Origin of the sequence: Galbitalea soli, from assembly GCF_010686725.1 — a bacterium.
Classification (GTDB): domain Bacteria; phylum Actinomycetota; class Actinomycetes; order Actinomycetales; family Microbacteriaceae; genus Galbitalea; species Galbitalea soli.
Window position 1 is genome coordinate 288,358 of the sequence record NZ_JAAGWZ010000001.1, and the last position, 57,486, is coordinate 345,843.

55 protein-coding genes (2 of these 55 cut by a window edge) are annotated in these 57,486 nt (G+C 67.8%); 39 read left to right on the plus strand and 16 right to left on the minus strand.

Annotated elements, in window-relative coordinates:
* The 3 genes from G3T37_RS01315 to G3T37_RS01325 form a co-directional block, all read left to right on the plus strand.
* A protein-coding gene (locus G3T37_RS01315; RefSeq protein ID WP_163471676.1) for a pyruvate carboxylase crosses the window boundary here: on the plus strand, positions 1-440 show its 3' portion. It extends 2,959 nt beyond the left edge of the window; 440 of the gene's 3,399 nt are visible here — the last part of the coding sequence; its start codon lies off the left edge, out of view; it ends in the stop codon at positions 438-440.
* A 74-nt stretch (positions 441-514) separates the two neighbouring features.
* A complete protein-coding gene (locus tag G3T37_RS01320; protein ID WP_338401142.1) occupies positions 515-1,753 on the plus strand; it encodes a MinD/ParA family ATP-binding protein in 1,239 nt (412 codons plus the stop codon).
* A 3-nt stretch (positions 1,754-1,756) separates the two neighbouring features.
* Positions 1,757-2,251 carry a peptide deformylase gene (locus G3T37_RS01325; RefSeq protein WP_163471678.1) on the plus strand — a complete coding sequence of 165 codons (495 nt, stop codon included), beginning with the start codon at positions 1,757-1,759 and terminating at the stop codon, positions 2,249-2,251.
* Position 2,252: 1 nt separating this feature from the next.
* On the opposite strand, the gene G3T37_RS01330 is transcribed toward G3T37_RS01325, so the two are convergent.
* A complete protein-coding gene (locus G3T37_RS01330; protein WP_163471679.1) occupies positions 2,253-4,079 on the minus strand; it encodes an AMP-binding protein in 1,827 nt (608 codons plus the stop codon).
* A gap of 124 nt (positions 4,080-4,203) precedes the next feature.
* Here G3T37_RS01330 and G3T37_RS01335 point away from each other — a divergent pair, with 124 nt between their 5' ends.
* From G3T37_RS01335 to G3T37_RS01345, 3 genes are all read left to right on the plus strand, one after another.
* On the plus strand, positions 4,204-5,154 hold the full coding sequence (locus G3T37_RS01335) for an ROK family glucokinase (protein WP_163471680.1): 951 nt from the start codon (positions 4,204-4,206) through the stop codon (positions 5,152-5,154).
* Positions 5,155-5,268: 114 nt separating this feature from the next.
* Positions 5,269-5,928, plus strand: a complete 660-nt coding sequence (locus G3T37_RS01340; protein WP_241732055.1) for a lysophospholipid acyltransferase family protein — start codon at positions 5,269-5,271, stop codon at positions 5,926-5,928.
* Between the two features lie 92 nt (positions 5,929-6,020).
* A complete protein-coding gene (locus G3T37_RS01345) occupies positions 6,021-7,394 on the plus strand; it encodes a class II 3-deoxy-7-phosphoheptulonate synthase (protein ID WP_163471682.1) in 1,374 nt (457 codons plus the stop codon).
* A 59-nt stretch (positions 7,395-7,453) separates the two neighbouring features.
* On the opposite strand, the gene pknB is transcribed toward G3T37_RS01345, so the two are convergent.
* Positions 7,454-9,415: a Stk1 family PASTA domain-containing Ser/Thr kinase gene (pknB, locus tag G3T37_RS01350; RefSeq protein WP_163471683.1), complete on the minus strand. Its 1,962-nt coding sequence runs from the start codon at positions 9,413-9,415 to the stop codon at positions 7,454-7,456.
* A gap of 103 nt (positions 9,416-9,518) precedes the next feature.
* A complete protein-coding gene (locus G3T37_RS01355; protein WP_241732057.1) occupies positions 9,519-10,925 on the minus strand; it encodes a LysM peptidoglycan-binding domain-containing protein in 1,407 nt (468 codons plus the stop codon).
* Between the two features lie 194 nt (positions 10,926-11,119).
* Between G3T37_RS01355 and G3T37_RS01360 the strand changes: the two genes are divergently transcribed.
* Positions 11,120-11,461 (plus strand): Rv2175c family DNA-binding protein, encoded by a 342-nt coding sequence (locus G3T37_RS01360; RefSeq protein ID WP_163471684.1) that lies wholly within the window; start codon positions 11,120-11,122, stop codon positions 11,459-11,461.
* A gap of 10 nt (positions 11,462-11,471) precedes the next feature.
* On the opposite strand, the gene G3T37_RS01365 is transcribed toward G3T37_RS01360, so the two are convergent.
* Positions 11,472-12,563 (minus strand): polyprenyl synthetase family protein, encoded by a 1,092-nt coding sequence (locus tag G3T37_RS01365; protein ID WP_422110963.1) that lies wholly within the window; start codon positions 12,561-12,563, stop codon positions 11,472-11,474.
* Positions 12,564-12,672: 109 nt separating this feature from the next.
* Between G3T37_RS01365 and G3T37_RS01370 the strand changes: the two genes are divergently transcribed.
* The 21 genes from G3T37_RS01370 (at position 12,673) to dnaE (ending at position 36,577) form a co-directional block, all read left to right on the plus strand.
* The gene (locus tag G3T37_RS01370; RefSeq protein ID WP_163471686.1) at positions 12,673-13,035 is read left to right on the plus strand and encodes a DUF3040 domain-containing protein; all 363 of its coding nucleotides are present in this window, start codon (positions 12,673-12,675) and stop codon (positions 13,033-13,035) included.
* A 345-nt stretch (positions 13,036-13,380) separates the two neighbouring features.
* Entirely contained in the window at positions 13,381-13,812 is a 432-nt protein-coding gene (mraZ, locus tag G3T37_RS01375) for a division/cell wall cluster transcriptional repressor MraZ (RefSeq protein WP_163471687.1), read from the plus strand.
* 130 nt (positions 13,813-13,942) lie between these two features.
* Positions 13,943-14,896: a 16S rRNA (cytosine(1402)-N(4))-methyltransferase RsmH gene (rsmH, locus tag G3T37_RS01380; protein ID WP_163471688.1), complete on the plus strand. Its 954-nt coding sequence runs from the start codon at positions 13,943-13,945 to the stop codon at positions 14,894-14,896.
* Positions 14,893-15,558 (plus strand): cell division protein FtsL, encoded by a 666-nt coding sequence (gene ftsL, locus G3T37_RS01385; protein ID WP_163471689.1) that lies wholly within the window; start codon positions 14,893-14,895, stop codon positions 15,556-15,558. Before rsmH ends, ftsL begins: the two co-directional genes overlap by 4 nt.
* 11 nt (positions 15,559-15,569) lie before the next feature.
* A complete protein-coding gene (locus G3T37_RS01390; RefSeq protein ID WP_163471690.1) occupies positions 15,570-17,330 on the plus strand; it encodes a peptidoglycan D,D-transpeptidase FtsI family protein in 1,761 nt (586 codons plus the stop codon).
* Between the two features lie 29 nt (positions 17,331-17,359).
* Positions 17,360-18,904 (plus strand): UDP-N-acetylmuramyl-tripeptide synthetase, encoded by a 1,545-nt coding sequence (locus G3T37_RS01395; protein ID WP_163471691.1) that lies wholly within the window; start codon positions 17,360-17,362, stop codon positions 18,902-18,904.
* A complete protein-coding gene (locus G3T37_RS01400) occupies positions 18,901-20,304 on the plus strand; it encodes a UDP-N-acetylmuramoyl-tripeptide--D-alanyl-D-alanine ligase (protein ID WP_163471692.1) in 1,404 nt (467 codons plus the stop codon). Before G3T37_RS01395 ends, G3T37_RS01400 begins: the two co-directional genes overlap by 4 nt.
* Complete coding sequence (mraY, locus tag G3T37_RS01405) at positions 20,301-21,398, plus strand: phospho-N-acetylmuramoyl-pentapeptide-transferase (RefSeq protein WP_163471693.1); 1,098 nt, start codon at positions 20,301-20,303, stop codon at positions 21,396-21,398. The genes G3T37_RS01400 and mraY overlap by 4 nt, the downstream gene beginning before the upstream one ends.
* Positions 21,383-22,939: a UDP-N-acetylmuramoyl-L-alanine--D-glutamate ligase gene (gene murD, locus G3T37_RS01410; protein WP_163471694.1), complete on the plus strand. Its 1,557-nt coding sequence runs from the start codon at positions 21,383-21,385 to the stop codon at positions 22,937-22,939. Before mraY ends, murD begins: the two co-directional genes overlap by 16 nt.
* A complete protein-coding gene (gene ftsW, locus G3T37_RS01415; protein ID WP_163471695.1) occupies positions 22,887-24,158 on the plus strand; it encodes a putative lipid II flippase FtsW in 1,272 nt (423 codons plus the stop codon). Before murD ends, ftsW begins: the two co-directional genes overlap by 53 nt.
* Complete coding sequence (locus G3T37_RS01420) at positions 24,155-25,225, plus strand: glycosyltransferase (RefSeq protein ID WP_163471696.1); 1,071 nt, start codon at positions 24,155-24,157, stop codon at positions 25,223-25,225. Before ftsW ends, G3T37_RS01420 begins: the two co-directional genes overlap by 4 nt.
* Before the next feature lie 10 nt (positions 25,226-25,235).
* Entirely contained in the window at positions 25,236-26,645 is a 1,410-nt protein-coding gene (gene murC / locus G3T37_RS01425; RefSeq protein WP_163471697.1) for a UDP-N-acetylmuramate--L-alanine ligase, read from the plus strand.
* Positions 26,646-26,647: 2 nt separating this feature from the next.
* Positions 26,648-27,736, plus strand: coding sequence for an FtsQ-type POTRA domain-containing protein (locus G3T37_RS01430; protein ID WP_163471698.1), 1,089 nt, complete (start codon positions 26,648-26,650; stop codon positions 27,734-27,736).
* Positions 27,737-27,904: 168 nt separating this feature from the next.
* Positions 27,905-29,068 carry a cell division protein FtsZ gene (gene ftsZ / locus G3T37_RS01435; RefSeq protein WP_163471699.1) on the plus strand — a complete coding sequence of 388 codons (1,164 nt, stop codon included), beginning with the start codon at positions 27,905-27,907 and terminating at the stop codon, positions 29,066-29,068.
* 2 nt (positions 29,069-29,070) lie between these two features.
* Positions 29,071-29,754 carry a YggS family pyridoxal phosphate-dependent enzyme gene (locus G3T37_RS01440; protein ID WP_338401143.1) on the plus strand — a complete coding sequence of 228 codons (684 nt, stop codon included), beginning with the start codon at positions 29,071-29,073 and terminating at the stop codon, positions 29,752-29,754.
* Positions 29,755-29,789: 35 nt separating this feature from the next.
* A complete protein-coding gene (locus G3T37_RS01445; RefSeq protein ID WP_163471700.1) occupies positions 29,790-30,269 on the plus strand; it encodes a cell division protein SepF in 480 nt (159 codons plus the stop codon).
* A gap of 9 nt (positions 30,270-30,278) precedes the next feature.
* Complete coding sequence (locus G3T37_RS01450; RefSeq protein WP_338401144.1) at positions 30,279-30,584, plus strand: YggT family protein; 306 nt, start codon at positions 30,279-30,281, stop codon at positions 30,582-30,584.
* 123 nt (positions 30,585-30,707) lie between these two features.
* Positions 30,708-31,520, plus strand: a complete 813-nt coding sequence (locus G3T37_RS01455; protein ID WP_163471701.1) for a DivIVA domain-containing protein — start codon at positions 30,708-30,710, stop codon at positions 31,518-31,520.
* A complete protein-coding gene (lspA, locus tag G3T37_RS01460; RefSeq protein WP_241732059.1) occupies positions 31,507-32,091 on the plus strand; it encodes a signal peptidase II in 585 nt (194 codons plus the stop codon). Before G3T37_RS01455 ends, lspA begins: the two co-directional genes overlap by 14 nt.
* Positions 32,091-33,011 carry an RluA family pseudouridine synthase gene (locus G3T37_RS01465; RefSeq protein WP_163471702.1) on the plus strand — a complete coding sequence of 307 codons (921 nt, stop codon included), beginning with the start codon at positions 32,091-32,093 and terminating at the stop codon, positions 33,009-33,011. Before lspA ends, G3T37_RS01465 begins: the two co-directional genes overlap by 1 nt.
* Positions 33,012-33,055: 44 nt before the next feature.
* Positions 33,056-36,577 (plus strand): DNA polymerase III subunit alpha, encoded by a 3,522-nt coding sequence (gene dnaE / locus G3T37_RS01470; protein WP_163471703.1) that lies wholly within the window; start codon positions 33,056-33,058, stop codon positions 36,575-36,577.
* Between the two features lie 7 nt (positions 36,578-36,584).
* On the opposite strand, the gene G3T37_RS01475 is transcribed toward dnaE, so the two are convergent.
* The gene (locus G3T37_RS01475) at positions 36,585-37,109 is read right to left on the minus strand and encodes a flavin reductase family protein (RefSeq protein ID WP_163471704.1); all 525 of its coding nucleotides are present in this window, start codon (positions 37,107-37,109) and stop codon (positions 36,585-36,587) included.
* 61 nt (positions 37,110-37,170) lie between these two features.
* Between G3T37_RS01475 and hisD the strand changes: the two genes are divergently transcribed.
* The 3 genes from hisD to G3T37_RS01490 are packed head-to-tail and all read left to right on the plus strand — an operon-like array spanning position 37,171 to position 40,038.
* Positions 37,171-38,478 (plus strand): histidinol dehydrogenase, encoded by a 1,308-nt coding sequence (gene hisD / locus G3T37_RS01480; protein WP_163471705.1) that lies wholly within the window; start codon positions 37,171-37,173, stop codon positions 38,476-38,478.
* A gap of 18 nt (positions 38,479-38,496) precedes the next feature.
* Positions 38,497-38,994 carry a transcriptional regulator NrdR gene (gene nrdR / locus G3T37_RS01485; protein WP_163471706.1) on the plus strand — a complete coding sequence of 166 codons (498 nt, stop codon included), beginning with the start codon at positions 38,497-38,499 and terminating at the stop codon, positions 38,992-38,994.
* 12 nt (positions 38,995-39,006) lie between these two features.
* A complete protein-coding gene (locus tag G3T37_RS01490) occupies positions 39,007-40,038 on the plus strand; it encodes a quinone-dependent dihydroorotate dehydrogenase (protein WP_163471707.1) in 1,032 nt (343 codons plus the stop codon).
* Here G3T37_RS01490 and G3T37_RS01495 read toward each other — a convergent pair.
* Entirely contained in the window at positions 40,026-40,604 is a 579-nt protein-coding gene (locus tag G3T37_RS01495) for a DUF3043 domain-containing protein (RefSeq protein WP_163471708.1), read from the minus strand. The genes G3T37_RS01490 and G3T37_RS01495 overlap by 13 nt on opposite strands.
* 40 nt (positions 40,605-40,644) lie before the next feature.
* On the opposite strand from G3T37_RS01495, the gene G3T37_RS01500 reads away from it, so the two are divergent.
* The 5 genes from G3T37_RS01500 to G3T37_RS01520 all read left to right on the plus strand — a co-directional run bounded on the left by G3T37_RS01500 (position 40,645) and on the right by G3T37_RS01520 (position 45,640).
* Positions 40,645-42,063, plus strand: coding sequence for a dipeptidase (locus tag G3T37_RS01500; protein WP_163471709.1), 1,419 nt, complete (start codon positions 40,645-40,647; stop codon positions 42,061-42,063).
* A gap of 37 nt (positions 42,064-42,100) precedes the next feature.
* Positions 42,101-42,466 carry an iron-sulfur cluster assembly accessory protein gene (locus G3T37_RS01505; protein WP_163471710.1) on the plus strand — a complete coding sequence of 122 codons (366 nt, stop codon included), beginning with the start codon at positions 42,101-42,103 and terminating at the stop codon, positions 42,464-42,466.
* Between the two features lie 156 nt (positions 42,467-42,622).
* The gene (gene ctaC, locus G3T37_RS01510; RefSeq protein WP_163471711.1) at positions 42,623-43,477 is read left to right on the plus strand and encodes an aa3-type cytochrome oxidase subunit II; all 855 of its coding nucleotides are present in this window, start codon (positions 42,623-42,625) and stop codon (positions 43,475-43,477) included.
* Between the two features lie 5 nt (positions 43,478-43,482).
* A complete protein-coding gene (ctaD, locus tag G3T37_RS01515) occupies positions 43,483-45,210 on the plus strand; it encodes an aa3-type cytochrome oxidase subunit I (protein ID WP_163471712.1) in 1,728 nt (575 codons plus the stop codon).
* 4 nt (positions 45,211-45,214) lie between these two features.
* A complete protein-coding gene (locus G3T37_RS01520; RefSeq protein ID WP_163471713.1) occupies positions 45,215-45,640 on the plus strand; it encodes a cytochrome c oxidase subunit 4 in 426 nt (141 codons plus the stop codon).
* 890 nt (positions 45,641-46,530) lie between these two features.
* Here G3T37_RS01520 and qcrB read toward each other — a convergent pair.
* From qcrB to ctaE, 4 genes are read right to left on the minus strand one after another with little or no spacing between them, the layout of a single operon-like run.
* Positions 46,531-48,192, minus strand: a complete 1,662-nt coding sequence (gene qcrB / locus G3T37_RS01525; RefSeq protein ID WP_163471714.1) for a cytochrome bc1 complex cytochrome b subunit — start codon at positions 48,190-48,192, stop codon at positions 46,531-46,533.
* Positions 48,189-49,289, minus strand: coding sequence for a cytochrome bc1 complex Rieske iron-sulfur subunit (gene qcrA, locus G3T37_RS01530; protein WP_163471715.1), 1,101 nt, complete (start codon positions 49,287-49,289; stop codon positions 48,189-48,191). Before qcrA ends, qcrB begins: the two co-directional genes overlap by 4 nt.
* A 44-nt stretch (positions 49,290-49,333) precedes the next feature.
* The gene (qcrC, locus tag G3T37_RS01535) at positions 49,334-50,140 is read right to left on the minus strand and encodes a cytochrome bc1 complex diheme cytochrome c subunit (RefSeq protein WP_163471716.1); all 807 of its coding nucleotides are present in this window, start codon (positions 50,138-50,140) and stop codon (positions 49,334-49,336) included.
* Between the two features lie 22 nt (positions 50,141-50,162).
* Positions 50,163-50,831 carry an aa3-type cytochrome oxidase subunit III gene (gene ctaE, locus G3T37_RS01540; protein WP_163471717.1) on the minus strand — a complete coding sequence of 223 codons (669 nt, stop codon included), beginning with the start codon at positions 50,829-50,831 and terminating at the stop codon, positions 50,163-50,165.
* 40 nt (positions 50,832-50,871) lie between these two features.
* Here ctaE and trpD point away from each other — a divergent pair, with 40 nt between their 5' ends.
* Positions 50,872-51,927, plus strand: coding sequence for an anthranilate phosphoribosyltransferase (gene trpD / locus G3T37_RS01545; protein ID WP_163471718.1), 1,056 nt, complete (start codon positions 50,872-50,874; stop codon positions 51,925-51,927).
* Between the two features lie 18 nt (positions 51,928-51,945).
* Here trpD and G3T37_RS01550 read toward each other — a convergent pair whose 3' ends face one another.
* The 3 genes from G3T37_RS01550 to G3T37_RS01560 all read right to left on the minus strand — a co-directional run bounded on the left by G3T37_RS01550 (position 51,946) and on the right by G3T37_RS01560 (position 54,221).
* Positions 51,946-53,217: an alpha-hydroxy-acid oxidizing protein gene (locus G3T37_RS01550; RefSeq protein ID WP_163471719.1), complete on the minus strand. Its 1,272-nt coding sequence runs from the start codon at positions 53,215-53,217 to the stop codon at positions 51,946-51,948.
* Positions 53,218-53,294: 77 nt separating this feature from the next.
* Positions 53,295-53,843 (minus strand): 2'-5' RNA ligase family protein, encoded by a 549-nt coding sequence (locus G3T37_RS01555; protein WP_163471720.1) that lies wholly within the window; start codon positions 53,841-53,843, stop codon positions 53,295-53,297.
* A 9-nt stretch (positions 53,844-53,852) separates the two neighbouring features.
* Positions 53,853-54,221 (minus strand): YchJ family protein, encoded by a 369-nt coding sequence (locus tag G3T37_RS01560; protein ID WP_163471721.1) that lies wholly within the window; start codon positions 54,219-54,221, stop codon positions 53,853-53,855.
* Positions 54,222-54,338: 117 nt separating this feature from the next.
* Between G3T37_RS01560 and G3T37_RS01565 the strand changes: the two genes are divergently transcribed.
* Positions 54,339-54,893 carry a cysteine hydrolase family protein gene (locus G3T37_RS01565; RefSeq protein WP_163471722.1) on the plus strand — a complete coding sequence of 185 codons (555 nt, stop codon included), beginning with the start codon at positions 54,339-54,341 and terminating at the stop codon, positions 54,891-54,893.
* A gap of 527 nt (positions 54,894-55,420) precedes the next feature.
* Positions 55,421-55,798 (plus strand): SDR family oxidoreductase, encoded by a 378-nt coding sequence (locus tag G3T37_RS01570; protein ID WP_163471723.1) that lies wholly within the window; start codon positions 55,421-55,423, stop codon positions 55,796-55,798.
* Positions 55,799-55,816: 18 nt separating this feature from the next.
* On the opposite strand, the gene G3T37_RS01575 is transcribed toward G3T37_RS01570, so the two are convergent.
* The 3 genes in view from G3T37_RS01575 to G3T37_RS01585 are tightly spaced (at most 10 nt apart) and all read right to left on the minus strand, a layout consistent with a single transcriptional unit that may run on beyond the window.
* Complete coding sequence (locus G3T37_RS01575) at positions 55,817-56,290, minus strand: heme-binding protein (protein WP_163471724.1); 474 nt, start codon at positions 56,288-56,290, stop codon at positions 55,817-55,819.
* A 10-nt stretch (positions 56,291-56,300) separates the two neighbouring features.
* Positions 56,301-56,756 carry an NUDIX hydrolase gene (locus tag G3T37_RS01580; RefSeq protein ID WP_163471725.1) on the minus strand — a complete coding sequence of 152 codons (456 nt, stop codon included), beginning with the start codon at positions 56,754-56,756 and terminating at the stop codon, positions 56,301-56,303.
* Between the two features lie 4 nt (positions 56,757-56,760).
* Positions 56,761-57,486, minus strand: partial view of an SDR family oxidoreductase gene (locus G3T37_RS01585; protein ID WP_163471726.1) — the 3' portion only. Its footprint extends 36 nt past the window's final position; only the last 726 of its 762 coding nucleotides appear in the window; the start codon falls outside the window, past its right edge; its stop codon occupies positions 56,761-56,763.

The window sequence follows — 57,486 nt, forward strand, 5'->3', positions numbered from 1 at the left end:
TCGTCGACACGGTCGACTACCTCTACGGGCTCCAGCAGGGTGGCGAGCACGTCATCGAGATGAGCAAGGGCGTCTCGCTGTACGTGGGTCTCGAGGCGATCGGCGAGGCCGATGACAAGGGCATGCGAACCGTCATGACCGTGCTGAACGGCCAGTTGCGCCCGGTGTTCGTGCGCGATCGTGGCATCACCGTGCAGTCCAAGTCGGCCGAGAAGGCCGATCCCGCAAGGCCGGGGCAGGTCGCCGCGCCGTTCTCGGGTGTGGTCACCGTGCAGGTGGAGGAGGGTCAGTCGGTGGAGGCCGGCCAGGCGGTCGCGTCCATTGAGGCCATGAAGATGGAGGCCGCGATCACCTCGCCCGTCGCGGGAGTGGTCCGCCGCATCGCGATCCCCACCACCCAGCAGGTGGACGCCGGTGACCTCCTCGTGGAGGTCGGCTGACCGCCCCTCCGTGCCGCGCGGCACGGGCGACGGTAAACTGGCAAGCCGACTGACGGAAAGGTTCTGCCCCCTTGGTGACTAATCGTGATCATGACGATCTCGCGGTGTCGTTGCCCGAGAGCCTGACGATCAACGTCGACCTCCCGGCTACGGTGCACGACGTGCCCGACGACGAGGTCGCGGTTTCCATCGACGAGGTCGCCGTCGATCCCGGATTCGTGGATGCGGCGGTGCCGACCACGACATCCGTCACGCTCGTCACCCCGCAGGCCGAGCCGCTCCCGGAGCCCGAGCCCGCGATCGAGCTGCACGGCGACGACCACGGGTACTCCCGTCGGGATCGGCTGCGCGGCGAGGTCTCGAGTTCGCCGGAACCCGCCGCGATGCTGACGGCCGACCGACTTCTCGATGAGCGCAAGACGCGTCGCACGCCCCCCGAGGGTCGCTGGCCGCAGTTCGTCTACGCGATCAGCTTCCATCTCGTGAACCTCGGGGATTCCCGCTCGGTGCGCGAACGGAAGGCCGTAGAGGCGCGCATCGCCAAGCAGTTCGAGGGCGGAACACGCTTCGTCCCGGTGCTCACCCGCAAGGGCGGGGTCGGCAAGACCACCATCACCACCCTCTTGGGCATGGCCCTCGCCTCGACGCGCGAGGACCGCATCATCGCGATCGACGCGAATCCCGACCGCGGCACGCTCGCCGAGCGGGTGACGAAGCAGACCAGGGCCACCGTGCGCGACGTCGTCACCCGAGCCGCGTCGATTTCCGGATTCACCGACTTCACGACGCTCGTCTCCCGCGACGAGACCCGCCTCGACATCCTGGCCTCGGACACCGACCCGATGCTGTCGGAGGCCTTCGACGAGAACGACTACAACGTGGTCGCCGATCTCACCGCGCGCTTCTACTCGATCGTCCTCACCGACTGCGGAACGGGAATCGTCCACTCGGTCATGCGCGCGACGCTTCAGCGCGCCGACTCCGTCGTCATCGTCTCCGGCGGCAGCGTCGACGAGGCTCGCCTGGCGTCGGAGACGCTCACCTGGCTGGAGGCCAACGGGTACGGCGACCTGGTCCGCAACGCGGTCGTCGCTCTCAATACCGCGACGCAGGGCACCAACCTCGTGAAGATCGAGGAGATCGAGGCGCACTTCCAGTCTCGCGTTCGCGAGGTCGTCCGCATCCCCTATGACCCCCAGCTCGCCGCTGGTTCCGTCGTGAGCTATAAGGATCTCCGCCCCTTGACCAAGAACGCCGCCCGCGAACTCGCCGCCCTCGTCGTCGAGGGTCTTCCCGCACGCCGGACCAACTGAGCGATGACGGAACGACAGATTCGCCTCTTCGGCGACCCCGTGCTCCGCTCTGCCTGCGATCCCATCGTGGTGCCCGCCGACGCACGTGTTCGCGCCCTCGTCGACGACCTGATCGAGACCGTGACGGTTCCCGGTCGCGCGGGCGTCGCCGCCAATCAGATCGGCGTCGGGCTGCGCGCCTTCAGCTACAACGTCGATGGGGTCGTCGGCTATGTCCTCAACCCGGTGCTCGAGGAGGTCTCGGGCGAGCCGGAGCTCGTCGACGAGGGATGCCTCTCCGTTCCTGGCTTCTACTTTCCGAGGCTGCGGTATCCCTTTGCTCGGGTGCGCGGGGTCGACCTCGACGGCAATGAGGTCGTGCTCGAGGGGGAGGGGCTGCTCGCGCAGGCGTTGCAGCACGAGACCGACCACCTCGCTGGTCACCTCTACATCGAGGGTCTGGAGCCCGAGACCAAACGCGAGGCGATGCGGGCGATCCGGCAGGCCCCCTGGTACTGAGTCAGTGCACGAGCGACTGTCCGTGTGTCTCGGGCGCCGCGGTGTACAGCCCCTCGATCACGTCGGCGAAGTCCTTCAGGATCACGTTGCGCTTGATGCTGAGTTTCGGCGTCAGGTGACCGCTCGCCTCCGTGAGGCTGGTCGCGAGGATCTGGAACTTCCGGATGGACTCCGCACGTGACACGCGCGCATTGGCGGCGTCGACCGCGCGCTGCACCTCGGCGACGACCGTCGGGTTGACGGTCGCCTCGGCGAGTGTGAGCGTCGGATCCTCGCCGTGGGTCTTCAGCCAGGCCGGCAGCATCTCCGTGTCGAGGGTGACGAGCGCCGCCACGAAGGGCTTCTGCTCGCCGACGACGATCACCTGGTCGATGATCGGGTTCGAGCGCATCGGATCCTCGAGTGCCGCGGGGGAGACGTTCTTTCCGCCCGCCGTGACGATGATCTCCTTCTTGCGACCGGTGATCGAGAGATAGCCCTCGTCGTCGAGTTCGCCGATGTCGCCCGTTCGGAACCAGCCGTCGTCGAAGGCCTCGGCCGTCGCCTTCTCGTTGTTCCAGTAACCGCCGAAGATGTCGATTCCCTTGCCCTCGATCTCGCCATCCTCCGCGATGCGGATGGACACGCCGGGCAGCGGGGGGCCGACCTTTCCGATCTTGAAGTTGGAGGGCACGTTCACTGTGAGCGGTGCCGTCGTCTCGGTGAGACCGTATCCCTCGAGGATCGTGATCCCCAGGCTGCGGTAGAAGTGGCCGAGGAAGAGTCCGAGCGGCGCGGAGCCGGAGACGGCGTACTCGACTCGACCGCCGAGTGCGGCGCGGATCTTGCTGAGGACGAGCCGGTCGTAGAGCGCGAAGCGCAGTTTGAGCCCGAGTGGCACGTGGCCGGCATCCAGTGCCTTCGAGTGATCGACGGCGGCCTCGACGGCCTTGTGGAAGATGGCACCCCGCCCGCTCTCCACCGCCTTCTGCTGCGAGGAGTTGAAGACCTTCTCGAAGACGCGCGGGACAGCGAGGAGGAAGGTCGGGCGGAACGAGACCATCGCGGTCGTCAGCTGCTTCGCGTCGGGCTGGTGCCCCACCTTCACGCCGCCGTGCACCGCGAGCACGGCGATGAACCGGGCGAAGACGTGAGCGATGGTGATGAACAAGAGCGTCGACGCACCCGGATGCACGACCTCGGGGATGGCGAACGCCGCGTTCCGCGACAGCTCGACGAAGTTGGAGTGGGTGAGGATGCACCCCTTCGGCCGACCGGTGGTGCCGGCGGTGTAGATCAGCGTCGCCATGTCCGAGCCCTTGGCGAGGCCGCGGCGCCGTTCGATCTCGGCGTCCTCGACCTCGGTTCCGCCCGCGACGAGCTTGTCGAGGGCGCCGGTCTCGAGCTGCCAGACGCTGCGGATGAGCGGCAGGTCGGCGTGCACCTCGTCGAAGCGCGAGTACTGCTCCGCCGTCTCGGTGATGATCGCGATCGCGCCCGAATCCTCCAGGTTCCAGAGGATCTGAGTGGGGGAGGAGGTCTCATAGACCGGCACCAGGATCGCGCCGGCGAACCAGACGGCGAAGTCGATGAGGGTCCACTCGTATCGCGTCTTGCAGATGATGCCGATTCGATCGCCGGGACGGATACCCGCCGCGACGAATCCCTTCGCGAGGGCCCGCACGTTCGCCAGAAACTCCGCTGCCGTGACGTCGGACCATCCACCGTCCGCCGTGGGCACCGCGAAGAGGGCCAGATCGGGGGTCGCCCGCACCCGATCGATGAGGAGCTCGGTCACGTTCGCGTCGGGATCCGCCTCGACCACGGCGGGCATGTCAAATTGCTGCACGGTAACTCCCTCGGCACCGGTTGAAGATTCCTGCTCCACTCTAAACCGCAGGAAGGGCATCCACCGCGCCTGTGGAGACTTCGGAGTCGTCGCCCGGAGCACGCGCTCACTAAACTCGACTCTCGTGCATGCGATCGGAATTGACATCGGCGGAACCAAGATCGCGGGGGCCCTGGTCACCGAAGAGGGCGAGATCCTGGCGGAGGAGCGCCGCCCCACGCCCGCCGGCGACGCCTCGGCGATCGTGGACACGGTGGTCGCAATGATCGAGCGACTGTCGGACGGCACCGAGGTGTCGGCGGCGGGCGTCGCCGCGGCCGGCTTCATCGATGCGGCGCAGTCGACCGTGTACTACGCGCCCAACATCAGTTGGCGGAATGAGCCCTTCCGCGCGAGGCTCCAGGAGAAGCTCGACCTCGACATCACGATCGACAACGACGCGAACGCGGCGGGCTGGGCGGAGTTCCGCTTCGGCGCCGGGCGGCTCTACAGCGACATGACGATGCTCACCATCGGCACGGGCGTGGGCGGCGCGATCGTCACGGAGGACCGGCTGTTTCGCGGCGGCTTCGGCGCGGGAGCAGAGATCGGTCACCTGCGGGTCGTGCCCGACGGTCTGCCCTGCGGCTGTGGTGCACGCGGCTGCATCGAGCAGTACGGCTCCGGTCGCGCGCTGCTCAGAATGGCGAACGCCATCGCCGACGTCGGCGGCATCGGTCTCGCCCTGGCCGATGCCCGGCAGAAGGACGGCGGAACACTGACCGGCGACCGCGTCGGCGAACTCATCGCGGGTGGCGACCCGGGCGCCCTGCAGGCTCTGCGAGAGCTCGGAGGGTGGCTCGGCGCCGCGTGCGCGAGCCTCGCGGCGGTGCTCGACCCTCAGGTCTTCGTGTTCGGCGGGGGAGTGGCCATCGCCGGTGACCTTCTGCTCGACCCCGTCCGCGAGTCGTTTCTCGCCCACCTGCCGGCGCGCGGCTACCACCCCGAGCCCAAGTTTGCGACCGCGGAGCTCGTCAACAACGCCGGTGTCGTCGGCGCGGCCGACCTCGCGCGGCTCCACGCCGAGCGACGCTGAGCGCCCGGACGCGCGGAGTCGCGCCCGCATGGCCGACGCGGGGCCGGCGTCGGTGCAAGTAGAGTAGAGCGGCCGACGGGAGGTGCGATGTACTGGTTCTTCAAGAATCTGATCATGGGCCCCCTGCTCATGACCGTCTGCCGCCCGTGGATCGTGGGCCGCGAGAACATCCCCGCGAAGGGTGCCGTTCTCTTCGCCGGCAACCACCTCTCCTTCATCGACTCGGTGTTCCTTCCTCTTGTGTTGGATCGCCGGGTCTCGTTCCTCGCCAAGAGCGACTACTTCCGCGGTACCGGGCTGAAGGGGTGGATCGTTCGCCAGTTCTTCATCGGTACGGGGATGATCCCGATCGATCGCTCCGGCGGCAAGGCGTCCGAGGATTCGCTCAACACCGGTCTCGCCGTGCTCGCTCAGGGCCAGCAGCTCGGAATTTATCCGGAGGGCACGCGCAGCCCCGACGGCCGCATGTATCGCGGGCGCACGGGCATCGCGCGGATGGTGCTCGAATCGGGCGCCGTCGTCGTGCCGGTCGCCATGATCGACACCGACAAGGTCATGCCGACGGGCACCCGGATCCCCAGACCTCGCCGCATCGGCATCGTCTTCGGCGAACCGCTTGATTTCTCCCGATTCCACGGGCTCGAGGGCGATCGCTTCGTGCTGCGCTCCATCACCGACGAGATCATGTACGAGCTCAACCGCATCAGCGGCCAGGAGTACGTCGACGTGTATGCCTCCTCGGTCAAGGACAAGCTGGCCGCGCGCGCTCGCTGATCGGTCGCTCGCGATAGGCTCGCTCCTTGGGCCCGCTGCGCATCGCGGGGCGTGAGCCCGATCATCCGTTCGTTCAACTGCAAGGAAACCCCGTGGAAGACCTGTCCGAAACCGTCGTGGCTGCTGATCCCTCCGTGATCGCCGGTCTCGACTATTGGCGGACCCTTCCCGTGGCGCAGCAGCCCGCCTGGCCCGACCCCGACGCGGTCGCCGCCGCGAGCGCCGAGATCGCGACGCTGCCGCCGCTCGTGTTCGCCGGCGAGGTCGACATCCTCCGTGACCGGCTGGCGAAGGCGGCGCGCGGCGAGGCATTCCTGCTGCAGGGCGGCGACTGCGCCGAGACCTTCGCGGGGGCGACCGCCGAGGCGATCCGCAACCGCGTGAAGACGATCCTGCAGATGGCCGTCGTGCTCACCTACGGCGCCTCGATGCCGATCGTCAAGATGGGTCGCATGGCGGGCCAGTTCGCCAAGCCGCGATCGAGCGATACCGAGACCCGCGGGGGAGTGACCCTCCCGGCCTACCGTGGCGACATCGTGAACGGCTACGACTTCACGCCCGAGTCGCGTCAGGCCGACGCTCGACGCCTCGTGCAGGGTTACCACACCGCCGCGTCGACCCTCAACCTCATCCGCGCGTTCACGCAGGGTGGTTTCGCCGATCTGCGCCAGGTGCACAGCTGGAATCGCGGCTTCGCGCAGAACCCGGCCAATCACCGGTACGAGAAGCTGGCGGGGGAGATCGACAAGGCGATCCGCTTCATGGAGGCGGCCGGCGCCGACTTCGACGAGCTCAAGCGCGTGGAGTTCTACGCCAGCCACGAGGGCCTGCTCATGGACTACGAGCGCCCGATGACCAGGATCGATTCGCGCAACGGCACTCCCGTGAACACCTCGGCGCACTTCCTCTGGATCGGGGAACGCACTCGTGACATCGATGGAGCGCACGTCGACTACTTCAGCCGGATCCGCAACCCGATCGGCGTCAAGCTGGGCCCGTCGACCACGGTCGACGACATGGAGCGACTGATCGACAAGCTCGACCCGAACCGCGAGCCCGGGCGCCTGACCTTCGTCTCGCGGATGGGGGCCGGCAAGATCCGGGATGCCCTGCCGCCGCTGCTCGAGGGCATCACGGGCATGGACGCGAACCCGCTGTGGATCTCCGACCCCATGCACGGCAACGGGCTCACGACCCCGACCGGGTACAAGACGCGTCGTTTCGATGACATCGTCGACGAGGTCAAGGGTTTCTTCGAGGCGCACCGTGCGGCGGGAACTCACCCGGGCGGCATCCACATCGAGCTGACCGGCGACGACGTCACCGAGTGCCTCGGCGGCTCGGAGCAGATCGATGAGGCAGATCTCGCGACGCGCTACGAGTCGCTCTGCGACCCGCGTCTCAACCACATGCAGTCGCTGGAACTCGCGTTCCTCGTGGCCGAGGAATTGGCCGCCGCGGTCTAGCCACCGCGAGCGCGACACGGGCGGCCGGGCGGATGCTCGGTCGCCCGTTCTGCGGTGCGCTACAGGCTGAAGGTGATGGTGATGGTGGAGCCCTTCGGCTGCGTTGTTCCACCGCCGGGTGACAGCGAGGCGACTTTCGCGAAGTTGCCGTTTCCTGTATCAGCGAGCGGGTTGTAGTTCAACTGGAATCCTGCCGTGATCAGCAAAGGCTTGGCATCCGCCCATAGCATTCCGACGACATTGGGCACCTTGACGAGCGGCGGCCCCTTCGATGTGATGAGCTTCACGTCGGTGTCGCCCACGCGGAAGACGCGGGGCGTGCCGTTGCTCTTCTCCTGATCGACGCCGACCACGAGGCCCTTGTCGACCGTCTCGCTGTAGGCGCTGCTGTCGACCTGGGCGGTGAGTCCGACCGCCTGCAGCTTGTCGATGGCGGCCTGCGGGTCGAGGCCCCTCACGTCGGGGAGCTTCCCCGCCGAGACGACGAGTTGGATCCCGCGTTGCTCGGGGTAGGTCTGGGGGCTGCGATCCTTGAGGTTCTTGCCGGAGGGGTCGAGGGCGGCGAGCACCTGGCCCGCGGGTGCTTTGGCATCGAACTGCCGGATGGATCGATCGATCGCGGTGAATCCCGACGACACGATGAGCGCCTTGGCCGCCTGCTCCTGCAGACCCGCGAGTGTCGGCAGGGGGAGCAGCGCCGGCCCGTCGGAGATCACGAGCGCCACCGTCTCGCCCTTGTGCACGGCCGACCCCGCCCCGGGTGCCGTGTCCTTGACGGCGCCCTTCGCCACGCTCGGGTCGGTGGCGTGCTGCCTCGTGTCGCTCACGACGAGCCCCGCGGACTCGAGAGCGGTCACCGCCGCCGTCACGGTCTTTCCGCTCACGCCGGGAACCGACACGAGCGAACCGGGACCCTGCCCGAAGTACCAGCCGGTCCCGCCGGCGAGGGCGGCGAGCAGGATGACCAGCCCGAACAACCACCAGCCCCTCCGGTGCCGCCGCTGAGCCTTCGACGCCAGCAGCGTCTCGTTGTCGACGGCGACCGGTCCCGTGCGATGCCGTGGTGCGCTCGTGAGCACCTGGGTCTCTTGCGTGCCCCCGCGCGACGCCGGACCCGCGGTCGGCATGACCATCGTGCGGTGCATCGCCGTCGTGCTGGAGGGGATTCCGCCGATGCCGAGGAGTTCGGACTGGGTGGCGAGTACCTGATCGAGCATGACGCGGGCGTCGCGAGGCCGTTCATCCGGCTCTCGCGCTGTCGCCCACAGCACCAGTTCGTCGAGTTCCCGCGGCACACGCCCGTTGCGCGAGCTCGGTGTCGGAACCGAGTCGTTGGCGTGCTGGTACGCGATCTGCATGGGCTGCTCGCCCTTGAACGGCTGCTCTCCGGTGAGCATCTCGTAGGTCATGATGCCCACCGCGTAGATGTCGCTCCGTGTATCGGCGATGCCGCGGGTCACGAGCTCGGGCGACAGGTAGGCGATCGTGCCCAGGAGCGCGGCCCCGGTGGCGGTGTTCGCGCTCGCGGCACGAGCGAGGCCGAAGTCGCCGATCTTGATGCGGCCGTCATCCGCCAGCAGCACGTTCTCCGGCTTGAGGTCGCGGTGAACGATGCCCGCCTTGTGGGCCGCCGATAGCCCGGAGAGCACGGCTTCGAGCACGTCGAGCGTCTGCTCCGTGGTGAGTCGGCCGTGCTCCTGGAGAAGGTCGCGGAGCGTGATGCCCGGCAGGTACTCCATGACCAGGTAGGCCATGTCGCTGTCCTGACCCTGATCGAAGACATTGACGACATTGGGGTGGGCGAGGCGGGCTGCGGAGCGCGCCTCCTGGATGAACCGCTCCTTGAATTTGCTATCGTCGGCGAGGTGCCCGTGCATGATCTTGATCGCGACCCGGCGCTCGAGCCGAAGGTCGGTCGCCAGGTAGACCGTGGCCATCCCGCCGCGCGCGATTCGCGAGCGCACCTGGTATCGACCGTCGATGAGACGCCCGATCAGGGGATCCGAGGGGTTGGCATTCACCCTTCCGATTCTAGGTTCGCGACCGCCGAGGGCCCTTCGGAACACGGCCTCGGCGGCGAAACGTTCAGTTAACGACGCTGCCCTCCGGGCGCGGGTTCAGCCTCTACTTCAGGCCGTTGAACCAGGCGCGCGCGGAGGTCTCCCACTTCGCGTACGCGTTCGGGAACGCCGAGATCTGCACGGACTGCGCGGCCTGCGTCACCGTGAGCTTCTGCCAGTTCGGCACATCGAGCAGACCGCGGGTGACGCCGCGGTTGGGGTTCGAGGGGCCGCCGAAGAACAGGCGAGACGCGTAGCTCGGGTCGAGGAGCTGGGCCTTCGCCCCCCAGCCGGTGCTCGGCCGCTGCTGGAAGAGCCCCACCGAGTCGCGGTCGCCGTAGTCGATGTTCTGCAGCCCCGACTCCTGCGCCGCCGCCGCCAGCGCGATGATGATGCCGTAGTCGGGGACGCCCAGCTGACGGCCGACCGCGACGATGATCTGCGCGTTCGCCCGCATGGTGGGGCTCAACGGCGTGATCGTGGTGCCGACCGACGCGGTCGTGATGATGCCCGGGATGACCAGCGTACGTCCCGCGTAGATGATGCTGCTCGGGCCCAGGTTGTTGGCGGCCAGGATCGCGGGCACGCTCACACCGAACTGCGTCGCGATCGAGGTGATGGTGTCGCCGGTGCGGATGACGTAGGTCGCGGCGGACCCGCTGCCGGTCGGCGCGGGAACCACGACGGGCGCCACAACGGGCGCGGTCACCGGGGTCGGGGTGCCGACGGAGGCGGTGCTGGTCTTCGGGATGACGAGGGTTCGCCCCGCGTAGATCGTGCTGCGGACGGTGAGGTGATTCGCGCTGAGCAGCGAGGAGAGGCTGACCGCGAACCGCTTGGAGATCGCGTAGAGCGTGTCGCCGGCACGGATCGTGTATCGACCGCCGACCGTCTGAGCGGTGGGGGAGGCGGCGGGGGGCTTGGGCGCCCTGCTCGTCGCGGACTTCGTGAGCTTGAGCACCTGACCGGGAAAGATGATGCTCTTCCAGCTGAGGCCGTTGAGCGCGAGGACGGAGGCCGTCGACAGCCCGTGGTGAGTCGCGATGGAGCTGACCGTGTCACCACCGCGGACGACGTAGGTCGAGGGCACCGAGGCCGTGTCGATGCGCGCGGCGGACTGACCCGCGGATTCGTCGGGCGTCGACGCCGCGGTGGCATTCGCCGCCGCCATCGCCGACGCGACCGATCGCTGCACGTCGACCGTGTCGGCGCGCGGGGTGGTGGGACGCTTCTGGGCCACCGGTTCCACGGCGCCGGTGAGGTTGAGGGTCGCGAGCGCGAGCGAGCCGACGAGCACCACCGGAACGGTCTGCAGGAGGGACCGGGACAGTCGGCCGAGGTCGCTCGTGGCGGCGGGGTCGGAGAGGGCGTGAAGCTCGGCCCGACGGCGCGTCGGGGTCAGGCCGGCGAAGGGCGAGGGCGGCGCGACGGGATTCGTCGTCATGGAATCGGACTCAGCGTTGATCGTCATGAGTTCTCCGTCGCCGTTCCCCGTCGCATGTCTCGCCCCTAGAAATCATGGCCTTCACCCCCGTGCTGCCTCGTCAAAACTGACACAGATATAGGTCTGTGTCAATCAAAGGTGCTGGTGTGACACGGGTTAACAAGATGGAAACAAACGCGCAAATACCGGCGAAGCGCCGTGGTGCATGGAACAATCGAAGCGTGTCCGAGCTCCCCGACGTCAAATGGTTGACGATTCCAGACCTCACCGAGCTCCTCGGCCTCAAGGTCAGCCAGGTCAGGCGCCTCATCGAAGACCGCGCGCTCCTCGCCTCGCGAGTCGACGGGGTCTGGCGTGTGCCCGCGGACTTCATCGTCGACGGCGAGCCGATGAGCGAGTTGAAGGGCACGCTCGTCGTGCTCGGCGACAGCGGCTTCAGCGACGAGGAGGCCATGACCTGGTTGCTCACCCCCGAGGACAGCCTCGGCGTGAGCCCGATCGACGCCCTCCGGGCGGGTCGCAAGGCCGAGGTTCGTCGGGTGGCGCAGGCGCTCGGATTCTGAGCCGGAGCCGTCAGAAGACGCGCTGCGTCACCGTGTCGGTGAGCTGTCCCAGCTGTTCGCGGGCGGCGCGCGAGAGCGGGGCGTCTGCTAGGGCCTCGCGTGCCCGTAGCACGTTGTGATCGATCAACCGCTCGACCTTCTCCACCGCGCCGGATTCGCGGAGCGTCGTCTGCAGCATCCGAACCTGCGAGTCGCTGAGATCCGGGTCGCCCAGGAGCTCATCGAGCACGCGAACGGCGTTCGCCGGCAGCCCGGTGCGGGCGAGGGCGATGATGACGGTGCGCTTGCCCTCGCGCAGGTCGTCGCCCGCCGGCTTGCCCGTGACCTCCGGGTCTCCGAAGACGCCGAGGAGGTCATCCCGCAGCTGATAGGCGACGCCGAGGGGCAGGCCGAACGCGCGCAGGGCGGCGAGCTGTGCCTCGCTCGCGCCGCCGAGCGAGGCACCGATCGCCAGAGGAGCCTCCACGCTGTACTTGGCGGACTTGAAGACGATCACCCGGTGGGCGCGCGACATGAGTTCGGACTCGGGGTGCGTGAGCCACGACTGCTCCTCGAGGATGTCGAGGTACTGACCCACCGTCACCTCGGTGCGCATGCGATTGAACTCCTGGCGCGCCGCGATTCCGGATGCCCGGCTCGCCAGGCCCGCGACGCCCTCATCGAGCAGCTCGTCGCTCCACCCCAGGAGCAGGTCGCCGAGGAGCAGCGCCGCCGAGCGGCCGAAGTCGGCGGGGGATCCCGCCCATCCGCCCGCGCGGTGCACCGACTCGAAGTGCCGGTGTGCCGCAGGTGAGCCCCGGCGCGTATCGGAGTTGTCCATGATGTCGTCGTGCACCAGCGCCGCGGCGTGGAAGATCTCGAGGGCGGAGGCGGTCGCGACCACGGCATCCAGATCGACGGGTCCCTCGTCGTCGAGCAGGGGTTCGGCAGGGCCGCGGCCCGCGCCGACCGCCTGCCAGCCCCAGTAGCAGAACAGCGCTCGGAATCGCTTGCCCCCGCGCAGCAGCGAGCTCGAGTAGTCGAGGAGCTCGCCCACTTCGGGCGCGACTCGCGCCAGCAGGGGAGCGCGCTCGCTCAGGAATTCGTCGATTCGCAGCTGCACTAAGTCAACTAACCGGGTACTCACAGCCACACTCCTAGCCTAGCCACGCGCGCGGGGATACTATTGAGCTCTATTTACCAGCGCAATCTGGGGACCCGAGGGGATCAGGATGCCACTTTCCGAGCAGGAGCAACGGCTCCTGGAAGAGATGGAGCGCAGTCTCTATCACAACGACGCCGACTTCGTGGCGTCTGTTTCTGCGCGTCGGGGCAAGCCCAGCTACTCCGCCGTCGTACTCGGAATCCTCCTCGCGGTCGCCGGTGTCGCCGTACTCATCACGGGCGTCGCGGTGCGGCTGCCGATCGTCGGAGTTCTCGGTTTCGTCATGATGTTCGCGGGCGTCTTCATCGCCGTGACGCCGCCGCGTCGTGGTGGTCGCGTCTCGAGTGCCCCCAGCTCTACCGCCCGGCCGTCGTTCATGCAGACGCTGGGCCAGCGCTGGGAGAAGCGCCAGCACGATCACGAGGAGTAGCCCTCACCGCTCGCGCGCGGCGCCCCGAGGCACGCGCGCGTCCTCCCGAGTCGCCGGATGACCGGCTCCCGCCCACCAGACTGACCCAGCCCGACGCGTTCGTCGGGCTTCTCACCTCCAGCCGACCCTCACGGGTCGGCTTTTTTTGTGCCATCCGGACCCCTCTCGGGCTCCGGATGGCACTTTTCCCTCCACTGTCCTCCACGCCATCGATCCGCGTCATTTCGGGGAACTTTCTCGTAACCCACCCGGATTGGGGCGATATTTTCTACTTTTGTGGAGGCAAGTGGAGTAAAGTGGAGGTCACGACGAATTTCTGGCCGGATCGCCGAGGGGGTGGGATGCATGTTCCTCGGCACCTACGCGCCCAAGCTCGACGAGAAGGGCCGGCTCATCCTCCCGGCGAAGTTCTGGGACGAGCTGGCGTCGGGCGTGGTCATCACCCGCGGCCAGGAGCACTGCCTGTACGTGTTCAGCACGCGCGAGTTCGAGAGCGTCCACGAGAAGATCCGTCAGGCGCCCGTCACGAGCAAGCAGGCCCGTGACTTCCTGCGGCTCTTCCTCTCGGGCGCCAACCAAGAGCTCCCCGACAAACAGCGTCGGGTCACGATTCCGGCCGGGCTTCGCGAGTACGCGGGGCTCGACCGAGACCTCACGGTGATCGGCGCCGGCAGCCGCGCCGAGATCTGGGACACCGCCGCGTGGAACGCCTACTACGAGGCCACCGAGTCCGAATTCGCCAACACGACGGAGGAGGTGATCCCGGGACTCTTCTGACCCCAGACGCTGACTCCCAGCTGTTCGTTGCCTGGCGCACTTCCCCGGTGCCAGGACGGGACCTGACACACTTCCCCGGTGGCAGGTCGGAACGGATGGGGATCAGCACCTGCGGACATCCCGTACAGCTATGGCCACCCGCGACCTCCACACCCCCGTCATGCTCGAGCGCACGATCGAGCTGCTCTCGCCGGCACTCCAGGCCGAGGGCGCGGTGCTCGTCGATGCCACCCTCGGCATGGGCGGCCACGCCGAAGCGTTCCTCGCCCGCTTCCCCGGACTCGTCCTCGTCGGCCTCGACCGCGACACCGAGGCGCTGCGACTCGCGGGGGAGCGGCTTGCACCGTTCGGTGACCGGGTGCACCTCGTCCACGCGGTCTACGACACGATGCGGAACGCGCTCGACTCCCTCGGCATCACCGGGGTGCAGGGCATCCTCTTCGACCTCGGAGTCTCTTCGCTCCAGCTCGACCGGGTCGACCGCGGATTCTCCTATTCGAAGGATGCGCCGCTCGACATGCGCATGGACGCCACCTCCCCGCTCACGGCCGAGATCGTGCTCGCCACCTACAGCGAGTCCGAGTTGCGACGCATCTTCTACGAGTACGGCGAGGAGAAGCTGGCGCCCCGGTACGCGAGCAAGATCGTGCAGGCGCGCGAGCTGGCCCCGCTGACTCGTTCGGCGCAACTGGTCGACATCATCGTCGCCGCCACGCCGGCGGCCGTTCAGCGTGCGGGCCACCCGGCGAAGCGGGTCTTCCAGGCCCTGCGGATCGAGGTCAACTCCGAGCTGTCCGTGCTCGCGCGGGCCATCCCCGCCGCGGTGGACGCCCTCGACCTCGGCGGTCGCATGGTCGTGCTCGCCTACCAGTCGCTCGAGGACCGGATCGTCAAGCGGGTGCTGCAGTCGCGGTCGTCGTCGACGGCCCCCGCCGGACTCCCCGTCGAACTTCCCGAGCACCGCCCCGAGCTGCGCCTTCTGGTGCGCGGAGCGGAGCTCGCGAGCGAGGACGAGAAATCGAACAACCCCCGGTCAGCGCCGGTTCGCCTGCGCGCCGTCGAGAAAGTGAAGGTCGCGGCATGAGCAGTGCACTCGCGTATTCCCTGCCCGCCCCCTCGATCGAGAACGGCGGCGCCGACTTCTCGCCGTCGCGCGTGCGGATCGTCACCACTCGCGCGCAGCGCAAGGCGCGACCCCGCATCTTCTACGCGCTCGTCACGACGGCCGGCCTGTTCACCATCTTCATCGCGCAGTTGCTGCTCAGCATCTCGCTCTCGGGCGGCGCCTACCAGATCAACTCGCTGCTCGGCGCGCGGGTGACGGCCGATCGGGTCCAGTCCGCGCTCAATGAGAAGCTGCAGGTGATCGCGTCGACGCAGAACCTCGCCGCCAACGCCCGCAAGATCGGGATGGTCGGCAGCAGCGACCCCGGATTCCTCAACCTCCGCACCGGCACCGTGTCGGGCTCGAAGCTCCCGGCCGCCGTCATCGGTGGGAGCGGCGCGAGCGCGGCCTCCGTGACCGCGGATGTTCCCAACAAGCTGCTCACACCCGCCGACTCCATCGATGAGAGCTTCGTCGGCGACGCGTCGACGGTCGCTCCGGCCGGCGTCACGGCGGCGCCCGCTGTGAAGTCGGGCACAGCTTCGTCGACGACCGGCGCGGCAGCCGCGACGGCCCCGACCGCGAAGGTAACGTCTGGCACCACGAACCCCGACGCGCTGCCGTCACCGGTCACGCATTGAGTTAGCAGGTCATGAAGAAGTCACGAAGCGCGCGAGCCCGTCTCGCGGTAACCATCGTCGTGATCGTGGCGATCGTCGTGATCTTCTCGGGGCGCCTGTTCGATCTGCAGGTCATCCAGGGTCCCACCCTCGCTGCGAAGGCGCAGAAGGACCGCTCGACCCAGGTGACCACTTACGGCACTCGCGGGGCCATCGAGGATACGAACGGCAACGTGCTCGCCGACAGCGTCGACCGCTTCGACATCACGGTCGCGCCGATCAACGTGAAGCTCGACGGCGACGACAGCTACGTCAAAGGTGTCAAGGTGCACACGAGCTTCGAGTCGGAGCTGCAGAGCATCGCCGCCATCACCGGGCAGACCACCGACGAGTTGCGCGCCGCCATCACCGCCGATCCGAAGGCGAACTTCGCGTACCTCACCAAAGCGGTCACCCTCGATGTCTTCACCCGGGTGCAGGCGCTGCACATCCCCTGGATCTACTACGAGCCGCACCCGGCGCGCACCTATCCCAATGGCGCGATCGCGGGCAACCTGGTCGGCTTCGTGGGCACGGATGGACCGCAGGCCGGCATCGAACTCAAAGAGAACTCCTGTCTCGCGCCGACCAACGGAACCTCGACCTACGAGAAGGGCGAGGACGGGGTGCGGATCCCCGGCAGCACCGTCACTCAGAAGAACCCGAAGGACGGCGGCACGATCAAGCTGACGATCGACCGCGATATGCAGTGGTTCGCGCAGCAGACCATCGCCCAGCGGGCGCAGCAGATCGGCGCCAAGTGGGCCACCGCGGTGGTGGTGCGGGTCGCCGACAACCACCTCATGGCGGTCGCCGACTACCCCACCGTCGACCCCAACAACGTGAGCGCGGCGAATCCGGCGGCGACCGGCTCCCGGGCCTTCGCCATCCCCTACGAACCGGGGTCGACCTTCAAGGCGATGAGCGCCGCCTCGATGATCGATGCGGGGGTGATCACCCCCACCACCAAGATCACGCTGCCGTCGCTCTACCGCTTCCCGGACGGTGCCTACATCAAGGACTCCTTCCCCCACGGCGTGCTGAAGTACACGACGGCGGGAGTGCTGGAGAACTCGTCCAACATCGGCATCTCGATCCTGTCGGAGAAGCTCGATGCTCAGTCGCGACGCGACTACATGCTGAAGTTCGGCGTGGGGCAGAAGACCGCGGTGGGCTTCGGTGGGGAATCGAGCGGCCACCTCGGCGCGGTGAGCAGCTGGGACGAGATCACCAACCGCGCGGTCGAATTCGGCCAGGGCGTCAGTGCCACCTCGGTGCAGGTCGCCCAGATCTTCTCGACGCTCGCCAACCACGGCGTGCACCTTCCGCTCACGCTCGTCGAGGGCTGCTATCACGCCGACGGCACCGTCACCGACAAGCCGTCGACGAAGGCGACCCGGGTCATCAGCGCTCAGGCGGCGGACGAGACCGTGCAGATGCTCGAGACGGTCGTGTCGAGCGGTCCCAACTCACCGGTGCTCAAGATTCCGGGGTACCGGATCGCGGCGAAGACGGGAACCGCGCAGGTGGCGGGCCCGAACGGGTACACGGATGACCGTGTGATCTCGGTCGCGGGAATCGCCCCTGCCGAGAATCCCAAGTACGTGGTTCTCGTGACCTTCGGTGAGCCAAGTACTGTAAAGGTGTCGGCCGCCGCGGCGCCGGCATTCCGCAAGTTGATGATCCAGGTGCTCAAAAAGTACCGGATCCCCCCGTCGACAGTTCCGGCGCCGTTCATCCAGACGACGTGGTAGTCGGGAACACCTGAAAGAAAGAGGTTCGCGTGACCGCTCGGATCCCCCCGGTCCTTCGACCGGAGCATCCCTCGGCCAGATCCCTTGCCGGACTCGTCGCCGAGTTCGGACTCGACACCGTCGGTTCGCTCGACGGCGTCGAAGTCACCGGAGTCACCCTCAGCACCGCGGACCTCCACCCCGGCGACCTCTACGTCGGCCTGCAGGGCGCGAAGTCGCACGGCGCGAGCTACGCCGCGCAGGCCAGAGACGGCGGAGCCGTCGCTCTCCTCACCGACCCCGCCGGTCTCGAGATCGCGGGCGACGTCGGCCTGCCGATCGTGCTCGTGGGCTCGCCGCGAGAGGCGCTCGGCGAGATTTCCGCGTGGGTGTACCGCACGCGCGAGCATCCGCCTCTCCTTTTCGGTACGACGGGCACCAACGGCAAGACGTCGACCTCGTATCTGCTCGAGGCCATCCTCCGGCAGCTGGGCCTCGTGACCGGCCTCAGCTCGACCGCCGAGCGCCACATCGGCGACCTCACCGTCGTCTCCCGCCTCACCACGCCGGAGGCGAGCGAGATGCACGCGCTCCTGGCCCGCATGCGCGAGAGCAATGTGCGCGCCGTGGCGATCGAGGTCAGCGCTCAGGCCCTGAGCCACAACCGGGTGGACGGCATCATGTTCGATGTCGTCGCCTTCACCAACCTCAGCCACGACCACCTCGACGACTACGCCGACATGGAGGAGTACTTCCAGGCGAAGCTGCCGCTCTTCGATCCCGACCGTGCCCGTCGCGGTGTCGTCTCTCTCGACACCGCCTGGGGCGAACGGGTCGTCGATCAGTCCCGGATCCCCGTCACGACGATCTCCGCGACCGCCGGCGTCGAGGCCGAGTGGATGGTCGAGATCATCGACGAGAAGGCCGCGTACACCGAGTTCATCCTGCACGGCCCGGAGGGACGCTCGCTCACCACTCGCGTGCCGCTCATCGGCTGGCACATGGCGGCCAATGCCGCTCTCGCGATCGTCATGCTCGTCGAAGCGGGATTCGAGCTCGAGGCGATCGGGCACGCCCTCGACGAGCAGGGCGGGATCGTCGCCTACCTTCCGGGCCGCACCGAGAGGGTCTCGGGGGAGCACGGGCCCTCGCTCTACGTCGACTTCGGCCACAGCCCCGACGCCTTCCTCAACACCCTGGCCGCCGTGCGCAAGTTCACGACGGGCAAGACGATCATGGTCTTCGGGGCCGACGGCGATCGCGACGCCACCAAGCGCCACGAGATGGCCCGCGTCGCCGCCGAGGGGTCGGACATCCTCGTGATCACCGATCACCACCCGCGGTTCGAGAACGCGGCGTCGATTCGCGCGACGCTTCTCGAGGGTGCGAAGCTCGCGGAGCACCAACCCGACACCTACGAGGTGTCGCCGCCCGAGCAGGCGATCCGGTTCGCCGTCTCGCTCGCGGGGGAGGGGGACTCGATCCTCTGGGCGGGCCCGGGGCACCAGGACTATCGCGACATCGAGGGTGTACGCACCCCGTACTCGGCCCGTGACGAGGCTCGCGCCGCGCTCCGCGAAGCGGGCTGGGAGTGATCCCGCTCACGCTCGCCGAGATCGCCGCCATCACCGGCGGTCGACTCCGGTCAGCGCGCTACCCCGACACCGCGATCGTCCACGGCTCGGTGCACACCGACTCCCGGCTCGTCGAGGACGGCTCGATCTTCTTCGCGCTCCCGGGCGCGGAGACCGACGGCGCGCTCTACGCGCAGGCCGCCGAGGCAGCGGGTGCCGTGCTCGTCATCGCGGAGCGGCCCGTCGACGTGGGCTGCGCCGAGATCGTGGTCGAGGATGGCGTGGCTGCGCTGGGCGCGCTGGCGGCGGCCGTGGTGACGCGCGTGCGGGCATCCGGACACCTCTCGGTCGTCGGCATCACCGGCTCCAACGGCAAGACGACGACCAAGAACCTGCTCCGCGCGATTCTCTCGGCGGAGGGCCCGACCGTCGCGCCCCAGGGCTCGTTCAACAACCACGTCGGTGCGCCGGTCTCGATGCTCGGCATCACCCAGGACACGCGCTTCCTCATCGTCGAGATGGGCGCGAGCGGGGCGGGGGAGATCCAGCGCCTGGTGCGGATCGCGAAGCCCGACATCTCGGTCGTGCTGAAGGTCGGCCTCGCGCACGTCGGCGAGTTCGGGGGAATCGACGCGGTGCAGCGCGCCAAGAGCGAGATCGTCGCGGAACTCCCGGAGACGGGCGTCGCCGTGCTCAACGTCGATGACCCGCGCGTCGCTGCCATGCAGGAGGTGACGGCCGCGAGAGTGCGCTGGTTCGGCCTGGACTCCTCGGCCGAGCTCTCGGCAGAAGACATCGTGGCCACGGCGAGCGGCACCGCGTTCACCCTGATCGCGGGCGAGCAGCGACGTCCCGTGCGCCTGCGCATCCTCGGGGAACACCACGTCATGAACGCCCTCGCCGCCCTCAGCGTCGCCGACGAGCTGGGGGTCGATCTCGATCGGGCGATCAGCGCCATCGAGGCCGTGCCGCGCGCGGAGCGCTGGCGGATGGAGCTGTTGCACCCGGGCGACGGAGTCATCGTGATCAACGACGCCTACAACGCGAGTCCCGACTCCATGGCCGCCGCCCTCAAGACCCTCGCCCAGTTGCAGGGCCCGGGCACGCGGTCGGTCGCCGTTCTCGGTGAGATGGCCGAGTTGGGGGAGTACTCGCGGGAGGAGCACGACCGCATCGGACGGCTCGCCGTGCGTCTCGGGGTGCAGAAACTCATCGTGGTCGGCGACGGCGCGCGGCACATCCACATGGCGGCGAGCCTCGAGGGCTCGTGGGACGGGGAGTCGGTGCTCGTCGCGACCCCCGATGAGGCATACGATTTGCTTCGTGAAGAGCTGCGCGAGGGGGACATCGTCCTCGTGAAGTCGTCCAAATCCGCCGAACTCCGATTCCTGGGCGACCGGCTCGGCGGGGTCACCGCGTGATCGCGCTCCTGGTCGCGGGGGGATTCGGACTCTTCTACACGCTGTTCATGACGCCGGTGTTCATCCGCCTGTTCAAGCGGCTGAGCTGGGGCCAGTTCATCCGCGACGACGGTCCGCAGAGCCACCACTCCAAGCGGGGCACCCCGACCATGGGCGGGATCGTCTTCATCTCGGGATCGGTGCTCGCCTACGTGGCAGGCCACCTGATCGCCGAGGAGCCGCCCCGGCTCGTGGGCGTGCTCGTGCTGTGTCTCATGCTGGGTCTTGGCCTCGTGGGATTCATCGACGACTACCTGAAGACCCGCAACCAGCGCAGCCTCGGGCTCGGCGGCTGGGCGAAAGTCGCCGGACAGGTGATCGTCGCCTCGGTGTTCGCCGTCATCGCGCTCAACTTCCCGGATGAGAACGGGCTAACGCCGGCCTCCACCGCCATCTCGTGGGTGCGCGATGTGCCGTGGCTCAATTTCCTCACCTTCGGCATCGTCGCGGGCGGCATCCTGTTCGCGATCTGGTCGACGATCATCGTCGTGAGCGCCTCGAACGGCGTCAACGTCGCCGACGGTCTCGACGGGCTCGCGACCGGATCCACGATCTTCGCGGTGTCGTCGTACATCTTCATCGGCTTCTGGCAGTGGAACCAGTCCTGCTACAGCGCCAAACTCCTCACCGAGAATCTCGGCAAGTGCTATCACGTGCGCGATCCCCTCGACCTCGCCGTCGTCGCGGCGGCGATCGCGGGCAGCCTCATCGGCTTCCTGTGGTGGAACACCTCGCCCGCCCAGATCTTCATGGGCGACACCGGATCGCTCGGCCTCGGCGGTGCGCTCGCGGGTCTCGCGATCATGAGCCGCACCGAACTGCTGCTCGTGCTCATCGGCGGCCTCTTCCTCGTCGTGACCGGCTCGGTGATCGTGCAGCGGGCGTACTTCAAGATCACCCACGGCAAGCGGATCTTCTTGATGAGTCCGCTGCATCACCACTTCGAGTTGAAGGGCTGGGCCGAGATCACGGTCGTCGTGCGGTTCTGGCTCATCTCGGGCATGTTCGTCGCCGTGGGCGTCGGCCTGTTCTACTTCGAATGGGTGAGCCGCTAACGGTGGACCGTCTGCAGCACCTGACCAGCTGGTCGGCCGAGTGGACCGGGCTTCGCGTGGTGGTCGTGGGCACGGACGCGCGGGGGTTCTCAGCGGCCGACACGCTCGTCGAACTCGGCGCGACCGTTGTGGTGGTCGACGACGCCGCGAGCGTCGAGCAGCGCCGGCTCCTCGAGGTGATCGGTGCGGAGTATCGGGAGGGCGCGCTGGGCGACGCACCCGCGCTGCTGCACGACGGCGGGTGGGAGGTGCTCGTCACCTCGCCCCGGCTGGAGCCCGGGCATCCGCTGCACCGGTGGGCCGAGGAGGGAGGCGTCGCGGTGTGGAGCGACGTCGAGCTCGCGTGGCGCGTGCGCGACAAGGTGGACCCCGCCGCCGAGTGGCTCGCCGTGACCGGCAGCAGCGGCAAGTCGACCACCGCGCAACTCACCACCCACCTCCTCGAGGCGGCCTCGCGCCGGGTCGCGCTCGTCGGCGCCGAGGGCATTCCGATCCTCGACGCGGTGCGGTACCCGGCCGGATTCGACGTGCTCGTGGTCGAGCTCAGCAGTCGTGAGCTGCACTGGCTCGGGCGCACCCCCGAGGGCACCCTGTCGCCGTGGTCGAGCGTCTGCCTCGGAGTCGCCGACCACCTCGACGGCTGGCACGAGACGATGGATGACCTCCGCACCTCCCTCGGCCGCGTCTACGCCAACACCCGCACGGTCGCGATCTACAACACGGCCGACGACGCCACCCTCGCGATGGTGGAGGACGCCGAGGTCATCGAGGGCTGCCGGGCGATCGGCTTCGGACTCGGCGCACCCGGACCCAGCGACTTCGGGGTCGTGGACGGAATTCTCTGCGATCGCGCCTTCCTCACCGAACGCGCGACGACGGCCCTCGAGTTGAGCACCCGCATGGAGCTCGCCTCCGTGGGGTTGGGGGCCGCGCACACGGTCGCGAACGTGCTCGCCGCCGCGGCCCTCGCGCGGTCGACGGGGGCCGAGCCGCGGGTGGTCCGCGAGGCGATCCTCAGCTTCCGCCTGCACGACCACAGTTCCGCCGTCGTGGCCGACGCGGAGGGTGTGCTCTGGATCGACGACTCGAGGGCGACGACCGTGCACTCCGCGGCCGCCGCGCTGCGCGCCTACCGCCGCGTCGTCTGGGTGCTCGGCGGCGTCGGCGTCGGTGTCGCCGACGCCGTGGGGACGGTGATCGAGTCGGAGCGCGGGCGACTGGCGGCGGTCATCCTGATCGGGGTCGCCCGCGACGCGCTGCGCGCCGCATTCGAACGACACGCCCCCGAGGTGCCCGTGTTCGAGGTCGACAGCCCTGACACTGAAGACGTGATGCCGACGGCCGTGGCGCTGTCTGCAGCGGTCGCCCGTCCGGGGGACGCGGTGCTGCTGGCACCGGCAGCGGCATCCATGGACCAGTTCATCGACTACGCCGACCGGGGGTCCCGGTTCGCGGAGGCGGTACGTCACCACCTGGGAGGGGGAGCGGATGACCACCACCCGACCCTCGGCACGTCGGACGGCCCGAACTCCGGCGACTGAGCCGCTGCGAACGCCGCAGGCACGCCCCGCCGCGCACCCCGCGTCGAACCCCGGCGCACAGCCCGCCGCACACCCGCGCCGTGCCGTCGTCGCGGTGCAGCGCGTGTTCGGCGCCGAGAACCCGAACTTCTACCTGCTTCTCGGCACGACGCTGTTCCTCGTGATCTTCGGCCTGGTCATGGTGCTCTCCTCGTCCTCCGTCGAGGTCGGCGCGCGCACGGGCGACTTCTTCGCGTCGTTCCAGCGCCAGGGCTTCTACGCCATCCTCGGCGTTCCCCTGATGCTGGTCGCCTCGCGCGTGCCCGCGGTCTTCTGGAAGCGGGCGGCGTGGGCGGCGCTCATCGGCACCTCGGTCCTGCAGCTCGCGGTGTTCATCCCGGGCGTCGGCATCAACTACCAGGGCAACCAGAACTGGATTCACATCGGCTCGTTCACCGCACAGCCCTCCGAGCTCGTGAAGCTGTCGCTCGCGCTCTGGCTCGGGTGGGTGCTCGCCGCGAAGCAGAACCTGCTCGGCGACTGGAAGCACGTGTTCATCCCGATCGGACCGGTCGCCGCGGTCGCCATCGGTCTCGTGCTGCTCGGCAAAGACCTGGGAACCGCGCTCATCCTGCTCTCGATCGTGCTCGGCTGCCTCTTCTACGGAGGGGTGCGCCTGCGCATCCTCGGGGCCGCGATCGGCATCGTGGGGTTCGTCGTGTTCCTGTTCACGCGGTTCAGCTCGAACCGCACGAACCGCATCGACGCCTGGCTGTCGGGCTGCACCTCGAAGTCGGATCAACTCGGCACCTGCTGGCAGACCATCCACGGCTGGTGGGGGATCGCCTCCGGCGGCATCTTCGGCTCCGGTCTCGGCGAGTCGAAGGTGAAATGGAGCTGGCTGCCCGAGGCCGACAACGACTTCATCTTCGCGATCATCGGCGACGAGCTGGGCCTGATCGGCGCGATCGTGGTGCTCGTGCTGTTCGTGGTGCTCGCCCTGTCGTTCATCCGCATCATCCGCGCCTCCGACGATCCCTTCGTGCGGGTCTCCACGAGCGGCATCATGATCTGGATCATCGGTCAGGCGTTCGTCAACATCGCGGTCGTTCTCGGACTGCTCCCGGTGCTCGGGGTTCCCTTACCGTTGATCTCTGCGGGAGGGTCATCCCTCATCGCCTCGCTCGTGGGCATCGGCATCGTGCTGTCGTACGCCCGCCACACCCCGGTGAAACTGTGACCACCTATCTTCTTGCCGGCGGGGGAACCGCCGGCCACGTGAACCCCCTGCTCGCGACCGCCGATGCGATCCGGCAGCGCGAGCCGGAGTCGACCGTGCTCGTGCTCGGCACCCGCGAGGGCCTGGAGTCGCGTCTCGTGCCCGCGCGCGGCTACCGACTGCTGACGATCGCGCGGCTGCCCTTCCCGCGGCGACCGGGGCGCGCGGCGCTGACGTTTCCGAACCGATTCCGTCAGGCCGTGGTGCAGACCGAGCGCTACCTGCTCGATCACCGGGTGGACGTCGTGGTCGGCTTCGGCGGCTACGCCTCCGCCCCCGCGTACCGCGCCGCTCGACGGCTCCGCGTGCCGTTCGTGATTCACGAGGCGAACGCGAAGCCCGGAATCGCGAACCGCTGGGGTGCCCGCAGCACCCCCTTCGTCGGCGTGGCCTTCCGGCAGACCCGACTGCCGCACGCCACCTGGGTGGGGATGCCGCTGCGCCGCGAGATCGAGGAGCTCGACCGGCACGCCGCGCGGGCCGAGGCCGCGAGGCTCTTCGGTCTCGACCCGGCGAAGCCGACGCTTCTCGTGACCGGGGGATCGACCGGTGCGCGGTCGATCAATGCGACCGTCTCCGAGGCGGTCGCGCACATCATCGGTGCGGGCTGGCAGGTGCTGCACATCGCCGGCGCGAAGAACGAGCTGGTCGATCCGGGGCTCGCCGACTATCACCTGCTGAACTACTGCGACCGCATGGAACTCGCCATCGCGGTGGCCGACCTCGCCGTCGCGCGCTCGGGCTCGGGCACGGTGAGCGAGCTCGCCGCGGTCGGTGTGCCCGCGGTGTTCGTCCCCTACCCGGTCGGCAACGGGGAGCAGCGATTCAATGCCGCCGACGCGGTCGCGGCGGGCGGCGCCATCCTCGTGGCGGATGCGGAGTTCACGCCCGGCTGGGTGCGCACGACGCTCGTGCCCCTGCTGCGCAACCCGGCGGCGGTCGCGGACCTCGCGCAGCGCATCCTGTCGGTCGGCACCCGGGACGGCGCGTCGCGCATGGTCGATCTGGTCGAGCGGGCCCGACGGTAAAATCGAGCAGATGATCAAGCCCGACTTCACCCAGGAGCTCCCCGCCGAGCTCGGTTCCCTCCACTTCGTCGGAATCGGGGGCTCGGGCATGAGCGGCATCGCGCGGCTGTTCCTGGCCGCCGGGCACCGGGTCACCGGTTCCGATCGCTCCGAGAACCACAACACGGAAGCGCTCCGCGAGCTCGGCGCGCACATCGCCATCGGTCACTCGGCCGACAATCTTCCGCTCGACGCGAGCGCGCTCGTCTACACGGGCGCGCTCTGGCCCGACAATCCCGAGTACCTCGCCGCGAAGAGTCTGGGCATCCCCACCCTGCATCGCTCGCAGGCGCTCGCCTGGCTCATCAACCGCCGCCGACTCGTCGCGGTCGCCGGCGCGCACGGCAAGACGACCTCGACGGGGATGATCGTCACCGCGCTGCTCGAACTCGGAGCCGACCCCAGCTTCGTGAACGGCGGCGTCATCCAGTCCCTGGGCGTCAGTGCGGCGCACGGCGACGGTGAACTGTTCGTGGTGGAAGCGGACGAGTCGGATGGCTCGTTCCTGCTCTACGAGACCGCCGTCGCCCTCATCACCAACGTGGACGCGGATCACCTCGACCACTATGGGTCGCACGAGGCCTTCGACGCCGCCTTCGTGGAGTTCGCGTCGAAGGCGAGCGAGTTCGTCGTCGTCTCGAGCGATGACGCCGGCGCGAGGCGGGTGTCGGCCGCGCTGCACGACACGCGCGTCGTCACCTTCGGTGAGTCCGAGGACGCCGAGGTGCGCGTGCACGACATCGTCGCGGACGGCCCGGTCTCCTTCGTCGTGAGCTGGCAGGGGCGCGATTACTCCTCGACCCTCCGCGTGCCCGGCCGCCACAACGCGATCAACGCCGCGGGTGCCTTCGCCGTGCTCGTCGGCCTGGGCTTCGACCCGGCCGCCTCCCTCGCCGCGATCGCGGGCTTCGGTGGCACCGAACGACGCTTCGAGCTGCACGGCGTCGTGCGGGGCGTGAGCGTGTACGACGACTACGCCCACCACCCGACCGAGGTCGCGGCCGCGCTCTCGGCCGCGCGAAGCGTCGTGGGTGACGGCCGCATCATCGCGGTGCACCAACCCCATCTCTACAGCCGCACGCAGATGATGGCGGGCGACTTCGCCGCCACCTACGAGCGGCTCGCCGACCACACGGTCGTGCTGGATGTCTACGGTGCGCGGGAGGACCCGATCCCCGGCGTGACCGGGGCCCTCGTCTCCGAGCGGTTCGACGACCCCAGCCGAGTCGAGTACCTGCCCGACTGGCAAGAGGCGGCCGATCACGCGGCGGCCTTCGCCCGACCCGGCGACATCATCATGACGCTGAGCTGCGGGGACGTGTACCGCATCGTCCCGCAGATCCTCGCTGCACTCGACGCCGAGCCGGCGCGGAACCCCTGACCGTGAAGCGTCCCGAGGGCTACGACCGGCATCACCGGGTCGCCGCCGCGCACGACCGAGCCGCCCGGCCGGCAGCGACTCCGGCGAGCGGGAAGGTGCGACGAGCACCCCGTCCGCACCCGCCCGCGGAGGCGCCCCGCGCGGAGGCGCCCCTCGCGAAGGCGCCCCGCGCGCGCGGCGGGCGTGGCCCCGCCGACGGGAGTGGCTCCAGCCGCGCCGATCATTCGTCGGCGCGCGAGTCGCGCCGCGCCGGTGCGGAGTCGCGTCGCGCCGAGCGCGCGAGTCGTCGTCTCGCGCGCGCCGAGGCGCGCCGCTTCACCCGTCACTCGCGCCGGCGCCGGATCGCACTCGCCTCGGTCGCGGGAGTCGTGGTCGTCATGCTCGCGGTGCTCGCGGTCGCGATCTTCTCGCCGCTGCTCGCCCTTCGCACGGTGACGGTGGAGGGCGCCAAGAAGCTCTCCGCGGCGGAGGTGAGCGACGCCGTCCGGGCCCAGCTCGGCACGCCGCTCGCCCTCATCGATCCTGCGGCGGTTCGCCGCGAACTGTCGCAGTTCACCCTCATCCGCAGCTACGTCACCGAGATCGTGCCGCCCAGCACCATGGTGATCCACATCGTGGAGCGGGAGCCGATCGCGACGCTCGCCGATGGCGACCGGTTCGATCAGGTGGATGCCGCCGGGGTCGTGCTGTCGACGACCGACACGCGGGCCGGCCTGCCGCTGATCGACGTGGGCGACAAGGGCACGGGGAGCCCGGCGTTCGCGGCGGCGGTGCAGGTCATCCTGTCGATGCCGACCTCGATCTCATCGCGCGTGCGCACCGTCTCGGCGACCACTCCCGACGACGTGCGGCTGACCCTCACGGGCGCGAGCCAGACCGTGGTGTGGGGCAACGCCGACGAATCGGACCTCAAGGCGCGCGGCCTCCTCATCATGCTGCGCCGCCTCACGCAGTGCCGCGCTCAGCCCGTGATCGACGTCTCCTCGCCGTCGAATCTGGTGTGCGGGCCCGACCCGGTGCTCAGGCGCGATGGCGCGACAGCGACCGCGACACCGACGCCGGGCCCGACGAGCACGCTGCCGACACCCTGAGCAAACATCCGTAACCCGCTCGTTTCGCGGCGCGCGGTGTGTCGGGCGTGCGTGCGCGTTGGCACCACCTACCGTCATCACAAGAAATACATGCTGAGCATAACTTTAATCCTCAGGTTGAGGTTGAACGTTTAGCGCAGTCGAGAGTTACCAGCGGAGGCCGGAATCGTGACATCGAACCAGAACTACCTCGCCGTGATCAAGGTGGTCGGCATCGGCGGTGGCGGCGTCAACGCTGTCAACCGGATGATCGAACTCGGCCTTCGCGGCGTCGAATTCATCGCCATCAACACGGATGCCCAGGCGCTCCTCATGAGCGATGCCGACGTCAAGCTCGACGTCGGTCGCGAGATCACCCGCGGCCTCGGCGCCGGCGCGGACCCGGAGGTCGGCCGTCGTGCCGCCGAGGACCACGCGGAGGAGATCGAGGAAGCGCTCGCCGGCGCCGACATGGTGTTCGTCACCGCGGGCGAGGGCGGCGGAACCGGTACCGGCGGCGCGCCGGTGGTGGCCCGCATCGCGAAGTCCATCGGCGCCCTCACGATCGGTGTCGTGACCAAGCCCTTCGGCTTCGAGGGCAAGCGCCGGCAGGCGCAGGCGGAGAACGGCGTCGCCGCGCTCAAGAACGAGGTCGACACCCTCATCGTCGTCCCGAACGACCGTCTGCTCGAGATCAGCGACCGCGGCATCAGCATGCTCGAGGCGTTCTCGACCGCCGACCAGGTTCTCCTCGCCGGTGTCCAGGGCATCACCGACCTCATCACCACGCCCGGACTCATCAACCTCGACTTCGCCGACGTCAAGTCGGTCATGCAGGGCGCCGGGTCGGCGCTCATGGGAATCGGGTCGTCGCGTGGGGCCGACCGCGCCATCAAGGCGGCCGAGCTGGCCGTCGCCTCCCCTCTCCTCGAGGCCTCGATCGATGGCGCGCACGGTGTCCTGATCTCCATCCAGGGCGGATCGAACCTCGGCATCTTCGAGATCAACGACGCGGCGCGCCTCATTCAGGAGGCCGTGCATCCGGAAGCCAACATCATCTTCGGTGCCGTGATCGACGACACCCTGGGCGACGAGGTGCGTGTCACCGTGATCGCGGCCGGCTTCGACGGCGGCGAGCCGACCGTCAAGGTCGAGACGCGGCGCGCGAGCTATGTGGCCTCTCCGGCTGTGCCGGCCGCGGTCGGGGCCGTCGCGTCTCCCGCGGAGGCTCCCGAGCACGCCCCGGTGAGCGCTGCGTGGGGCGACGCCGAGCACGGTGCGACCGCGCCCATCGACCGCACCTTCGACGATGACCCCGACGGCGATCTCGACGTCCCCGACTTCCTGAAATAGCGGTGTCGGCCGAGGGGGACGAGCTCGCCGGGCGGCTGGAGCGGGTTCGCGGCGAGATCGCGGATGCTGCTGCCGTCGCCGGTCGCCGCCCCGACGAGATCACGACCATCGTCGTCACGAAGTTCCATCCCGCCTCGCTCGTCGAACGGCTCGCCGCCCTCGGGGTCACCGATGTGGGAGAGAACCGTCATCAGGAGGCGGAGGCGAAGGCCGCCGCGCTCGCCGGGCTGCACCTCAACTGGCACTTCATCGGCCAGCTGCAGGCCAACAAGGCGAAGGCGGTCGTGCGGTACGCCTGCGCGATCCACTCCGTCGACCGCGACTCCCTCGTCGATGCCCTCGCCGCCACTCAGGCGACGATCGACGTGTTCCTCCAGGTGAACCTCACCGACGATCCGGGCCGCGGGGGAGTGCAGCCCGCGCTGCTCGAGCCGCTCGCCGAGCGCGTGCTCGAGCATCCGCAGCTGCGCCTTAGAGGGCTCATGGCGGTCGCGACGCTCGGCGGGGATGCGCGCGTCGATTTCGTGCGGGTGCGTGCGGCCTCCGACCGCCTCGGCCGTCTCGCGCCGGAGGCGACGGCACTGTCGATGGGGATGTCCGGCGACTTCCGCGCGGCGATCCTCGAGGGCGCGACACACCTTCGGATCGGCACGGCAATCACGGGAAACCGGCCGACCCCCGGTTAATCTCGGGGTGAGTTCACAATCGGGAAGGCATCACAATGGCAAATCCGCTGCGCAAGACCATGGTTTACCTTGGGCTCGCGGACGAAGAGTTCGACTACGAGGCCGACGCCGCTCCTGCTGCCGCCGCCGCCCCGGTCGCGCCCGTCGCCCAGCCTGCTCCGTCGGCGGGCCGCGCGCCCGTGACTCCTCTTCGTCGCACGACCACCCCCAAGCCCTCTGGACACAGTGACATGAACGAGATCCTCACCGTCCACCCGCGCCAGTACAAGGACGCTCAGGTGATCGCCGAGAACTTCCGCGAGGGCATCCCCGTGATCATCAACCTCTCGCAGATGACCGAGCCCGACGCTCGTCGTCTCGTCGACTTCGCGAGCGGACTCTCGCAGGGCCTCTACGGCAAGATCGAGCGCGTCACGAACAAGGTGTTCCTGCTCTCACCCGCGCACGTCGCGGTGAGCGGCGATCAGGCCGAGGCCGACTCCGACGTCGACGCCTCGTTCTTCGCCCAGCAGTAGCCCCGCGCAGTGCCCGGGCCGCTGGCCGCGATCGCGGTCGTGGTCTATGTGTTGCTGCTGCTCTACTTCTTCGTGCTGCTCGCCCGGTTCGGGCTCGACGTCATGAGGATGCTCCGCCGCGGGTTCCGGCCTCGGGGATTCGGGCTCGTTCTCGCCGAGGGCGTGTACTCGGTCACCGATCCGCCGATGCGTCTCCTGCGGCGGATCATCCCTCCGATGCGCATCGGCGGAGCGGCGTTGGACTTCTCCTGGAGCGTGCTCATGCTCCTCGTGATCATCCTCATTTCGGTGACCGCTTTGGGATTCATGAATTGAGCCGGGCGCTGTACTCTGATTGCTGCAACCCGTGTACTCGGATGTGGCGAATGTTGCTAGCGTTACCTGAGCGTTGAACACGACCTTAGAGCGCACTGAGAGAAAGTTTTTGAGGTGACGGCGATGGCTTTGACTCCGGAAGACGTTGTAAACAAGCGATTCCAGCCCACGAAGTTCCGTGAGGGCTACGATCAGGACGAGGTGGATGACTTCCTCGACGAGGTGGTCGTCGAGCTCCGTCGACTGGGTCAGGAGAACGAGGAGCTTCGACAGCGCCTGATCGCGAGCGACTCGCGCATCGCCGAACTGCAGCGCAGCGGCGGCGCCGCGCCGGCCGCTCCTGCTCCGCTCGCCGCGTCCGCACCCGTGCCGTCCTCGTTCGAGCCGGCCCCGGCGGCGTCCGCGCCCGTTCCGTCGGCGGGTGCCGTCGTGCCCGCGTCGGGTCACGGCTACACGGCTCCGCCCATCGACCCCTCGATGGATCCCAGCAGCACCAACAACCTCCTGCAGCTCGCTCGCCGTCTGCACGAGGAGCACGTGCGCGAGGGAGTCGAGAAGCGCGACGCCCTCATCGCGGAGGGCCACGCCACCGCTGCTCGCGTCATCGCCGAGGCGGAAGCCCAGCAGCGTGCGCAGATCAACGCACTCGACGAGGAGCGCTCGGCGCTCGAGCACCGCATCGACGAGCTGCGCACCTTCGAGCGCGAATACCGCCAGAAGCTCAAGGGCTACATCGAGGGCCAGCTGCGCGAGCTCGACGCGACGGGTGCCGTTCTGACGAACGCCCCGGCCGCCGCCAGCGCTCCCGTTCCCGTCGGAGCACCGCCCGCGGCACCCTCGGTGCCGACGGTCGGGTCCGCGCCCGCACCGGTGCAGAGCTTCGCCTCGCCGGTCACCCCGCCGCCCGCGAACTACCCGGGTTTTGCCGGCAACTGATTCCGCGACGAAGGCCAGTACGCGAGCCCTGAGCAGTCGGGTCCTCGCCGTACTGGCCATCGTCGCGCTAGGCGTCTACGCGCTTGATCAGGGCGCAAAATACCTGATCGTGAGCTCGCTCGCGCCCGACCAGCAAGTGAGTGTGATAGGGCAGGTTCTCACCTTCCACTTCGTCAAGAACTCGGGAGCCGCGTTCTCGCTCGGCTCGGGAATGACCTGGATCTTCTCGATCGTCGCGACAGCCGTCGCGGTCTTCATCGTGATCTACGCGCGCCGCATCCACTCCTTCGGCTGGGGGATCCTGTTCGGGATGCTGCTCGGGGGCACGCTCGGCAATCTCACCGACCGGCTCTTCCGCGAACCGAGTTTTGGACAGGGTCACGTCGTCGACTTCATCCAGGTGATCGGCTTCCCTGCCATCTTCAACATCGCGGACAGCGCGATCGTGTGCGCGATGGGGCTGTTCATCATCCTGACCATTCGTGGTGTCGGACTCGACGGACTTCGTGCCCAGCAGCGGGCGGCCCTCGAGAGCTCCGCGTCGTCGCCGAACGACACGACAGCGCCCTGATGGAGACGCGCAGCCTTCCCGTGCCCGACGGGCTCGCGGGGCAGCGCGTCGATGCGGCGCTGGCGAAGCTCCTCGGCTTCTCGCGCAGTTTTGCCGCCGAGGTCATCGAGGCGGGAGGCGTGACCGCCGACGGCCGTGCTCTCGATAAATCGGACCGGCTGGCGGCCGGAGCCTGGCTCGAGGTGAGCTGGGTGGACCGTCAGGCGCCCGCGATCATCCCCGTGGATGTGCCCGAGCTGGGCATCGTCTACCACGATGACGATCTGGTCGTGATCGACAAGCCGGTCGGCGTCGCCGCTCATCCCTCGGTGGGCTGGGAGGGGCCGACCGTGCTCGGCGCCCTCGCCGGTGGGGGGTTCCGCATCTCCACCTCGGGCGCTGCGGAGCGCGCGGGAATCGTCCACCGCCTGGACGCGGGCACGAGCGGACTCATGGTGGTGGCCAGCAGCGAGCGCGCGTACACCGAGCTCAAGCGCCAGTTCCACGACCGGGAGGTCGAGAAGATCTACCACGCGGTCGTGCAGGGTCACCCGGATCCGCTGCGGGGCACCATCGACGCGCCGATCGGTCGGCACCCCGGCGCATCCTGGAAGTTCGCGGTCACCGCCGACGGCAAGCACTCGGTGACCCACTACGAGACGATCGAGGCGTTCCGTGCCGCCTCGCTTCTCGAGATCCACCTCGAGACCGGTCGCACTCACCAGATCCGCGTGCATATGGCGGCCCAGCGGCACCCCTGCGTCGGCGATTCGATGTACGGCGCCGATCCCACCCTCAGCGCACGACTCGGCCTCCACCGCCAGTGGTTGCACGCGATGAGACTCGGATTCCGTCATCCCGCCACGCACGAGTGGGTCGAGTTCTCGAGCAGCTACCCGGCCGACCTGCAACACGCGCTGGACGTCCTCCGAGAGGGTTGAGACGGGCTTAAGCTAAGACACACCCTCGGCTAGTCGGAGAAGTTTTGCCCCCCAGCAACGATTCATTCGTGCACCTTCACGTGCATAGCGAGTACTCGATGCTCGACGGCGCGGCGCGCGTGGCGCCCCTCATGGCCGCGGCTGCCGAGCAGGGGATGCCCGCCATCGCGATGACCGACCACGGCAACATGTTCGGAGCCTACGACTTCTGGAAGCAGGCGACCGCGGCCGGTCTCAAGCCCATCATCGGCACCGAGGCCTACATCACGCCGGGCACGGCCCGTCAGGACAAGACGCGGATCCGCTGGGGTTCGAGCACCCAGAGCGGCGACGACGTCGGCGGTTCCGGCGCGTACACGCACATGACCCTGCTGTCGGAGAACAACGAGGGGATGCACAATCTCTTCAAGCTCTCCTCACTCGCGTCCATCGAGGGCTTCTATTTCAAGCCGCGCATGGACCGCGAACTCCTCAGCCGGTATTCGAAGGGCATCATCGCCACGACCGGCTGCGTCGGTGGCGAGGTGCAGACGCGACTCCGCCTCGGTCAGTACGACGAGGCGCTCAAGGCCGCCGCCGAGTTCCGCGACATCTTCGGTGAGGGCAACTTCTTCGCCGAGGTCATGGACCACGGCATCGACATCGAGCGCCGCACGATGAACGACCTCCTGCGCCTGGCGAAGGAGTTGAAGCTGCCTCTCGTCGCGAGCAATGACCTGCACTACACGCACGCGCACGACGCCACCGCGCACGCCGCACTCCTCTGCGTGCAGTCGGCCTCGACGCTCGACGATCCCAACCGTTTCAAGTTCGATTCGAACGAGTTCTACTTGAAGACCGCTGCCCAGATGCGGCACATGTTCCGCGATCATCCGGAGGCCTGCGACAACACCCTGCTCATCGCCGAGCGCTGCGATGTCAACTTCGAGCACCGCGATCTCATGCCGCGCTTCCCGGTGCCCGAGGGCGAGACCGAGGCGAGCTGGTTCGAGAAGGAGGTGCACGCCGGCATGCTCCGCAGGTTCGCGGGGTCTCCCTCTCCCGAGCACCTCGCGCAGGCCCAGTACGAGATCGATGTCATCAAGCAGATGGGCTTCCCGGGGTACTTCCTCGTCGTGGCCGACTTCATCCAGTGGGCGAAGAGCCAGGGCATCCGGGTCGGACCGGGGCGCGGATCGGCCGCAGGATCGATGGCGTCGTACGCGATGGGAATCACCGAACTCGACCCGCTCGCCCACGGACTCATCTTCGAGCGCTTCCTCAACCCCGAGCGCGTCTCCATGCCCGACGTCGATGTCGACTTCGACGACCGCCGCCGTCCCGAGGTCATCCGCTACGTGACCGACAAGTACGGAGACGACCGGGTCGCCCAGATCGTCACCTACGGAACGATCAAGGCCAAGCAGGCGCTGAAGGACAGCGCGCGAGTGCTGGGCATGCCCTTCTCGGTGGGGGAGAAGCTCACCAAGGCGATGCCGCCGGCCATCATGGGCAAAGACATCTCGCTGGCCGACATCCTCGACAAGGATGCCCCCCGCTACAAGGAGGCGGCGGACTTCCGTGCCGTGCTCGAGACCGATCAGGAGGCCGCGAAGGTCTTCGAGACCGCTCAGGGCATCGAGAACCTGAAGCGCCAGTGGGGCGTGCACGCGGCCGGTGTCGTCATGTCGGCCGAGCCCCTGCTCGAGGTGCTCCCCATCATGAAGCGCGAGGACGACGGCGCGATCATCACCCAGTTCGACCAGCCGCCGCTGGAGTCCCTGGGACTCATCAAGATGGACTTCCTCGGGTTGCGCAACCTGACCATCATCGAAGACGCGCTGCGGATGATCGAGAAGAACACCGGGTCGAAGCTCGTCATCGAGGATCTCGACCTCGACGCCGACCAGAAGACCTACGACCTGCTCGCCCGGGGCGACACCCTCGGCGTCTTCCAGCTCGATGGCGGCCCGATGCGCGCGCTGCTGCGCCAGTTGAAGCCCACCAACTTCGAGGACATCTCGGCGGTGATCGCGCTGTACCGCCCGGGGCCTATGGGGATGAACTCGCACACCAACTACGCGCTCCGCAAGAACGGCCTGCAGGCGATCGAGGCCATTCACCCGGAGCTCGAAGAGCCGCTGCGCGACAGTCTCGAGGTGACCTACGGCCTGATCGTCTACCAGGAGCAGGTGATGTCGGTCGCCCAGAAGGTGGCGGGCTTCACCCTCGGTCAGGCCGACGTTCTGCGCCGGGCGATGGGCAAGAAGAAGAAGTCGGAGCTCGACAAGCAGTTCGCCGACTTCGAGGCCGGGATGCTCGGCAACGGCTACAGCGCGGGCGCGGTCAAGGTGCTCTGGGACACCCTGATGCCCTTCGCCGACTACGCCTTCAACAAGGCGCACAGCGCGGGCTACGGCGTACTGAGCTACTGGACCGCCTACCTCAAGGCGAACTACCCCGCCGAGTACATGGCGGCCCTTCTGACGAGCGTCGGAGACTCCAAGGACAAGCTCGGGATGTACCTCAACGAGTGTCGTCGAATGGGGATCAAGGTACTCGCCCCCGACGTCAACGAGTCATTCGCCGACTTCACGGCCGTCGGCGGCGACATCCGTTTCGGTCTCGGGGCGGTGCGGAACGTCGGATTCAACGTCGTGGAGGGCATCCGTCTGGCGCGCGAGGAGAAGGGGCGCTTCGAGACCTTCCACGACTTCCTCGCGAAGGTGCCGATCCCGGTGGCCAACAAGAGGACGGTCGAATCGCTCATCAAGGCCGGGGCCTTCGACTCACTCGGCAATACCCGGCGTGCGCTCCTGGAGATCCACGAGGACGCCGTCGAGGGGGCTGTGGCGGTCAAGCGCAATGAGGCGAACGGGCAGGTCGGCTTCGACTTCGACAGCCTCTGGGACGAACCCCAGGCGGAGTCGAAGGTGCCCGACCGACCGGAGTGGTCGAAGCGCGACAAACTCGCGTTCGAGCGCGAGATGCTCGGCCTCTACGTCTCCGACCACCCGCTCGCCGGCCTCGAGGCGCAACTCGCGAAGCACGCGAGCAACTCGATCACCGAGATCCTCGCGGGGGAGGTGGCGAAGGACGGCGACACGGTGTCGATCGCGGGCCTGCTCACGAGCGTGCAGCACCGGACCGCCCGCAACTCGGGCAATCAGTACGGCATGGTGGTCGTGGAGGACTTCGGCGCCGAGATGACCGTGATGTTCATGGGCAAGACCTATCAGGAGTTCGCTCCGGCGCTCGCGAATGACTCGATTGTGGTCATCCGTGGCCGGGTGAGCGTGCGAGACGACGGCATGAACCTGCACGCCATCAGCATGTTCACCCCCGACGTCGGTCCGGGTCTGGGCTCGGGTCCGCTGGTCATCTCCGTGCCGGAATTCCGCGCGACGACCGAGATCGTGGGCGCGCTGAGCGACGTTCTCATCCGGCACTCGGGGGAGAACGAGGTGCGTCTCAAGCTCATCAAGGGCGAGACCGCCCGTATGTTCGAGATCCCCTACCCGGTGACCGTCTCGGCCGACCTCTACGGCGAGCTCAAGACCCTTCTCGGGCCGAGCTGTCTGGGCTGACTCGTCGTCAGACGGTGTCGCCGGGGGTGCGGTAGCTGCGCTCGTGATACAGGAGCGCCTCGTCCTCGGGCCCGAGTGCGCCCGTCTCGATCTGCACGACGATGACCGCGTTGTGGTGCACGGGGTGCACCTCGACGATGCGGCCGACCATCCACGCCGTCACGCCATCGAGAAGGGGGAGTCCGTGCGGACCAGGGTGCCAGTGGTCGCCCTCGAAGCGCACCGAGTGATCGGCGGCGAGCTTCTCTGCGACGTGGCGGGTGCGGGGACCGAGCATGTGGATGATCACCCGATTGCCCACCGTCATCGCGGGCCACGCGCTCGCCACCTGCGCCATGTTGAAGGTCGCAAGCGGGGGAACGGCCGACAGCGAGGCGAGTGAGGTCGCGGTGAACCCGACCGGCCGGCCCTCCGGGTCGAGTGAGGTGATCCCGGCGACGCCCGCGGCGTGGCGGCGGAACGCCTGTTTGAAGGCGTCCAGATCGTCGACGGCGAAGGGGATCTGCTCGGGGGCGGGGGTTGTCTCATCCATACGTAGTAATCAATTCTGGTCGGCCACCGTCTATTCCGCCACGCAATAGCATTGTGACGACATGATGCACACGATCGATCTTCGCGACCAGACGCCCACGAGAGCCGAACTGGCGGCGCTCGTCCCACGGGCCGCGACCGACGTCGCGACCGCCACTGGGATCGCCGGCGACCTCATCGCGGAGGTACGGGCGGGGGGCGCGGGTGCGCTCCTCGATCAGGCCGAGCGGCTCGACGGGGTGCGGCCCGCACGCGTTCGCGTCGCCTCCGATGAGATCCGGGCCGCCGTCTCGGCCCTCGACCCCGTCGTGCGCGAGGCGCTCGACGAGGCGATCGTGCGCGTGCGGGCGGCTACCACCGCTCAGGTGCACGAGCCTGTGCTCACGACTCTTGCACGCGGCGCGGAGGTGATCCAGCGCTGGCAGCCGATGAGTCGTGTCGGCTTCTACGTGCCCGGCGGCAAGGCCGTCTACCCGTCGAGCGTGGTCATGAACGTCGTGCCCGCCCAGGTCGCGGGAGTCGGATCGGTCGCCCTGGCCTCGCCGCCGCAGAAGGCCTTCGGCGGATCCGTTCACCCCACCATCCTCGCGGCGGCCGGCCTGCTCGGCGTCGACGAGGTGTACGCGATGGGCGGTGCTGGGGCCATCGGCGCGCTCGCCTACGGCGTCGCGGACCTCGGCCTCGACCCGGTCGACCTCATCACCGGGCCGGGCAACGTGTTCGTCGCCTCCGCCAAACGTCTCGTCCGCGGCGTCACCGGAATCGACTCGGAGGCGGGTCCGACCGAGATCGTGGTCATCGCCGACTCGAGCGCGGATCCCGCGATCGTCGCTGCCGACCTCGTCAGTCAGGCCGAGCACGATGAGCTGGCGGCGGCAGTCCTCGTGACCGATTCTGTGCCCCTCGCCGACGCCGTCCGCGACGAACTCGACCGGCTGGCCGCCAGCACGCACCACTCCGCGCGCGTCGTGGAGGCACTCTCCGGTCAGCAATCCGCCATCGTGCTGGTCTCCGATCTGACCGCGGCAGCCGCCTTCGCCAACGCGTACGGCGCCGAGCACCTCGAGATCCAGACGGTCGACCCGGATGCCCTCCTCCCGTTGATCGAGAACGCGGGCGCCATCTTCCTCGGCCGTTTCTCGCCCGTCAGCCTCGGCGACTACCTCGCCGGCTCCAACCACGTGCTCCCCACCGGTGGGCAGTCGCGGTTCTCCTCGGGGCTCGGGGCGTACACCTTCCTCAGACCGCAGCAGGTCATCCGCTACGACCGGGATGCCCTCCACGACGTGAGCGCGAAGATCGTCGCCCTCTCGCGCGCCGAGGATCTGCCAGCCCACGGCGACGCGGTGACCGCGAGGTTCAACGGCTAGGCGTATCCTGACAGCACCATGTTCTGCCCTTTCTGCCGCCACCCCGACAGCCGGGTCATCGACTCCAGGACGAGCGATGACGGACTGTCGATCCGGCGTCGGCGACAGTGCCCCGAGTGCGGGCGGCGGTTCAGCACGACCGAGACGGCGAGCCTGACCGTCATCAAGCGCAACGGCGTCGTGGAGTTGTTCAGCCGCGAGAAGATCGTGAGCGGCGTACGCAAGGCGTGTCAGGGTCGCCCCGTGACCGACACCGACCTCGCGGTTCTCGCCCAGCGCGTCGAGGAGACGATTCGCGCGACCGGCGCCTCGCAGATCGAGGCCAACGACATCGGCCTAGCGATCCTCGCGCCGCTTCGCGAGCTCGACGAGGTGGCGTACCTGCGTTTCGCCAGCGTCTACCAGGCGTTCGAGTCCCTCGAGGACTTCGAGGCCGCGATCGCCCTGCTGCGGGTGGAGCACGGGGGAGAGAACGAGAAGGAGTCGGCGTCCGTCGACGACCAGCGCAGCCGCTAACCTGAACACGGCATGTATCGCGCTCTGTTCACCCTCGTCCTGTCGCGGCTCGATCCCGAGCGGGCGCACCACCTCGCGTTCGATGTGATCCGGGCGCTGCCGGCACTCGGCATCGGATCGCTCGTGCGCCGCGTCACCCGGCCCGATCCCTCCCTCGCCGTCGAGGCGCTGGGCCTGCGATTCGATTCGCCGTTCGGCGTGGCGGCGGGCTTCGACAAAGAGGGCATCGCCATCCTCGGCCTCGGTCAGCTGGGGTTCGGTCACGTGGAGATCGGCACGATCACCGCGATCCCGCAGCCCGGAAATCCGAAGCCCCGCCTGTTCCGACTCATTCCCGACCGCGCGGTCATCAACCGGATGGGCTTCAACAACTCCGGTGCCGACGCGGCGGCAACCCGCTTGCGTACGATCGTGACGCGACGGCACCGGCCCGTCATCGGCGTCAACATCGGCAAGAGCAGGGTCGTCGAGGTGGATGACGCGGTCGCCGACTACCTCGTCAGCACGCGACTGCTCGCGCCTCTCGCCGACTACCTCGTGGTCAACGTGAGTTCCCCGAACACCCCGGGCCTGCGCGGACTCCAGGAGATCGAGCGGCTCGAACCGTTGCTCACCGCGGTGCGCGACGCGGCGGAGGGCACTCCCGTGCTCGTGAAAATCGCGCCCGATCTGAGCGACGACGAGGCGACCGCCATCGCCCGGCTCGCAGTCCGTCTCGGGCTGGGCGGAATCATCGCGACCAACACCACGCTCTCGCGTTCTGGCCTGCGCACACCGCGGTCCGTCGTCGAGGCAGCGGGAGCGGGCGGGCTCTCAGGAGCACCGCTCGCGGCACGGTCACTCGAGGTTCTGCGCGTCGTCCGGTCGGCCGTTCCCGATGACTTCTGCGTCATCTCGGTGGGTGGCGTCGAGACGGCGGATGATGTTGCCGAGCGATTGGCGGCGGGCGCGACGCTCGTCCAGGGCTACACGGCGTTCCTCTACCGCGGACCGCTGTGGGCGCGGCAGATCAACCGCGGTCTGGCCGCGCGTCAGCGGGGGTAGGCGCCGCGCTTGACCTGCGGTTTCGGCAGTCGCAGTCGTCGGAACTGGATCGCCCGCATCGCCGCGTAGAGGCGGATGCGTTCCACGTTCGCCGCACCGAACTTCTCGGCGAGGCGTCGGTTCAGGATGAAGCCGAGTACGACGACGTCGATCGCGACGAGGGCGAAGAAGGAGTAGATCGCGATCTCGATGATGACGGTCATGCTCGTGATGGTGACGAGGCTGGCGATGAAGAGGAGTCCGACAACGGGGATCATGAGCTCCCCGATACTGAATCGCGCATCGACATAGTCGCGCACGTAGCGTTTCTGGGGTCCACGGTCCTTCGCGGGGAGGTATCGCTCCTCGCCGTTGGTCATGCCGATGCGGGCGCGTTCACGCGCTGCCTGCTCCGCGGAGCGCGCGGCCTTGCGTGAGGCGGCGTCCCGCCCGGCGACGAGAGGACGCTTGCGAGCTGCCTCGCGCTCTTTGCGGCTCGGGGTGGCGCGGCCCTTCGGGGCGACGGGGTTCTTTCCAAGCTCGTCGGCGATCGCGTCGTCGGTGTTGCTCGCTGGTGTCTTGGCCACGATCAGTCCTCGTTGTTGGTGTCGCCTTAAGATTACCGTCATGTCATCGACGCAGACCCCCGCCCCCGAACCCACCTCGACGCCGGGGGGTGACGCGCTGCGCGAGGCAGTTCACGCCGGCCTCCCCGGGGCGATCGCCGACCTCTCCTCGCTCGTGCGAATTCCCAGTGTGTCGTGGGATGGCTTCGATCCCGCGCAAGTGCGGGCGAGTGCGGAGGCGGTGAAGGCACTCGTCGAGGGACTCGGCATCTTCGACACGGTGTCGATCGCGAGCGCGCCGATCGGCGACTCGGGTGTGCACGGTCAACCCGCGGTGCTCGCCTCGCGCCCCGCCCGGGAGGGAAAGCCGACCATCCTGCTGTATGCGCACCACGACGTGCAGCCCCCCGGCGACGATGCCGACTGGGACTCCTCGCCGTTCGAACCGACCCTGGTGGGCGACCGGTTGTACGGCCGAGGCGCCGCTGACGACAAGGCGGGGGTCATGACGCACATCGCCGCACTCCGGGCATTTCGCGAGGTGCACGGCGAGGACTTCGGGCTCGGGCTCGCCGTGTTCATCGAGGGGGAGGAGGAGTTCGGTTCGCGATCCTTCGCTCGCTTCCTCGTCGAGAATCGGGATGCTCTGCAGGCCGACGCCATCGTCGTCGCCGATTCCGACAACTGGAACACCACGACGCCCGCGCTCACCGTCGCGCTGCGCGGCAATGTCACCTTCGCCCTGACCGTGTCGACGCTCGGGCACGCCTCGCACTCGGGGATGTTCGGCGGAGCGGTGCCGGACGCGATGATGGCGACCATCCTCCTGCTCGCCTCCCTCTGGGACGCGGATGGCTCGGTCGCCGTCGACGGGCTGCGCAGCATCGAGATGGCGACTCCGGAGTACACGGAGGAGTTGTTGCGGTCTGAGGCGGCGCTTCTCGACGGTGTGGCGCCGATTGGCACGGGGGAGATCCTCAGTCGGCTCTGGGCGAAGCCGTCGGTGACGGTGACGGGCATCAACGCTCCGTCGATGGTGAACGCCTCCAACACCCTGATTCCGTCGGTGACGGTCAAGATCAGCGCCAGGATCGCGCCGGGCCAGCCCGCTACTGAGGCCTATGACGCGATCGTCGCACACCTTCGCGCGCACGCGCCGTTCGGTGCTCGACTGGCATTCACCGACGTCGACTGCGGCAACCCGTTCCTCGTCGACACCAGCGGCCCCTCGGTCGCCGATGCGCGTGCGGCCATGGCGGAGGCCTGGGGCGTCGAGCCGGTCGACACCGGGATCGGCGGCTCCATCCCCTTCGTGTCCGATCTGGTCGCGACGTTCCCCGCGGCCGAGATCCTCGTGACCGGCGTGGAAGACCCCGACTCCCGCGCGCACAGCCCCAACGAGTCGCTGCACCTCGGTGTGTTTCATCGCGCGATCCTCACCGAGGCGCTGCTGCTCGCAAAGCTCGAAGCCCGCGCGTAGACTTGACGAAGATTTCGCTCGATAGAAGGAGTGCACAGTGACCGACACCGCCATCGCCCCCACCACGACCGCCGCCCACGGCGTCACCCTCACCGACGCCGCAGCATCCAAGGTGCGCAGCCTGCTGACGCAGGAGGGTCGTGACGACCTGCGCCTGCGAGTGGCGGTTCAGCCCGGCGGCTGCTCGGGCCTGATCTACCAGCTCTACTTCGACGAGCGCACCCTCGATGGCGACGCCACCGTCGAGTTCGGCGACGGTGTGGAGGTCGTCGTCGACAAGATGAGCGTGCCCTACCTCGACGGCGCTGCCATCGACTTCGAAGACACCATCCAGAAGCAGGGTTTCACGATCGACAACCCCAATGCCTCGGGCAGCTGCGCGTGTGGAGACAGCTTCCACTGAGTGCAGTGCCGGCGTTCGGTCGGCATCCAGTCAACACGAAGATCGGGCCGATTCGGGCCCGATCTTCGTGCGTTAAGGGCCGGGTCGGACGGGCGGCGCCCCCACCGGGTTATAGACTGAACGAGCATTCCGTCCGCAACATCCGAGAGGTCTCAGGTGCGATCAAACCGCCGAATTCGATGGGCTGCCATTCCCGTCGCACTCGTCATCACGGTAATTCTGGCGGGCTGCACACCCCAGCAGTTGACCGGCTTCCTGCCGACCACTCCCGGTACGACCAACAACGTCGACCGCGTCATCGGACTCTGGAACACCTCCTGGCTCGTGCTCCTCGCGGTGGGTGTCATCACCTGGGGACTCATCATCTGGGCCGCCGTCGTCTATCGTCGGCGCAAGGGTCAGACCGGGCTCCCCGTGCAGCTGCGGTACAACATGCCGGTCGAGATCTTCTATACGGTCGTGCCGTTGATCCTCGTCATCGGTTTCTTCGCGTTCACCGCGAAGGATCAGGCAGCGATCGAGAAGCCGATGGCCGACCCCCAGGTGAAGATCGAGGTCTTCGGCAAGCGCTGGGCCTGGGACTTCAACTACCTCGACGAGAAGGTCTACAGCGCGGGAATCCAGGCTCAGCCCGCGAAGGCGGGGGAGACCGTCTCCGATCATTTGAACACGCTCCATTTGCCGGTCGGCAAGCGCGTGGAGATCAAGATCGAGTCGCGCGACGTCGCGCACTCGTTCTGGATCGTGAACTTCCTCTACAAGAAGGACATGATCCCGGGCAAGACCAACTACATGTACTTCATTCCCGAGAAGATCGGCACCTATCAGGGCAAGTGCGCCGAGTTGTGCGGTGAGTACCACTCGCTCATGCTCTTCCAGGTGAAGGTCGAGTCTCAGGCCGACTACGACGCCTACATCGCTTCGCAGCGGGCCGCCGGCTTCACCGGTGAACTCGGCGCCGAGTACAACACCAACACCAATCTGCCCGGTACTACTGGCGCGAAGGGTTAAGACGAATGACCGCCGTACTCTCACCCCTTGAGAAGCAGCACCAGGCCGGGCGACCGACCGTCGTGCGCAAGGGCAACATCCTCGTCAACTGGATCACCTCGACCGACCACAAGACGATCGGCTACCTGTACCTGATCACCTCGTTCGTGTACTTCTGCCTCGGCGGGGTCATGGCGCTGGTCATCCGGGCACAGCTCTTCGAGCCGGGCGAGGCGCTGGTTGGTACTCCCGAGCAGTACAACCAGCTGTTCACCATGCATGGAACGATCATGCTGCTCATGTTCGCGACGCCGCTGTTCGCGGGATTCGCGAATGTGCTCATGCCGCTTCAGATCGGTGCGCCCGACGTCGCATTCCCGCGGCTGAACGCGTTCGCCTACTGGCTGTACAACTTCGGATCCCTGATCGCCGTCGCCGGATTCCTCACGCCGCAGGGTGCCGCATCGTTCGGATGGACCGCGTACGCGCCCCTCACCTCGACCACATTCACCCCGGGTCTGGGCGGCAACCTCTGGGTGTTCGGGCTCGCGCTGAGCGGTTTCGGAACCATTCTCGGTGCCGTCAACTTCATCACCACGATCATCACCATGCGTGCACCGGGTATGACGATGTTCCGGATGCCGATCTTCACCTGGAACACCCTCGTCACCTCCATCCTGGTGATCATGGCGTTCCCCGTGCTCGCCGCCGCACTGCTCGCGCTCGGCGCCGACCGAACCGTCGACGCCCACATCTTCGACGCCGCCAATGGTGGGGCGCTCCTGTGGCAGCACCTCTTCTGGTTCTTCGGCCACCCCGAGGTCTACATCATCGCGCTGCCGTTCTTCGGCATCATCTCCGAGGTGCTGCCGGTATTCAGTCGCAAGCCGCTGTTCGGGTACAAGACCCTCATCTACGCGACGATCGCGATCGCGGCCCTGTCGGTCACGGTGTGGGCGCACCACATGTACGTCACCGGCTCGGTGCTCCTGCCGTTCTTCTCCTTCATGACGATGCTGATCGCGGTGCCTACCGGCGTGAAGATCTTCAACTGGATCGGAACGATGTGGCGGGGCTCGGTCACCTTCGAGACTCCCATGATGTGGGCGATCGGCTTCTTGATCACCTTCACCTTCGGTGGGCTCACCGGCGTCATCCTGGCGTCGCCACCGCTCGACTTCCACGTCTCCGACACCTACTTCGTCGTCGCTCACTTCCACTACGTGGTGTTCGGCACCGTCGTCTTCGCGATGTTCAGCGGCTTCTACTTCTGGTGGCCGAAGTGGACGGGCAAGATGCTCAACGAGCGCCTCGGCAAAGTTCACTTCTGGCTGCTCTTCATCGGTTTCCACACCACGTTCCTCATCCAGCACTGGATCGGCGTGGAGGGCATGCCCCGTCGCTACTGGAGCTACCTCCCGGAAGACAACGTGACGTGGATGAACCAGGTCTCCACTGTGGGCGCGATGATCCTCGGTGTCTCGGTGCTGCCGTTCCTCTACAACGTGTACATCACCGCGCGACGCGCGCCCAAGGTCACGGTGAATGACCCGTGGGGGTACGGACGGTCGCTGGAGTGGGCCACCTCGTGCCCGCCGCCCCGGCACAACTTCTCATCGATTCCGCGCATCCGCTCGGAGTCCCCGGCCTTCGACCTCGCTCACCCCGAGGCCGAGATGGCGACGGGCATCGGCCCGATGAAGGATGCGCCGGACCACCCCGTGTACGACCTGGCTCAGGAGAAAGTGAAGTAGTCCGATGAACGCAACAGTCAAGCTGTTCTGGATTCTCGCCGGATTCTGCGCCGTCGCGACCGCGGGGTACATCGTGTGGGGTCTCGCCGACAAGGAGTTCGGGGGGCACATCGAGCCCGTCGGCACGGTCGCTCTCGCGCTGGTCACCATCCTGTCCGTTCTGATCGCGTTCTACATCGGCCGGGTCTACAAGGCTCAGGGTGGCGAGCTGCCCGAGGACCGTCTCGACGCGAACATCGACGACGGCGAAGCCGAGCAGGGCTTCTTCAGCCCGTGGAGCTGGTGGCCCATCATGCTGGGCGCCTCTGCAGCACTCATGTTCACGGGCCTCGCCGTGGGCTCCTGGATCTGCTTCATCGCGGTGGCTCTCGCCGCCGTCAGCATCGTCGGGCTCATCTTCGAGTACCAGCGCGGCTACTTCGCCCACTGATCGGCCTCTCGCGGCCCCTGAGCGCTGTGCGCGTCAGGGGCCGCGAGCATGCCGGGGCGGCGGGCCGTCCTCCCCTCGGGCGGCCGCTCCACCCGAGCAGGCCGCGCCACCCGAGCAGGCCGCGCCACCCGAGCAGGCCGCTCCACCCGAGTTGGCACTTTTTGTGCAACTTGGCCGTCGATCGGGCCGGGATCGACAACTAAAGAGACTCCGCCCACCGTGTTGCACGTTTTTGTGCAACTCGCGAGGTGGCCGCGAGGCAGGAACGTCTTCCGGCTCGTCCGCGCCGGTGCGGGCCGGCTCAAGGATGACCGAACTCCTCCTAGCCTTCGGCCGGGACAGCTAATGCGCCCGCCGGGACAGCTAGAGCGCCCGCCGGGACAGCTGTTGGGCCCGCCGGAGCAGCGCAAGTCGGAACATGTTCTTCGCGGTGTGCTCAGCGAGAGGTTCTGCGCCGATTCGGGGATGGGGACACGCGCTCAGGTGGTCGGATGACAGGGATGAACCCGGCCCCTGGCAACCGCAGGACGGGGGAGCGCGGCGACGCCAGTGGCGGGGGAGGCCAGGTGACAGCTGCCGACTCTCGTGAGAGCGTCGAGGTGACGCGAGAAACGGCCCGGCGACACGCGCGGCGATGACGTGCGAGAAGGCGCCAGAGCGGCATGCGCGGCGGTGGGACACGCACGAAGGGGCTGGAGGCATGCGCGGCGGTGGGACACGCACGAAGGGGCCGGCGGCATGCGCGGCGGTGGGACACGCACGAAGGGACCGGCGGCACGCGCGGTGGTGGCAAGCAAGAAGGGGCCGGCATCACTCGCGGCGGTGGGGAGCAAGAAAAAAGGGGCCGGGCGAAAACGCCCGGCCCCTCTAGCTCTCAGCTGGTGCGGCGGCTATTTCTCCAGCTCCGCGGCGGCGGGCTCAGCGGAGCCGTGGATCGCCTCGGGGCCATGAGAGTGGTGCAGCTCGGTCGCGGTCACGGGAGCGATACGGTCCTCGAAGAACCAGTTCGACAACGCGGCTCGAGTGCGCTGTGCAGCGGTGATTCGACCACGCGCATTCGGCCGCACCATCAAGGGCGCGTAGGAGTCGAAGCTGACGAGGCGCCACCGCTCGTAGTCGGTCAGCTGCTCGTGGACCTCGATGTACTCGCCGCCCGGAAGGCGGACGATACGACCGCTCTCGTACCCGTGGAGTGCGATTTCGCGGTCCTTCTTCTGAAGGCCGAGGCAAATTCGCTTGGTGACGAGGTAGGCGACGATGGGTCCGAGGATGAGCGTGTACTGAAGCGTGACGATCACACCCTCGATGCTCAGCTTGAAGTGCGTCGCGACCAGGTCAGAACTCGCCGCACCCCACAGCACCGCGTAGAACGTGACTCCCGCCGCGCCGATCGCAGTGCGGGTGGGTGCGTTCCGCGGGCGATCTGCGATGTGATGTTCGCGCTTGTCACCCGTGATCCACGCCTCGATGAAGGGGTAGAAAGCCACGAGCGCGATGAACACGACGAGCACGAGGACCGGAGCGATGATGTTGAGCGAGAACGTCCACGGGCCGATCATGAACCCCCAGTCGGAGGGCACGAGCCTCAGGGCGCCGTCGGCGAAGCCGATGTACCAGTCGGGCTGAGTGCCGGCAGACACCGGTGACGGGTCGTAGGGGCCGTAGGTCCAGATCGGGTTGATCGTGAAGAGCGACGCGATCAGCACGATCACGCCGAAAACGATGAAGAAGAAGCCACCGGCCTTGGCAGCGAACACGGGCATGATCGGCACACCGACCACGTTGTCGTTCGTCTTTCCCGGGCCAGCGAACTGCGTGTGCTTGTTGATGATGAGGAGCACCATGTGCGCACCGAGCGCGGCAACCAGGATGGCGGGCAGCAGCAGGATGTGCAGCGTGTACAGCCGGCCGACGATCGCGGTGCCCGGGAATTCTCCGCCGAAGAGCAGGTAGGAGATCCAGGTGCCGACGATCGGGAGGCCCTTGATGAGGCCGTCGATGATGCGCAGTCCGTTGCCGGAGAGCAGGTCATCCGGAAGGGAGTAGCCGGTGAAGCCCTCGCCCAGCGCGAGGATGAAGAGCACGAATCCGATGAACCAGTTGAGCTCGCGTGGCTTGCGGAAGGCGCCCGTGAAGAAGATGCGCAGCATGTGCAGGCCGATGGACGCGATGAACAGCAGGGCCGCCCAGTGGTGCACCTGGCGCATGAGCAGGCCGCCGCGGATGTCGAAGCTGATGTGCAGCGTCGAGTTCATGGCCGCAGACATGTCGATGCCCTTGAGCGGGAGGTACGAACCGTCGTAGGTGACCTCGGCCATCGACGCCTGAAAGAAGAAGGTGAGGAACGTGCCCGTGAGGATGATCACCACGAAGCTGTAGAGCGCCACCTCGCCGAGCATGAACGACCAGTGGTCGGGGAAGATCTTGCGCCCGAGTTCTTTGACGAGGCCAGAGATGCTGGTCCGCTCGTCGATGTAATTGGCTGCCGCACCGGTGAATCCACCACTGCGACGAGCCGGCGCGGTTGCCCGCTCCTGTGTTGCGCTGCTCACAGCTCACGCTCCCAAAAATCGGGTCCAACTGGTTCGTGGAAGTCGCTCCTGGCGACGAGGTAGCCCTCGGAGTCGACCGTGATCGGCAGCTGGGGCAGGGGGCGACGTGCAGGTCCGAAGATGACCTTCGCCTCGTGGGTGATGTCGAACTGCGACTGGTGGCAGGGGCAGAGCAGGTGGTGCGTCTGCTGTTCGTACAGGGCGACCGGGCAACCGACGTGGGTGCAGATCTTCGAGTACGCGACGATGCCGTCGTAGTTCCAGTTCTCGCGACCGGCCGACACGTGCAGGTCTTCCGGGCGGAGCCTCATGAGGAGCACCGCGGCCTTCGCCTTCTCCTCGAGCAGGTCGGTCTTGTCGTTGAGTCCCTCCGGAATGACGTGGAACGCGGAGCCCAGCGTCACATCGGAAGCTTTGATCGGGGCACCGGTAGGGTCTCGCGTCAAGCGCGTGCCCTTCGCCCACATGGTGTGCTGCAGCGGCTTGATCGGGTCGGACGCCGGTGCGAGCCCTCGGAAGAGCGCGACCGCGGGGATCGGCGTGAGGACCAGGGCACCGATGAGGCTGTTGCGGATGACCGACCTGCGGCCGATCCCCGACTCCTCGTTGCCGAGCTTGAAGATCTCGACCGCGCGCTCGCGGGTCTCCTCCTTGCCGCGGGTGGGGTGCCGGAGCTCCACGCTCTCGTCGCCGCGCATGAGCTGCTTCGCCCAGTGCACCGCTCCGATGCCGATGCCGAGCAGACCGAGCGTGATTCCGAGGCCGAGCAGCAGGTTGTTCGTGCGAATCGAACCCGGGTCGCCGGGAAGGATCGGGAAGGCGATGTACGCGGCGACGGCGAAGATGCTGCCGACGATGGAGAGGTAGAACAGGATCGAGACCTGGCGCTCGGCCCGGGCATCCTTCTTGGGGTCGACATCGGTTCGCCGCGGGTAGTGCGGCGGGAAGCCGGGGTTCTGCACACCATCGGTGGGTACCACCGCGGTGCCCGGGGAGCCCGCGTTCTCGTGCGCCACCTCGACCGCTGTGCCGGTGGTCGTGCCACCATGAACGGCATCGTCTTCGGGTGCGATCACACCCTCGCCGTGCTGTGCCATTCTCTTCCCTTCACCTGTCGCGTCGAACGCTGACGGAACGTTTACTAGTTGGCCTTCGCCGTGAGCCACACCGTGACTCCGATGATGGTGCCGAGACCGAAGATCCAGAGGAACAGACCCTCCGAGACCGGCCCGAGGTTACCGAGGTCGAATCCGCCCGGGGACGGGTTCTGATCGAGGTACTTCAGGTAGGTGATGATGTTCGCCTTGTCGGTCGGCGAGATGTTCTTGTCGTTGAAGACCGGCATGTTCTGCGGGCCGGTGACCATCGCCTCGTAGATGTGCTGAGCGGTGACACCCGTGAGCGCCGGTGCGTACTTGCCCTGAGTCAGGGCCCCGCCTGCACCGGCCACGTTGTGGCACATCGCGCAGTTGATGCGGAACAGCTCGGCCCCCTTGGCCGCGTTTCCGTTGCCCCCGAGGTAGGTCTTGTCGGGGATGCCCGGCCCGGGCGCCTTCGAAGCGACGAAGGTGTAGAGCGCTTTCGTCTGCTCGGTCGTGAACTGCGAGGGCTTCTCCTGCGCCTGCGGTCCCGACTGCGCGAGCGGCATGCGACCGGTGGAGACCTGGAACTCGACGGACGCGGCGCCGACACCGAGCAGCGAGGGCCCGGCCTTCGTGCCCTCGAGGTTCATGCCGTGGCAGGTCGCGCAGTTGGCCGCGAAGAGCTTGGAACCCTGAGAGATGAGCTGCTCGCTGCCCGCGGTGGTGTCGGCCGTCGCGGACGTGGTGAACAGCGCGTAGGCGCCGCCGGTGGCGAGCAGCCCGATCGTGATGAGCGCGATCGAGGCGAGCTTGCTGCGCCGTGCGGGGCGCTGCTTCTTGGACTGGAGAGGAGTGGACTTCGCCATGCGTCTACGTGGTTTCCGGTTCTTATTTCAGGAGGTAGATGATCGAGAAGAGGCCGATCCACACCACGTCGACGAAGTGCCAGTAATACGACACGACGATGGCGCTCGTGGCTTCTTTGTGCCCGAAGTTCTTGGCGGAGTAGGCGCGCCCGATGACGAGGAGGAACGCGATGAGACCGCAGGTGACGTGGAGTCCGTGGAAACCGGTCGTGAGGTAGAAGGCGGATCCGTAGGCGTCGGAGCTGAGGCTGACGTGCTCGCTCACGAGGTTCGCGTACTCGTAGATCTGGCCGATGACGAAGAGGGCACCCATCACGTACGTGACGAAGAACCACTCCGCCATGCCCCAGTCCTTGAGCTTCCAGCTCGTGCGGCGGGGCTGAAGACGCTCGGCCGCGAAGACGCCGAACTGGCAACTGAACGACGAGGCGATGAGGATGCAGGTGTTCACCCCCGAGAACGGAACGGTGAGCTTGGCGCTCTGGGCGGCCCACAGCTCGGGCGAGGTGGAGCGCAGAGTGAAGTAGATCGCGAAGAGTCCCGCGAAGAACATCACTTCACTGCCAAGCCACACGATCGTACCGACCGCGACAACGCTCGGGCGGTTCACAGTCGTGAAGCCGGCCGGCCGAGAAAGAGAGGTGCTCGTCACCTGTCCATTATGTCCGATATCGGGGGCCGAATCTCCCATTCCGTATGCCTGTCGGCACCGAATCGTTAGAATTTCGAACATGACTAACAACCTGTCGTGGCCCGCGATTCTCAGCCGTCTGGTCGGAGGCTCTGATCTGTCTATCAGCGAATCCACGTGGGCCATGCAGAGTGTCATGGCGGGGGAGGCGACCTCCGCTCAGCTGGCGGGCCTCCTCGTCGCCCTGCGGTTGAAGGGCGAGACCGTCGACGAGATCGTCGGCTTCCGCGATGCGGTGCTCGCCAACGCGCTGAGCCTCGACGTCGACCCCATGGTGCTCGACATCGTCGGCACCGGCGGTGATCCCTATGGTGCCGTCCTGAACATCTCGTCGGTGGCATCCGTGATCGATGCCGCCGCGGGAATCCCCGTCGTGAAGCATGGCAATCGGGGAGCAAGCTCCGCCTCCGGGGCCTCCGATGTGCTGTCCGCCCTGGGGCTCAACCTCGACATCGCTCCCGAACGGGTCGCCCAGGTGCTCGAGGAGACCGGCATCACCTTCGCCTATGCCGCGCTGTTCCACCCGGGTTTCCGCCACGCCGGCCCGACCCGCCGGGAACTCGGCATCTCGACTCTCTTCAACATCCTCGGTCCGCTCTGCAACCCCGCGCGTCCGGAGGCGTCGGCGGTCGGCGTCGCGAGCCTCGATCGCGTGCCGCTCGTCGTCGGCGTGTTCCAGACGCGCGGTGCGACAGCGCTGGTCTACCGCGGCGACGACGGCATCGACAAGCTCACCACGACCGGGCACAGTCACATCTGGGAGGTCTCCCGCGGCTTCGTGACCGAGCACGACCTCAACCCCGCGGATCTCGGCATTCCCACCGCGCACATCGAGTCGCTGCTGGGCGCCGATCCCGAGCACAATGCTGGGGTCGCCCGGCGCGTGCTCGCCGGCGACCGCGGCCCGGTGCGCGACATCGTTCTCCTCAACGCGGCGGCGGGTCTCGTGGCGTTCGACCTCGCCCGCAACCCCGAGCTGATCCGGGTGCCGATGGTCGACCGCCTGCGCGCGGCGATGGCGGTGGCCGCCGAGTCGGTCGACAGCGGCGCAGCCGCCGCAAAACTCGAGGAGTGGGTGGCCGCGACCAACGCGTGATCGGGCTGCGCCGCGGGGCTAGGGGCGGCGGATGACCGTGCCGCCGGGCATCCCGACCACAGACCGCACCCCGGCGACCCCCATCGAGATGTCGAGTTCGGCCACCAGGGCGCGGAGCACGGTCTCGGCCCCGCGCGCACCGTCGACGGCCAGGCCGTAGACCCACGGGCGCCCGACCAGCACGGCGCTCGCGCCGAGCGCCAGTGCCACGAGAACGTCGCGGCCACTCCGCACACCGCTGTCGAAGAGCACGGGGGCTCTCCCCGCGACCTCGCGGACGATCGCGGGAAGCGCGTCCGCAGATCCGATCGCGCCATCGAGTTGGCGGCCGCCATGGTTGCTCACGATGATGCCATCCGCGCCGTGCGCGAGGGCGAGCCGTGCATCGTCGGGGTGCTGGATTCCTTTCACGAGGATCGGCAGAGAGGTGAGGCTGCGCAGCGAGGCGAGGTCCGGCCACGTGAGAGTCGAACGCGAGAACACCTCGAGAAAGGTGTCCACCGCGGCTCGGGGGATGGGGGAGCGGAGGTTCGCCCCGATCGAGCCAGGGTGCGCCAAGGACAGGTCGAGCAGCGTGCGGATGGCGGCGATCGTGATGCGGCCTCGCTCGGGTGCCGCTCTCGACGCAACCCTCGCGCGGACGAGTTCCTGGAACACCGGGTCGCTCGTGTACTGAGCGATGCCGAGACCGTGTGCGAAGGGGAGGTACCCCAGATCGAGGTCGCGGGGCCGCCAGCCGAGCAGGTGGGTGTCGAGGGTCACCACGATCGCCTCCGCCCCGGCGGCCTCGGCGCGGCCCACCAGGCTGGCGACGAGCGCGTCGGAACTGCTCCAGTAGAGCTGGAACCAGTGTGGCGCGCCCGGCGTGGCGCCGAACGCCGCCTCCAGAGGAATCGACGCCTGATTCGATGCGATGTAGGGGATGCCGAGACTCGCTGCGGCGCGGGCGATGCCGAGGTCGGCCTCGCGGTGGGCGAGCGACAAGGCCCCGATCGGCGCGGCGAGCAGGGGAGTGGGGTAGCGGCGACCGAACAGTTCGATGGAGAGGTCGCGTTCGCCGACGTCGCGCATGATGCGCGGCACGATCCGCCAGCGATCGAGCGCCGCGCGGTTCTCGCTCGTGGTGGTCTCGGCACCCGCGGCGCCGGCGAGGTAGGCGAAGGCCTCGGGGGAGAGGGCGCCGGCCGCCGCCGCTTCAAGCGAGGCGTAGGAGGAGGGGACGACGGGCATCCGCCCGCGCGCCCCGTCACCGAAGATCGACGCCTGCACCGCCCTGCCGAATCCCGCCATGCCTGACTCCCTCGTCCTCTCCGCAGACTATCGAGCGACGCCCAGGAGAACCATCGGCCCGCGCCCGGCGAGGCCTCTCACCAGTCGCCGGGGGAGACCTCTCGACAGGATCCCCCGGCGCTGGCATCGGGGCCGGCACCGCTGTCGCGGCGCGCAAGGTCGTGCGCCCAGACGACGCGTCGCTCTCGTGTGTCTCCCTCGGGCGCCATGTCGACGAGCGCGAGGTGGCGTATCGAGATGACAGTGCCGCTGGCCAGTTCGGTGTGGTGCCGCACCGTGACGTGCGGGCGGTACCCGGGTCCGGTGAAGTCGGGGTCATCGAAGTCGACGCCCACGCCGGCGAGCTCGGTCATCAATTGTTCGTGCAGAGCGGTGAGCGCGGCGTTCGGCGCGATGAGAGTCACGGGGATGTCCCGAGCGCGCCCGAACCCGTCGCGTCCGCCCGCGACCACGTCGAATGGCGGGTGGAACGCACAGACGACGCGGAGGGCGGCCGCGAGTGTCTCTGCGTCGTGCGGAGTCACGAAGGTGGGGGCCACCGTGAGGTGCAACGGCCACTCGCGGAGCGTGAAGGCATCGCCCGCGACGAGGGGAGTGAGCGACGCGATGACGACGAAGCGGGGCATGGCTCGACCCTATTCGAGGAAGGCCCAGCGACCGTCGACACGCGTGAAGCGACTGTTCTCGTGCTGGATCCCGGTGGCTCCGTTGTGCCGATAGTGCGCGTCGAACTCCACGGTGCCCACCTGGTCGAGCAGACCACCGCCGGTGCGACCCAGGATGTCGAGGCGGAACCATCGAACCTCGGGGTCGAGGTCGAGCGCGGCGGGTCGCGTCGACGGGTGCCACGAAGCGAGCAGGTACGCGGAGCGCCCCAGTGCGAAGGCGCTGAACCGGGAGCGCATCAGCTTCTCAGCGGTGGGCGCGGCCGCGCCGGAATGGATCGGCCCGCAGCACTCGTCATAGGGGAGTCCGCTCTGGCAGGGGCAGCGGAGCGTGGTCATAGCCCCATCGTGCCAGCCCGACCCTGACCGCCGCTGTCACGAGGGGCTCGACCGGTGTCGGTGCGGCGACGTACGGTGGGATGACCGGCCCACGCTGTTCGCACCGAGGAGGATGCCTTGACCACGCTGACCGACCGACCCAACACCGCTCTCATCGTGATCGATGTGCAGAAAGGGGTCATGCAGGAATCCGTCGACAGCGCCGCCGTGATCGAGCGCGTGGAGTCTCTCGTCTCGCGGGCTCGCGACGCTGGCGTTCCGGTGGTCTGGGTGCAGCACTCGGACGAGGGTCTCGTCAAGGGCAGCGCCGAGTGGGAGTACGTGCCCGAGCTGACACGACACGACTCCGAGCCCCTCATCCACAAGATCTACGGCGACTCCTTCGAGGGAACCGATCTGGAAGAAGTGCTGGCCAGAGGCGGAATTGGGCGTATTGTGGTTACGGGTGCCCAAACCGACATGTGCATTCGTTCGACCATTCATGGAGCATTCGCGCGCGGCTACGACGTCACGCTCGTCGAGGATGCGCACACGACTGAGGATCTCTCGGCCTGGGGTGCGCCCGCACCACACGCGGTCATCGCTCACACCAACATGTACTGGGCGAACCAGTCGGCGCCCGGCCGCACGGCATCAGTCGTCCCCGCGGCGGAGGTCGATTTCTCCGGCTGAACCGTTGGCGCGCAGGGGAGTGGCCAGGTCGTCTAGTCGGCGGCTCGAACCCGTCCTGATCCGACGATTCGTGGCCCTTCGAGTATGTCGAAGGTGGCTCCGGGGGCCAGGGTGCTGCAGTCGATGTCATAGGGCAGGTCGAGGAGGACTTCAGCGTCATCTCCCGGAGCGAGTGTCCCGCCGTGCGTGCTTCGAATGATGTCGCCGACATGCGTTCCGTCACCTCCGTGGAGGACGAGGTGCGGTCGGTAGGAGCCGGCGAGCGAGATTGGAGAGCGCCGTCCGCCGTCCATTGCCGTTCGGAGGCGGATGGTCGCGTGGAGTGGTTCCATCTGAGGATTCTGACACTGAGGGAGTGCCCGGAGCGGCTCGAGCGGGGCTCAGCGATCGATAACTTGACATAATGTGAATTATCAGCGACCTGGAGAGCGGGAATACCGAGTGGTCGGTCGGATTTAGATTTATGCGAACGCATTGAGATAGCTCCGTGAAATCCTCACCATCGGACCGCAAAGGAAGCGGTCGTCATGACCAGGTTTGTCAACAAGGTCGCCATCGTCAGCGGCGGAGGCAGCGGAATCGGCGCTGAGATCTCCCGTGAACTCGCGGCGGAGGGTGCGTCGGTCGTCGTCACCGACATCAAGCTCGAGGCGGCGCAGGCCGCCCTCGAATACACCGCGCAGGGTGTGCGTACGAACGCGGTCGGTCCCGGCTTCATCGACACGCCTCTCGTGCGCGCCAGCCTGTCGCCCGAGGCGATCACCGCCCTCGAGGCCGAGCACGCGACCGGTCGCCTGGGGACCGACAAGGAGGTCGTCGCGCTCACGCTGTTCCTGCTGAGCGATGCCGCATCCTTCATCTCCGGCAGCTACCACCTCGTCGATGGCGGCTACTCGGCGCACTGAATCCGGCGCGACGGCTCGTCAGAGCGTCGCGCGGTACCGGGAGATCGCCTCGGCGCAGGCCTCGTGGTCGACGACGTCGGGTTCGCCCGACATCGTCGCCGTCGCGACGAGCTCGCCGCGTACGAAGATCGGGATCGATCCACCATGCGCCTTGACCACGTCGTGATCGATGTCGGTGCGGTCGGTGAACAGCGTGCCGGCTGCCTCGTGCCGTCGGCGCACCAGCAGCGACGGCTCACCGAAATGCCGGGCCGTCGCAGCCTTGCCGGCGAGCCAAGGATCGTTCCCGGCGCCCGTCTTGCCGAACTTCGCGCGGAACACGAGGTCGTCGCCGATCACGATGTCGAAGGCGAGATTGAGCGACCACTCCTGGATCACTCCCCCGGCGATCACCCCGAGGTCGAAGGCGTCTTCTTTGGAGAAATGCTCAAGATCAATTCGGGGAGCCGCCTCGAGCTCGGCGAGCGTGTAATCGTGTTCAGCGTGTGCCACGGGCGTGTCCTCAGTCGTGCGTTGTGAGCGCCAGCCGCACGAGCTCGGTCAGCTCGGCGGGTTCGAACGGTTCCTCGGTCGATTCGAGTTCGGCGAGCGACCACCAGCGGTGGTCGAGCACGTCGACGTGCTCCTCGGGAGTCCAGTGCGCGTTCGACGGCTCGAAGCGCGTCGTGCGGTGCACGTAGAACTCGGCGTGGCCGGTGTCGTGGTCGGCGGCATCCCAGGTGACGTCGAAGTCGTGGCTCCAGACGGCGTCGCCGGGATGATCGATCCGCAGCCCCGTCTCCTCGAAGAGCTCCCGCACGGCCGCGGCCGCGTGGTCCTCCCCCGGGTCGACTCCCCCACCCGGCGTGATCCACCGCGCGAAGCCGCTCGTGTCGGGGGCCTTCGTCAGGAACAACAGCAGCTGTCCCTGCTCGTCGAGCAGCAGGATGCGCGAGGTGAGTCGGTGCCCGACGGTCATGAGCTCAGGCGCCGAAGTCGCTCACGTCGCCCACATACCGCGTGTGGTCGGCGGGAATGGGCTCGACGGCGGCGAGGGCGACCTCGGCCGCGAACTCCCCCACGTTGTAGAGCCGGCCCGCGGCCTCCTTGCGCTGTCCGATGGCGCCGGGGTTGGCGCGCTCGAGCAGGGTCGCGGTGATCGTGCCCTCGATCATGTCGCCCGAGACGACGACGAAGCCGATGCCGGACTCCTCGAGGGTGGGGATCAACTCGCGGAGGGCATCCTCACCCGCGCGCTTGCTCAGCGCGACCTGCTCGTATTCCGGCATGGTCGGTGTGGTGCGGATGAAGTGCGCCTGGTGGCTCGTCACGAACACCACGCGCGAGCCGGGCCCGAGGAGCGGCAGGGCCGCGGTGAGCAGGGCGAGCTGGGCGTCGCGGTTGAGCCGCATCGCGTAGTCCTCGCCGAGACCGGACTCCATGCCGCCGGAGGCGTTCATGACCAGGATGTCGAGACCGCCCAATCGCTCTTTCGCGGTCGCGAACATGGCGGCCACCGACTCAGGGTCGGTCAGATCGGCTCCGACCGCGAAGGCGCTTCCCCCTGCCGACTCGATCGCGGCGACGAGCTTGAGGGCCCGCGCCTCTTTGTTGCGGTAGTTGATGACGACGGTCGCACCGGCGCCCGCGAAGTACAGGGCGGTGTCAGCGCCTATGCCTCGAGAGGATCCGGTCACGAGGGCGCGTTT

Excerpts from the sequence above, each read along its gene's own strand:
- G3T37_RS01490 (WP_163471707.1), top strand. The coding sequence starts at position 39,007 with ATGTATCGCGCTCTGTTCACCCTCGTCCTGTCGCGGCTCGATCCCGAG.
- qcrC (WP_163471716.1), bottom strand. The coding sequence starts at position 50,140 with ATGGCGAAGTCCACTCCTCTCCAGTCCAAGAAGCAGCGCCCCGCACGG.
- G3T37_RS01455 (WP_163471701.1), top strand. The coding sequence starts at position 30,708 with ATGGCTTTGACTCCGGAAGACGTTGTAAACAAGCGATTCCAGCCCACG.
- trpD (WP_163471718.1), top strand. The coding sequence starts at position 50,872 with ATGACTAACAACCTGTCGTGGCCCGCGATTCTCAGCCGTCTGGTCGGA.
- G3T37_RS01570 (WP_163471723.1), top strand. The coding sequence starts at position 55,421 with ATGACCAGGTTTGTCAACAAGGTCGCCATCGTCAGCGGCGGAGGCAGC.
- G3T37_RS01475 (WP_163471704.1), bottom strand. The coding sequence starts at position 37,109 with ATGGATGAGACAACCCCCGCCCCCGAGCAGATCCCCTTCGCCGTCGAC.
- G3T37_RS01355 (WP_241732057.1), bottom strand. The coding sequence starts at position 10,925 with ATGACGATCAACGCTGAGTCCGATTCCATGACGACGAATCCCGTCGCG.
- rsmH (WP_163471688.1), top strand. The coding sequence starts at position 13,943 with ATGGCCACCCGCGACCTCCACACCCCCGTCATGCTCGAGCGCACGATC.
- hisD (WP_163471705.1), top strand. The coding sequence starts at position 37,171 with ATGATGCACACGATCGATCTTCGCGACCAGACGCCCACGAGAGCCGAA.
- G3T37_RS01520 (WP_163471713.1), top strand. The coding sequence starts at position 45,215 with ATGAACGCAACAGTCAAGCTGTTCTGGATTCTCGCCGGATTCTGCGCC.
- G3T37_RS01550 (WP_163471719.1), bottom strand. The coding sequence starts at position 53,217 with ATGGCGGGATTCGGCAGGGCGGTGCAGGCGTCGATCTTCGGTGACGGG.
- G3T37_RS01390 (WP_163471690.1), top strand. The coding sequence starts at position 15,570 with ATGAAGAAGTCACGAAGCGCGCGAGCCCGTCTCGCGGTAACCATCGTC.
- G3T37_RS01445 (WP_163471700.1), top strand. The coding sequence starts at position 29,790 with ATGGCAAATCCGCTGCGCAAGACCATGGTTTACCTTGGGCTCGCGGAC.
- G3T37_RS01555 (WP_163471720.1), bottom strand. The coding sequence starts at position 53,843 with ATGCCCCGCTTCGTCGTCATCGCGTCGCTCACTCCCCTCGTCGCGGGC.
- murD (WP_163471694.1), top strand. The coding sequence starts at position 21,383 with ATGGGTGAGCCGCTAACGGTGGACCGTCTGCAGCACCTGACCAGCTGG.
- nrdR (WP_163471706.1), top strand. The coding sequence starts at position 38,497 with ATGTTCTGCCCTTTCTGCCGCCACCCCGACAGCCGGGTCATCGACTCC.
- ctaE (WP_163471717.1), bottom strand. The coding sequence starts at position 50,831 with ATGGGAGATTCGGCCCCCGATATCGGACATAATGGACAGGTGACGAGC.
- ftsW (WP_163471695.1), top strand. The coding sequence starts at position 22,887 with ATGACCACCACCCGACCCTCGGCACGTCGGACGGCCCGAACTCCGGCG.
- qcrA (WP_163471715.1), bottom strand. The coding sequence starts at position 49,289 with ATGGCACAGCACGGCGAGGGTGTGATCGCACCCGAAGACGATGCCGTT.
- G3T37_RS01370 (WP_163471686.1), top strand. The coding sequence starts at position 12,673 with ATGCCACTTTCCGAGCAGGAGCAACGGCTCCTGGAAGAGATGGAGCGC.
- G3T37_RS01340 (WP_241732055.1), top strand. The coding sequence starts at position 5,269 with ATGGGCCCCCTGCTCATGACCGTCTGCCGCCCGTGGATCGTGGGCCGC.
- G3T37_RS01325 (WP_163471678.1), top strand. The coding sequence starts at position 1,757 with ATGACGGAACGACAGATTCGCCTCTTCGGCGACCCCGTGCTCCGCTCT.
- G3T37_RS01560 (WP_163471721.1), bottom strand. The coding sequence starts at position 54,221 with ATGACCACGCTCCGCTGCCCCTGCCAGAGCGGACTCCCCTATGACGAG.
- murC (WP_163471697.1), top strand. The coding sequence starts at position 25,236 with ATGATCAAGCCCGACTTCACCCAGGAGCTCCCCGCCGAGCTCGGTTCC.
- mraZ (WP_163471687.1), top strand. The coding sequence starts at position 13,381 with ATGTTCCTCGGCACCTACGCGCCCAAGCTCGACGAGAAGGGCCGGCTC.
- ctaD (WP_163471712.1), top strand. The coding sequence starts at position 43,483 with ATGACCGCCGTACTCTCACCCCTTGAGAAGCAGCACCAGGCCGGGCGA.
- ftsL (WP_163471689.1), top strand. The coding sequence starts at position 14,893 with ATGAGCAGTGCACTCGCGTATTCCCTGCCCGCCCCCTCGATCGAGAAC.
- G3T37_RS01580 (WP_163471725.1), bottom strand. The coding sequence starts at position 56,756 with ATGACCGTCGGGCACCGACTCACCTCGCGCATCCTGCTGCTCGACGAG.
- G3T37_RS01500 (WP_163471709.1), top strand. The coding sequence starts at position 40,645 with ATGTCATCGACGCAGACCCCCGCCCCCGAACCCACCTCGACGCCGGGG.
- G3T37_RS01465 (WP_163471702.1), top strand. The coding sequence starts at position 32,091 with ATGGAGACGCGCAGCCTTCCCGTGCCCGACGGGCTCGCGGGGCAGCGC.